The following is a 45,646-nucleotide window of genomic DNA, read 5'->3' on the forward strand; positions in this document are numbered from 1 at the left end:
GGTGGCGCCGTCGGCGATCGCCTGCCGCGCCTCGGCGACCTTCGCCGCGGTGGAGGTGGTGCCGTGCGGGAAGCCGCTCACCGTGCCGACGTTCACGCCGGAGCCGTCCAGGCGGGCGACCGCATAGGCGATGTCGGAGGGGCGCACGCAGACGCTGAACACCTTCCACTCGCGGGCGATGTCCAGCTGCGCATCCACGTCCGCGCGGGTCATCTGCGGGCCGAGGATGGCGTGGTCGATGGTGGCGGCGAGCTGGGCTTCGGTGATCTGCGGCATGCCCCCAGCCTACGGCGATGTGCCGCAACCGACCCCTCAAATACCCCAGGGGGGTATTATGGGTGGCATGACCGATGAGGCACGCACCGAAGTCCTCGACATCGAGGGAATGACCTGCGCCAGCTGCGTCGCCCGGGTGGAGCGGAAGCTCAACGCGATCGACGGGGTGGAGGCGCAGGTGAGCCTCGCGACCGAGAGCGCCCGCGTCTCGTACCCCGCGGGCCTCGACCGCGCCGAGCTGACTCGGGCGGTGGACGCGGCGGGATACCGCGCGCACCTCCGCCGACCGGACCCGGGCGTGCGCGAACCCCACGAGGCGCATGAGCCGCACGAGAGTGCGGGCCATTCTCCGCACGACGCGATGGACCATTCCGAGCACCACGCCACTGTCTCGTCCTGGCCGCGGGTGATCGCGAGTGCGATTCTCGCCGCCCCCGTGCTGGTGCTCGGGATGGTGCCGGCGTGGCAGTTCCCCGGCTGGCAGTGGGTGAGCTTCGCGCTCGCCACCCCAGTCGTGCTGTGGGGCGGCTGGCCGTTCCACCGCGCGACGCTGAAGAACCTCCGACACGGCGCCGTCACGATGGACACCCTGGTGACCGTCGGCACGCTCGCGGCATACCTGTGGAGCGTCTGGGCCCTGGTGTTCGGCGGAGCGGGCAGGATCGGCATGTCCCACGGGTCCGAACCGGGCGCCGAGGTGTACTTCGAGGTCGCCGCCGTCGTCACGGTGTTCCTCCTCGTGGGGCGCGCGATCGAGGACCGAGCGCGCCGCCGCGCCGGTGCGGCTCTTCGTGCTCTGCTCGACCTCGGCGCCCGCGATGTCGAGCTCGCCGACGGCCGCCGCATCCCCACCGACCGGCTCCTCATCGGCGACGAGTTCCTCGTCCGGCCGGGGGAGACCATCGCGACCGACGGTGTCGTCCAGGACGGCCGTGCGACGGTCGACGAGAGCATGCTCACCGGCGAATCGGTTCCGGTCGAGGTGGCGGTCGGGTCGGAGGTCACCGGGGGCACCCTCGCCCAGGGTGGCACCCTCCGCGTACGCGCCACCGGGGTCGGAGCGCAGACCCGCCTCGCGCGCATCGCCGCGCTCGTCGAGAACGCGCAACTGGCCAAGAGCGGCGTGCAGCGCCTCGCCGACCGCATCTCGGCCGTATTCGTCCCGATCGTGATCGCGCTCGCGGTGCTCACGCTGGTCGGATGGCTCGTGGCCGGGCAGCCGGTGACCGCGGGATTCACCGCCGCGGTCGCCGTCCTCATCGTCGCCTGCCCCTGCGCGCTCGGACTCGCGACCCCGATCGCCATCCTCGTCGGGTCCGGGCGTGGTGCGCAGCTCGGCATCCTCATCACCGGTCCCGAGGCGATCGAGAACGCGGACAGGATCGACACCGTCGCGCTCGACAAAACCGGCACCCTGACCACCGGGCACATGACCCTCACCGCTGTGTCCGTCGTCGACGGCATCGACGAGGCCGAGGCCCGCGACCTCGTGGGCTCGCTCGAGGCCGCCAGCGAGCATCCGGTCGGCGTCGCCATCGCCGCGGCCTCCGCATCGCTCCGGCCGGTCGCCGACGTCACCGCCCTGCCCGGGCGCGGCATCCTCGGCGCCGTCGACGGCCGCCGCGTCTTCGCCGGGTCGCCGGAGTTCGCGGCCGAGCACACCGGCACGCCGCTGCCGGCGGAACTCGCCGCGGTCGTCGAGGCCCACGAGACCACCGCCACCGTCATCGTCGCCGGCTGGGTCGAGCCGGGCACGCCGGCGCGGGCGACCGCGGTGTTCGCGGTCGCCGACACGCTCCGGCCGGAGGCCGCGGATGCGGTCGCGCAGCTGCGGGCGAGCGGGCTGGCCGTGCTGCTCCTCACCGGGGACGCCGAACCGATCGCGCGTCAGATCGCCGCATCCGTGGGTATCGACGAGGTGCACGCCCGGGTCAGCCCGGAGGGGAAGGTCGCGCTCGTCCGTGCCCGGCAGGACGCCGGACACCGGGTCGCGATGGTCGGCGACGGCGTGAACGACGCGGGCGCGCTCGCCACCGCCGACCTCGGCGTCGCGATGGGGGGAGGGACGGATGCGGCCTCGCATGCCGGCGACATCGCCCTCACCGGCAGCGACCTCGGCGGGGTGGTGACCGCACTACGGCTCAGCCGACGGGTCATGCGGGTCATCCGCGGCAACCTGTTCTGGGCGTTCGCCTACAACGTCGCCGCCCTGCCACTCGCCGCCCTGGGCCTACTCAACCCCATGATCGCCGGTGCGGCCATGGCGTTCTCCAGTGTGTTCGTGGTGCTCAACAGCCTGCGGCTGCGACGCGCCGCCTGACGGTCGCGGCTCGCGGTGGGTGCCGCGGATAGGGTCGAGGTGTTGTCCTCGACCCTCGGAGGTACCCGTGATCTCGGCATCCATCGCCCGCGTCTTCGTCGTCGCGGCGGCTGCCGCGAGCGTCGCGCTCGCGTTGTCGGGCTGCGCGCCGGAGCCCGACGCGGCATCCTCTGCGACGCCGAGGCCTTCCTCGTCGACGGTGAGCCCCGCACCCACGCCGAGTGCCACCCCCGTCGACTCCTCCGACGAGATCGCGTTGCCGTCCGGATGCGAGCAGCTGTACTCCGCGGCCATGCTCAGCGAGCTCCAGGCCACCGGTGGGCCACTCAACGACCCGGGTATCACGCTTTACGCCACCAAGCTCGTTCCCGGGCTGGAAGTCCTGGAGTCCGGCGCGCCAACCCTCCGCTGCACCTGGGGGTACCCGAGCGAGAGCGGCCTGGCGACGAATGTGACCATCGTCAACGCGGACCAGACGGCCACGATTCTCCAGGCCCTGGCGGAGGGGGGTTACGGCTGTGAGGATCTCGACGGAGGGACGATCTGCCGGATCGAGATGAAGAGCGTCGACTACGACGACAACATCATCACCCAGGGGGAGACCCAGTATCTGCGCGGGAACGGGTGGGTCACGACCGCCTGGATTAGCTATGCGCCCGTCGGATACACGGAAGACATCGTCGCCACGTTGTGGGGGTGAGCGCCGGTGGCGCGCTGCGCTAGAATGAAGGCGGTCACCCGACCGCCCGGCACCATTCCTCGTGCCGACGCGCCCCGGCGACCAGCCCCCGCGTCCGTCCCGGCAGCGAGCCGCCCGCGGGAACCTGCCGGCCCCTCCCATGGGGTCCCGGCCTCGGAGTGATCCGTATACACGCTCAGGAGGAGCATGCCGACCACGGCGCCCGCCGCGCAGAAATCTCAGCGGCGCAAGCACACCTCGTCCGCCAAACGCGACGACGAGGCACCCCTCATCCCCATCCTCGCCCGCAAGGTCCGTGAGGTCGAAGCCAAGGCCCAACGCGGCAAGCTCGGCCCGACCAACCGGGTGAAGTTCCAGGCGATCGCCTTCCTCGTCCGCGAGGAGCGGGCTCGGGTGAAGACCGACACCGAGCTCACCGACGCCTCGCGCGCCGAGCAGCTCAAGCGCCTCGACGGGGTCGCCACGATCCTCGCGAAGACGGCCGCGCGCGACACGTCGCTCATCCAGCTGCTCGAGGTCGATCAGGCCTCTTCGCCCGTCGCCCGCCGGATGCGCCGCGACTGGCTCATCGAGTCGGGCGCAGATCTGCCGCCGGACGAGCTCATCATCACGGATGCGGCCCCCGCTGCGGCCAACGGGGCAATCGTGCCGCCGCAACTCGCGGAGAAGCAGGTCATCCCGCCGCAGGTCGAAGCCCGTCAGATGGCGAACCCCTTCCTCCCGCCGGACCTCGACCGCCGCCCTGTCGGTGAAACGCCGCGGCGTCGCCTGGATGGCTGGGAACTCATGGGCCCGCTGTATAAGGCGTTCGAGATGGGCGCCGGTGGCGGTGCCGCATCCATGGACCTGCCTCCGGTGCCCGAGTACGACCGGCTGTCGCCCAAGGGCCTCGAGATCATGCCGCACCAGTCGCGCTTCCTCGAAGCCGTGCGCGAGGGCCACCGGTCGTTCCTGCTCGCCGACGAGCCCGGCCTCGGCAAGACCGCGCAGTCGGTGATCGCCGCATCCGTCGCCGATGCCTATCCGCTGCTGGTCGTCGTGCCGAACGTCGTGAAGATGAACTGGGCGCGCGAGGTCGAGCGGTGGACACCGCAGCGCCGTGCGACCGTCATCCAGGGCGACGGCGAGAACATCGACGCGTTCGCCGACGTGTTCATCGTCAACTACGAGGTGCTCGACCGTCACCTCGCCTGGCTCAGCGAGGTCGGGCTGAAGGGCATCGTCGTCGACGAGGCGCACTTCATCAAGAACCTCACATCCAACCGTTCCCGCAACGTGCTCGCCCTGGCAGCGCGCCTGCGCGAGCGGGTCAGCAACCCGCTGCTGCTCGCCCTGACCGGTACGCCGCTGATCAACGATGTCGAGGACTTCGACGCCATCTGGCGCTTCCTCGGCTGGACCAACGGCACCAAGCCCGAGGCCGAGCTGATGGAGAAGCTCGATGAGACCGGGCTCACCCCGGCAGACAAGGCGTTCTACCCCGCGGCGCGCGCCGCCGTGATCTCGATGGGGATCGTCCGGCGCCGCAAGGCCGACGTCGCCAAGGATCTGCCGGACAAGCTGGTCGCCGATCTGCCCGTGGAGCTGGATGACGAGTTCGGCCGATCGATCCGTCAGGCCGAGCGCGAGCTCGGTCAGCGCCTGGCCACCCGCTACCGCCGCATCATCGACGCGCGCGGCGACCGCGGGCTGCTGCCCGGCGAGGTGGACGAGGACATCGTGCGCCTGGTCGCCCAGCACGAGCTCGACGAGTCCAAGGCCGCGTCCTCCGGATCCGAGAACGTCTTCACCATGGTGCGCCGCATCGGTCAGGCCAAGGCGCTCGTCGCCGCGGACTACACCGTGCAGCTGCAGCGTTCGGTCGGCAAGGTCGTCTTCTTCGCGAAGCACATCGACGTCATGGATGCGGCGGAGGCCCACTTCGCCGCTGCCGGGCTGAAGACCGTGTCGCTGCGCGGCGATCAGAGCGCCACGTTCCGTCAGGACGCGATCGACGCGTTCAACAACGACCCCTCGGTGTCGGTCGCGGTGTGTTCGCTCACCGCCGCCGGCGTCGGCGTCAACATGCAGGCCGCATCCAACGTCGTCCTCGCCGAGCTCAGCTGGACCGCGGCGGAGCAGACGCAGGCGATCGACCGGGTACACCGCATCGGCCAGGGCGAGCCGGTCACCGCGTGGCGGATCATCGCCGCGCACACGATCGACACCAAGATCGCGGAACTCATCGACGCCAAGCAGGGCCTGTCGCTGCGGGCCCTCGACGGTCACGCCGTCGAGCCCGGCTCCAGTGATTCGGTGCAGCTGTCGGCACTCATGCACCTCACCCGCAGCGCGCTCGGGGCGGCCTGACCGAAGCCGTCTGCGCCGCGACAAGCGACCCGCCTGAACCCCGCCGTGTAGCGACGGGGTTCAGGCGGCGCTAGTCTCGGGGAGGCAGCGTCGCCGGCCATTGAAGCACCACTTTCGAGGACCCCACCCATGAAGATCGGCATCCTGACCAGCGGCGGCGACTGCCCCGGACTGAACGCGGTCATCCGCGGCGTCGTGCTCAAGGGCACCAGCATCTATGACATCGAGTTCGTCGGCATCCGGGACGGGTGGCGTGGCGTGGTCGACGGTGACTTCTTCCCGCTGACGCGGCACGAGGTGAAGGGGTTGTCCAAGGTCGGCGGCACGATCCTCGGCACCAGCCGCACCAACCCCTATGAGGGACCCCGCGGTGGTGCGGAGAACATCGCGAAGACGATGTACGGCCACCGCCTGGACGGCATCATCGCGATCGGTGGCGAGGGGACTCTCGCGGCCGCGAACCGCCTCTCGAACGACGGCATCAACGTGCTCGGCGTGCCGAAGACCATCGACAACGACCTGCGCGCCACGGACTACTCGTTCGGGTTCGATACGGCCGTGAACATCGCCACCGATGCCATGGACCGCCTCCGTACCACCGGCGACTCCCACCAGCGCTGCATGGTGGCCGAGGTCATGGGCCGTCACGTCGGCTGGATCGCGCTGCACGCCGGCGTCGCCGCGGGCGCGCACGTCATCTGCATCCCCGAGCGGCCGATGACGATCGATGAGATCACCGATCTGGTCTCGAAGGCCCACGACCGTGGACGTGCACCGCTCGTCGTGGTCTCGGAGGGCTTCACCGTCACCGGCATGGAGGAGGCGTACAGCGACAAGGGCCTCGACGCCTTCAACCGCCCCCGCCTCGGCGGTATCGGCGAGGTGCTCGCGCCCGAGATCGAGCGCATCACCGGCATCGAGACCCGTGCCACCGTGCTTGGCCACATCCAGCGCGGCGGTGCGCCGTCCGCGTTCGACCGGGTGCTGGCGACGCGGCTCGGCCTGCACGCCGCCGACGCGGTCGTCGAGGGTGCCTGGGGCCAGATGGTCGCGCTCCGCGGCACCGACATCGTGCGGGTGCCGTTCGAGGAGGCCCTCGGCGAGCTGAACTCGGTGCCCCTCTACCGCTACGAGGAAGCCGCCGCGCTCTTCGGCTGAGCCTTGCGTGCGCGGCCGATGCCCGCATGTCCCACTTTCTGCAGAACATGTCCCACTTTCTGCCGCTATAAGGCGTCCTTAACGGCAGAAAGTGGGACATGCAGGGCGCGGGTGGTGCACAGCGTCCGGTCCTCCCCAGGGGGCGTCGAGCGAGCCGATCGCACAGGTCCTCGGTGAGACCGCATCCGAGGGTCTGAGGGCGAGGATGCTGCCGGGATGCGCCTGCCCTCGTCCCTCCCCGATGACCTTCCCCCGACGTTCGCGATCGCAGACGCGGCCGAGCGCGGTCTGCCGGCCGGGCGGCTGCGCCGCAGCGACCTCGAGGTGCCGTACCCGGGCGTGCGACGGCGTCTGGGTGGGGCTTCGCCATCATCGGTGCGCGATCTCTGCCAGATCTATGCGCCGCGGTTGAAGAACTGGCAGTTCTTCAGTCATGAGACCGCCCTGGTGCTCATCGGGGCGCCGTCGCCGGAGTGGCCTTATCTCCCGAGCATCCACGTGTCCGCCCATCGGCCGGCCCGTGAGCCGCGTCTCACGAACGTCGCGGGGCATCGGCTTCAGCTTCGGGAGGCCGCCACGCTCGTGGATGCGGCAGGGCTGCCGATCGAGCATCCCGTGCGCGCGTGGCGTCAGTGCGGGCTGCTGTGGCAGCTCGACGATCTGGTCGCCGCCGCTGATTACCTCGTCTCGGGTGAGACCCCGTGTGCTTCGGCCGAGGACCTGGCGCATGAGGTCGCGGTCATGGGCGACGTTCGCGGCGCTGTTCTTCGCCGCGCGCTGTCCCTCGTCCGCCCGGGGGTGCGATCATCCCGAGAGACCCGCCTGCGGCTCGTTCTTGGCCGCGCCGGTCTGCCGGAGCCCCAGATCAACTGGGTGCTGCGGACCGCTGAGGGCGGGTTCGTTGCGGAGCTCGATCTCGCCTATCCGCGTTATCGCGTCGGCGCGGAGTACGACGGGCGTGTGCATGCCGAGGATCCGGCCCAGTTCGCGAAGGATGCGGATCGATGGGACCGCATCCGGGCGGAAGGGTGGGACCACGTTCGCGTCTTGAACCACCACATGCGCGGGGGAGGGGCCGCGGCGGTGGCGAAGGTCCGTGACGCGCTGCAGCGCGGCGGCTGGCACCCCCGCCGCACCTGAGCATCCCTCACACGTCGCGCCCGGGCCGCGCCTGAGCATCCCTCACCCGCGGCGACCCGCCGAGCATGTCCCACTTTCTGCCGTTATGAGCATGCCAAAGCGGCAGAAATCGGGACATGTTCTGCAGAAATCGGGACATGCAGCATCCGCAGCCCGCCCGCAGCCCCGCCGCAGCCCGCTGTGGCCAGGCAGCGGGCCGAGCCCCAGTCCCTCAGTCGGCGACGCCGAGCACGTCGAAGAGCCAGGCCAACTCGAAGGCGCGCTCGTGCCAGGAGTCGTAGCGGCCGCTGACGCCGCCGTGACCGGCGACCATCTCGCACTTCAGCAGGGCGTCCGCGCCCACTTCGCGCAGGCGCGCCACCCACTTCGCTGGCTCCACGTACAGCACGCGGGTGTCGTTGAAGGAGGTGACGGCGAGGATGCGGGGGTACTGCACGCCCTCGCGGACGTTCTCGTACGGCGAGTACGACTTCATGTACGCATACACGTCGGGGTTGTGCAGCGGGTCGCCCCACTCGTCCCATTCGATGACCGTGAGCGGCAGCGAGGGGTCGAGGATCGTGGTCAGCGCATCGACGAACGGCACGTCCGCGAGGATGCCGGCGAACAGCTCCGGCGCGAGGTTGGCGACCGCGCCCATGAGCAGGCCCCCCGCCGAGCCGCCCTCGGCGACCATCCGGTCGGCGGTGGTGAAACCATGGTCGATGAGGTGCAGGGCGCAGTCGACGAAATCGGTGAACGTGTTGCGTTTGTGCAGCAGCTTTCCGTCCTCGTACCACTGCCGCCCCATCTCGCCGCCGCCGCGCACGTGGGCGACGGCGAAAACGACGCCGCGGTCGAGCTCAGACAGGCGGGCGACCGAGAAGCCGGGCTCGATGGAGTGCTCGTACGATCCGTAGCCGTACAGGTGCACCGGACGCGGCGAGGCGCCGGGATCGCCGAACGAGCGCTTCCACACCAGTGAGATCGGTACCTGAGCGCCGTCCTGCGCGGTGGCCCAGACGCGGGCCTGGCCGTAGTCGTCCGGGTCGTACCCGCCGCGCACCGGCTGGCGCTTGCGCAGCAGCAGCTCGCCGGTCGCGACGTCGTAGTCGAACACGGTCGACGGGGTGGTGAATGAGCCGTAGCCGAGGCGCAGCAGCGGCGGAGCCCACTCCGGGTTCCCGGCGGTGCCGACGGAGTACAGCGGCTCATCGAACGTGATCTCCGACACCGCGCCCGCGGCGTAGTCCAGCATCCCGAGCCGGGCGAGACCCTCGCGGCGGTAACCCACGACCCCCCAGTCGCGGAACGTGTCGACGCCGAGGAGGCGACGACCCGGCTCGTGCGGCAGCACGACGGTGCGCGGGCCCTGCGGGTCGGATGCGGACACCCGCACCAGCTCGAAATCCAGGGCGCCGTCGTTGTGGAGGATGTAGAACACATCCTCGCTGTCGATCACGGCGTGCGATGAGTCGTATTCGACGCCGTCGCGCCGCGGCCACACCACGCGCGGTGTGCCGCGGAGGTCGTCAGCATCGAGGATCCACTCCTCGCTCGTGATGGATGACCCGACGCCGATCACGAGGAACCGGTCGCTCCGGGTGAAGCCCGCGCCGACCCAATAGCGCTCGTCGGACTCGTGGTGCAGCGAGACATCGGATGCGGCATCCGTGCCGATCTCGTGCAGCCACACCGTGTCGGGACGCCAGGCATCGTCCATGGTCGTGTAGACGATGAAGCGGCCGTCGGGGGAGAGGGACGCTCCGGCGAAGGTGCCCTCGATGACGTCCGGCAGGGTCTCGCCGGTGCGGAGGTCACGCACGCGCAGCGTGTACCGCTCGTCGCCCTCGAGGTCGACGCCGTACAGCAGCAGATGGCCGTCGGTCGACACCTCGAACGAGCCGAGCGAGAAGAACTCCTGGCCGTCGGCCTCCTCGTTGCCATCTAGCAGCACCTGCTCGCCCGGCACCGGTTCGTCGGGCGACAGCTGCGGCGGCGTCCAATCGTCGGGCGACGCAAGGGGCGCCCGGCACTGGATGCCGTACTGCTTGCCCTCCACGGTCCGGCCGTAGTACCACCAGTCGCCGCGACGGGTCGGCACCGACAGGTCGCTCTCCTGCGTGCGTCCCTTGATCTCCTGGAAGATCTTCTCCCGTAGGCCCGCAAGGTGGGCGGTGCGCGCCTCGGTGTACGCGTTCTCCGCTTCGAGGTGCGTGCGCACGCGGTCGTCGTCCTTCGCGCGCAGCCATTCGTAGGGGTCGGCGAACTCGTCCCCGTGGTGCACACGGGGGGAGGGCTCGCGGGCGGGGAGCGGCGGGAGGACGTCAGAGGCGGTGTCGGTCACCCCTTCACGCTAACCGAGCCACGCCCGGATGTGGCCGAACCGTCACTGCGCCGAGTTGACCGCACGCCTCGCCGGTGAAACGATTGTGGACGGCCCGGTTACCGGATGCTGTATCTACGGTGAACTGTTCGTTCGCACCGCCGATCACCTCGGCACTTCCCGCCCCCCGAGAACCGAAAGCGAACGGTGGAAACCGCTGCCCTGATCGTCATCCTGGTCATCTGTCTGGCGCTGTTCTTCGATTTCACGAACGGGTTCCACGACACGGCGAACGCGATGGCGACCCCGATCGCCACCGGCGCTTTGAAGCCCAAGGTCGCGGTGCTGCTCGCCGCCGTCCTGAACCTCGTCGGTGCGTTCCTGTCGACCGAGGTGTCGAAGACCATCTCGCACGGCATCATCCGTGAGGATCAGATCACCCCCACGGAGTTCCTCCCGCTGATCTTCGCGGGGCTCATCGGCGCGATCACCTGGAACATGCTCACGTGGCTGCTGGGTCTTCCCTCGAGCTCCTCGCATGCCCTGTTCGGCGGTCTCATCGGCGCGACGCTCGTCGGTGTCGGGGTACTGGCGATCGACTTCGGCGTCGTGCTGAGCAAGGTCGTGCTTCCCGCACTGATCGCCCCGTTCACCGCGGGAGTCATCGCCTTCGTGACCACCAAGGTCGCCTACGCCATGACGCGGCGCTACGACGGCAAGCCCGATGGTCGCGACGGGTTCCGCTGGGGGCAGATCTTCTCGTCCTCGCTGGTCGCCCTCGCCCATGGCACGAACGATGCGCAGAAGACCATGGGTGTCATCACGCTCGCGCTGATCATGGCCGGCTGGCAGAACTCCACGCAGGACGACCCGCAGCTCTGGGTCATCCTCGCCTGTGCGCTCACGATCGCCCTCGGCACGTACATGGGCGGCTGGCGCATCATCCGCACCCTCGGCAAGGGCCTGACGGACGTCAAGCCCGCTCAGGGGTTCTCCGCCGAAGCGTCGACGGCCTCCACCATCCTCGCCTCGTCGATGTTCGGTTTCGCGCTGTCGACCACGCAGGTCGCGTCCGGGTCGGTGATCGGCTCCGGCCTCGGCCGTCGCGGGTCCACCGTGCGCTGGCGCACCGTCGGTCGGATCGGGGTGGGCTGGCTGCTCACGCTGCCGGCAGCGGGTCTCGTTGGTGCACTGGCCGCGCTCATCGTCGCGTGGCTCGGCGAGTGGGGCATCCTCGTTGACACGATCCTCGCCGTCGCGGTAGTCGGATTCATGTTCTGGCGCTCGCGGCGGTCCGCGGTGACGTCGGGGAACGCGATGAGCGAGGTCGCCGCATCCGGCCGCGCGATCAAGGTCAAGCGCAACCCGCCGCCCACGCGCCGTCAGCGGATCGTGCAGCGGGAGCTGGCGAGGGCCACGCGCGCCGCCGAGAAGGAGCAGAAGCGCGTCGACGCAGCTGCCCGCCGGGAGAAGGAGGGTCGGCTGTGACCGTCGAGATCGACTGGCTCGCGTTCATCGAGGTGTTCGTTGCGGCCCTCGTGGGCGCCGTGCTCGTGGTGGCGTTCTACGCGCTGGCCCTGCGGATGCTGGTGCGCTCGGGTCACGCGCCCGTCGTCGCCCCGGCGGAGTTCACCGACGCCATCACTGTCGTCAGCGAGAAGCAGCTGGCGAAGGCCGCGAAGGCCGCGGCGAAGGCGGCCCGGAAGAGCCCGTTGACCGACGGGCAGAAGCGCCTGTCGCTCGTGGCCGCCTACGCCTCGTTCGCGGTGTGCGGACTTGCCGTGCTCGCCAGCCTCGCGTTCATCGTCTTCGGGCACTGAGCCGGCGGACACCGCGACGTCGGTGTCGACCCCTAGGCTTTCGGGATGAACGACGTCACCCAGGCCCGCGATGACGCGGTGCGGTTCGGTCAGCATCCGGCCGCAGCGCGCGTGCTGCTCCATCTCAGCGACACCCATCTGCTGGCGGGCAACCGGCCGCTCGGCGGGCGCTACGACACGGCGGCGAACCTGCGGCACACCCTCGAGGTGGTCGAGCGGATGGACCTGCGACCGGACGCGATCGTCTTCACCGGGGATCTCACCGACCTCGGCGAGCCCGAGGCCTACGCGGCGCTGCGTGCCGCGGTCGAACCGGTGGCGGAGCGCCTGGGCGCCCCCCTGGTGTGGGTCGCCGGGAACCACGACGAGCGCCCCGCGCTGCGGGCGGGCCTGCTCGACGGCCCCGCCACCGCGGAGCCGATCACGGGGGTATGGGACCTCGGGGGCCTTCGCCTCATCGCGCTCGACTCCAGTGTTCCCGGGTGGCACCACGGGGACCTCGACGACGCTCAGCTGCAGTGGTTGGCGGGGATCCTCGCGACGCCCGCGCCGCTCGGCACGATCCTCGCCCTCCACCATCCGCCGCTCCCGAGCCACATCCCGTTCTTCGACATCCTGGAGTTGCGCGACCAGCCACGACTCGCCGCGGTGCTCGCCGGCACGGATGTGCGGGCGATCCTCGCCGGCCACCTGCACCACGCCACGAGCGGGACGTTCGCGGGCATCCCGGTGAGCGTCGCCTCCGCCACCTGTTACACGATGAACCTCGCCCGGCCGACCGCGGAGATCAACGGCATGGATGCGGGGCAGTCGTTCCAGCTCGTCCACGTCTACGACGACACCATCACCCACGCCGTGGTGCCGGTCGTGGAGGCGGAGACGGCGACGGCTTTCGACGCCGCGTGGATCGCCCGGATGTCGGCGCTCACCCCCGAGGAGCGGCTCGAGGCGTTCTCCCGGAAGCCGGCGCGCTGACCTGACGGGGTGTCCGGTGCAGGCGCGCACACTCTCCACAGCGGCCAGAGCCCGCGGGTCCGCCCGAGGCTAGGCTCGGAGCACCCACCGGCAGACGACCCACAAGGACGACGCATGGACACGGACGCGACGGCGCGTACCCGCACCGAGACCGACTCACTGGGATCCATGGAGATCCCGTTCGACGCGTACTGGGGCATCCACACTGCCCGCGCGCTGGAGAACTTCCCGATCGCGAAACGACCGATCTCGGTTTACGCCGACCTCGTCACCGCACTCGCGATGGTGAAGCAGGCCGCGGCGCGGGCCAATCGTGACATCGGGGTGCTCCCCCCGGAGAAGGCTGCGCTGATCGACCGCGCGGCGCAGCGCGTCATCAACGGGGAGTTCCACGACCAGTTCGTCGTCGGCGTCATCCAGGGCGGTGCCGGCACCTCGACGAACATGAACGCCAACGAGGTCATCACCAACATCGCCCTCGAGCTCGCCGGCCGCCCTAAGGGCGACTATGGCTTCCTCTCGCCGATCGACGACACGAACCGCGGCCAGTCCACGAACGACGTGTACCCCACGGCCATCAAGGTCGGCCTCTCGCTCACGCTGCAGAGTCTGCTCACCGAGCTGCGGCTGCTCCGGGAGGCGTTCAGTGCGAAGGCGGCCGAATTCCACGACGTGCTCAAGGTCGGGCGCACTCAGCTGCAGGACGCCGTCCCGATGACCCTGGGGCAGGAGTTCCACGGCTTCGCCACTACCCTCGGCGAGGACGAGAACCGCCTGCGGGAGAACGCCTGGCTGCTGCACGAGGTGAACCTCGGCGCCACCGCGATCGGCACCAAGATCACCTCGCACCCCGACTATGCCGCGACCGTCGTCCGGCACCTCCGCGACATCTCCGGTCTCGACCTCGAGACGGCCGACGATCTGGTGGAATCCACCAGCGACACCGGCGCCTTCATGTCGTTCTCGTCGTCGCTCAAGCGCAACGCGATCAAACTGTCGAAGATCTGCAACGACCTGCGCCTGCTCTCCTCGGGGCCGCAGGCGGGACTCGGCGAGATCAACCTGCCGCCGCGCCAGGCCGGGTCGAGCATCATGCCCGGCAAGGTGAACCCCGTGATCCCCGAGGTCGTCAACCAGGTGGCGTTCGCCGTGGTCGGCGCCGATATGACGGTGACCATGGCGGTGGAGGGCGGACAGCTGCAGCTGAACGCGTTCGAACCCGTCATCGCGCATTCGATCTTCCAGTCGATCACCTGGATGCGGCAGGCGATGTGGACGCTGCGGGTCAACTGCGTCGAGGGCATCACCGCAAACCGCGACCGGCTCGGGGCGATGGTCGGGTCCTCGGTCGGGGTCATCACCGCGCTGACCCCCTTCATCGGCTACGCCGCGGCGGCCGCACTCGCGAAGACCGCGCTGCTCACCGGACGCAGCGTCGCCGACCTGGTGGTGGAGGCGGGCCTGATGAGCCGCGAAGAGGTCGTCAAGCAGCTCTCGCCCGCCCGCCTGTCGGGTCTGGAGGCGATCACCGCGGCCATTCCGGTGGTCCGCGATCCGCATCCGCACGACGCACCTGTGGACTCGCGCCCGTAGCGGAGGCGCCGGCCCTAGGCTGACCGCCATGAGCCAACCCGGGCACCCGCCGCACGACCCTCGCTTCGCTTCCCCGCTCGCGCAGCCGACCCTGCTCGTGCCGCCGCCGGTCGCGCCCCCGCGCCCGGTAACGCCGCGGATGGAGCTGCCGCGGGTGCGGCGTACGGGTGCCGCATCCATCTGGATCTTCGCGCTGCTCGCCGTGCTGCTCGTGGTGCTCGTGGCCTACTTCCTTGCGGCGATCGGGCCCGGCTCGTCGCTGGCCGGGATGCTGCTCGCGCTCGTGCCGCTGGTGGCCGTGTTCTTCGCCCTGCGTGCCGTCGACCGGTGGGAACCGGAACCGCGGTCGCTCCTCGCGCTGGCCGTGGGCTGGGGCGCGATCGCCTCGGTCGTCATCGCCCTCGGCGTCGACCTGCTGCTCATCCTCGCCTTCGGTCAGGCTGACACGTTCCTCGCCGAAGCGTTCAGCGCGGTCGTGCAGGCGCCCATCGTGGAGGAACTCGCGAAGGGTCTCGGCGTGCTCCTCATCCTCCTCGTCGGCCGCCGCGCTTTCGACGGACCGGTGGACGGGATCGTCTACGGGGGTCTCGTGGGCGCCGGGTTCGCCTTCACCGAGAACATCCAGTACTTCGCGATCGCCATGATCGAGGGCGGGACCGCGGAACTCGGGACGGTGTTCTTCCTCCGCGGCATCCTGTCGCCGTTCGCGCACGTCATGTTCACCGCCGTGACCGGTTTCGCCGTCGGCCTCGCGGTGCGCCGGGGCGCGCGCGGCGGCGGCGTGTTCGGTGCCTGGCTCGTCGGCCTCATCGGTGCGGTCGCGTTGCATGCGCTGTGGAACGGCTCCGCGACCTTCGGCGATTTCTTCGGCCTGTACGCGGCGCTGCAGGTGCCCCTGTTCATCCTGTTCATCCTCGGGATGCTGGCGCTCCGCCGTGAGGAGGCGCGCCTCACCCGGCAGCGCCTCGGCGACTACGCCGCGACCGGCTGGTTCACACCCGAGGAGGTGCAGATGCTGGCGACCGCGCCCGGGCGCCGGGCAGGTCTCGCCTGGGCGGCCCGCCTCCCCGGCGACCGCCGCCCGCAAATGCGCGCGTTCATCCGCGAGGCGACCGCGCTCGCCGCGGCGCGCCAGCGGCTGGTGTCGGGCCGCGACCCGAAAGCAGCGGTGGAGGAGAAGGTCCTCCTCGACCGCGCCACCGCCGCCCGCGCTGCCCTCTTCGCCCGCTGAGTGTCGCGGCGGCCCACGGCGTCGCCGGATTCGGGGATGTCACGAGATCCGGACCGCGCACCCGCCATTCGCCCCGAATTTCGTGACATCTCCGATTCTCACGACGGAGACGAGCGACGGACGGCGGTACGGATACGGCGACAGCTTGCCGCATCCCCGTCATGAACGCGTAACACCGCCCGGGTAGCGTCTGAACCGATCAGTTCATAGCTCTCCGGAGGACCCGATGCCCGCACGTGATCTCGCCGCCCTGCCCAAGGGGCACCTGCACATCCATCTGGAAGCGGCCATGCGGCCCGCGACCCTCGCCGAACTCGCCGAGACCATGGAGGTGACCATTCCGGAAACGAGCGGCTTCTCCGGCTTCACCGCCTTCGCCGACACCTACCTGGGACTGCTTGCCGTGCTCTCGGAGCCGGCGAACCTGGACCGGCTCATCGACGAGGCCGTGGCAGACGCCGCGCACGACGGCGTCGCCTACATCGAGTTCGGCGTGAGCCCGCAGTTCTACGCCGAGACCTTCGGCTCTGCCGCCGCGGCGCTCGATGCGCATCTCGCCGCCTCCCGCGCCGCGGGGGAGCGGCACGGCGTCGAGGTCGCCCTGAGCGTGACGGTCGACCGCACCACCGGAGCCGCCGAGGCGATCGCCCTCGCCGAGGTCGCCGCATCCCGCGCAGGTCAGGGCGTCGTCTCGCTGGGGCTCGCGAACGAGGAGCGCGGCTACCCCGCGGCCGACTTCGCCGAGGCCTTCGCCATCGCCCGGGCGGCGGGCCTGCAATCCACCCCTCACGCGGGCGAGCTCGTCGGACCCGAGTCCGTCTGGCAGGCCGTCGAGGTGCTGCACGCCGACCGGGTCCTCCACGGCGTGCGCGCGGTCGAAGACCCGACGCTCGTCGCGACCCTCGCCGAGCGCGGTATCTGCCTGGATGTCTGCCCCACCTCGAACGTGCTGCTCGACGTCGTCGATGACCTCGCCGTGCACCCGCTGCCGCAGCTGCTCGCCGCCGGCGTCCGCTGCTCCATCAACGCCGATGACCCGATCCTGTTCGGCCCCGGCATCCTCGAGGAGTACGTGGCCGCGCGCGAGCAGATCGGTCTCACCGACGCGCAACTGGCCGCCTGCGCGTGGAGTTCCATCGAGACGACCCTCGCCTCGCCCGAGACCAAGGCGCGAGCGAAGGCCGGCATCGACGCCTGGCTGGCGGCGGCGGCGTGAGCGCCCCGCTTCACTTCGGCGTCTTCGAGGTCTTCGCCCCGCAGGTCGGCGGCACCTACAGCTGGGCGCACCCGGCGAACGATGCGGTCGACTTCCTCGACCGGCACCGCTGGGTCCGCATGGCGAAGGTCATGGACCGCACCGGATACGACTTCCTCTTCTTCGCCGACAGCTACGGCTACCCGATGGTGAACGGCGACATCGCGGAGATGTCGGTGCGGGCCGCGATCAACTTCCCGGCGCTGGACCCGGCCACGATCATCCCGATCCTCGCGCACGAGACCGAGCGGCTCGGCTTCGTCGTGACCGCCAGCACCGGGATCGACCACCCGGTGCAGCTGGCGCGCAAGTACGCAACGCTCGACCACGTCACCGGCGGGCGGATCGGCTGGAACATCGTGACCGGCTCGTCGCAGAACGCCGTGGCTGCCCTCTTCGGGCACGACGAGATGGTCGCCCACGACGACCGCTACGAGATGGCGCAGGAGTACGTGGAGCTCGCCCGCGCGTTCTGGGAAGACTCCTGGGACGACGACGCCCTCCTCGCCGACGCCGAGTCGGGGGTGTACATCCACCCCGAACGCCTTCGTGCCGTCGACTTCGACGGCATCCACTATCGTTCCCACGGTCACTTCACCGTGCCGCCGTCCCCGCAGCGCACCCCCGTGCTGTTCCAGGCGGGCACGTCCCCGAAGGGCAAAGCGCTCGCCGCGGCAACGGCGGAGGGTGTGTTCATCCAGGCGACCACGCCGGAGTTCACGGCCAAGAACGCCGCCGACATCCGGCGCCTCGCCGCGGAAGCCGGCCGCGACCCGCAGTCGATCCGCATCATCGCGGGGCTCACGGCGGTGGTCGCGGAGACGGATGAGGCCGCACAGGCGCTGTTCGACGAGTTCTACGCCATGCAGTCCGATGAACTGGTCGCCTCGCTCTACGCCGGTAACACCGGCATCAACCTGCTGGACCTCGACCCCGACGGCACGATCGAGCAGGCATTCGAGCGCGGCGGCCCGGTGGGACAGATGGGCACGAGCAACATCGAGCGGTTCCGGGAGGGTGCGGGTCGTCCCGCCCCGACCGTGCGGGAGATCCTGGACGAACTGCGCGGCCGTGGCACGCGCGGGTTCCGGCTCATCGGATCGGCGCAGACCGTCGCCGACGGCATCGCGGAGCTCGCCGAGCAGACGGGCGTGGACGGCTTCATGCTGGAGCCGATCTTCGGTACCCGTGACGTGCAGGCGTTCGGCGAGCAGGTGCTGCCGCTCCTGCGGGAGCGCGGCCTCGCGGCCGACCCGGTCGGCCAGACCCTCCGCGAGCACATCTCTGGCGAGGCGGGCCACACCCGGCTCGGCTGAGTCAGCTCGGATCGACCGCCGCGGTCGGGGCCGCGAACAGCGCCTCGACCGCGGCATCGTGCGCGGCGTCCAGCGCGGACGGTTCCCCGCTCGTGAGCAGCTCGGTCTGCAGGCCCCGCCACAGCGCGAGCAGCTGCAGGGTCGCCCGGGCCGCCGCATCCGGAGCCCACCCGTGCGCCCGGAACGCGGCCCGGATGCCGTCCGGCCAGTGCGTCGCCAGCACCCCCAGCTGCGCCCGGTTCTCCTCCGGCGCGCGCATGGCGAGAGCGAGCACCTCGAAGAACAGGCGGTGGTACTCGTGGTGCTCCTCGGCGCGCAGCACCCGCCAACCGGCGGACAGCACCGCCGGCATCGATCCGGGTCCGGACAGCGACGGGATCAACGCGGCGAGCCCGGGGAATCTCCCGTAGGCCTCGAGGGTCGCCCGGGTGAACAGCTCGTCCTTCGATCCGAAGTAGTACAGCAGCATCCGGTTGTTCGATCCGATGGCCTTCGCCAGCTGCGACAACGAGAGCGACACGACGCCCCGCTCGAGGATCACGGACACTGCCGCATCGAGCAGGCGCTGCGCTTCGGGGGAATCGGCGTCCGTCACCGGCCCAGCCTAGGCGAGCCGGACCCGCCCGGATCAAGACTCAGCGCCCGGTGCCGCGGCGATGCCTGCGTGACTCCCGAGCGCTGAGTTGGTCTGACATCAGGATGCGCCGGGCTTCCCGCGCTGTCAAGAGGTCGGCGCGCGGGGGCTCCCGTCATGCTTGGATGGAGGCATGACTGACAACCGCACGAAGCCCGAGTTCGACGCTCCCGCAGGTCCCGCCCCCGCGGATCTGGTGATCCGCGACATCATCGTCGGCGACGGTGACGAAGCGGCGCCCGGCGACACCGTCACGGTGCACTACGCCGGCGTCGAGTACGAGTCCGGCGAGGAGTTCGACTCCTCCTGGGGCCGTGGCGAGAGCATCCAGTTCCCGCTCCGCGGCCTCATCCAGGGATGGCAGGACGGTATCCCCGGCATGAAGGTCGGCGGCCGTCGCGAGCTGGTCATCCCGCCGCACCTGGCCTACGGTCCTGCCGGGGGTCACTTCCTCGGTGGCAAGACCCTGATTTTCATCATCGACCTGCTCAAGGTCGGCTGAGACTTCACCTCCACCACGATGCCCCGGGGTCGCCTCCGGGGCATCGTCGTTTCCGGGTGCGAAAAGATTTCATTCGCGGGAATGAATCCGTGGCCGAGCCGGTTTCAGCCCTCGAGAGCCGCGACAGGCGCGGCGGACAACTTGGAGTGAACATGAGCGACACCACCACGATTGAGATCCCCGGTTACAAGGCGGGCACCTGGGTGCTGGACCCCTCGCACAGCGAGGTGCGGTTCAGCGTCCGCCACATGATGATCTCGAAGGTCCGCGGCGTGTTCGCCGTGAAGAGCGCCACCATCGTCGCCCCGGAGAACCCGCTCGAGACCACCGTGACCGCCTCGGTCGATGCCGCCTCGATCGACACCAAGGACGAGGGTCGCGACGCCCACCTGCGCTCCGCCGACTTCTTCGATGTCGAGACCTTCCCGACGATCGACTTCGTGTCCACCGGCGTGCGCGTCGAAGACGGCAATTTCCTCGTCGACGGCAACCTGACCCTTCACGGCGTCACCAAGCCCGTCACGTTCGAGGTCGAGTTCGGCGGATTCGGCACGGACCCGTACGGCAACTACAAGGCCGGCGCGACGGCGAAGACCGTCATCAACCGTGAGGACTTCGGCCTCACCTGGAACACCGCGCTTGAGACCGGCGGCGTGCTGGTCGGCAAGGACGTCACCATCGAGCTCGACCTGCAGGGTTCGATCCAGGCCTGATCTTCAGAGCCACGAAGGGGACGGATGCGGTGTCACACCGCATCCGTCCCCTTTTTCGATGTCCGACTCAGCGCGCTGCGGCTGAGCGTCGCGGGAATCGCAGGCGACCCTGCGCCAGCAGGATTCCCGCGAACACGATGAGCGCGCCCACCGGCTCGTTCCAGGACACCGTCTCACCCAGCAGCAGCACGCCGAGGACCACGCCCACCACCGGGGTGACATAGGTCACGGTGGAGGCGCGCGTGGGACCCCATGCCCGGACCGCGTTCTGGTTCCAGATGTACGCGACCCCGGTGCCGAGGCACCCGAGGAGCAGCATGGAGACCACGATCGGCAGGTCGAGGCGGATCGGGGTCAGGGCGATCGCGGGGGTCAGCAGCAGCATGATCACCGCCCCGATCCCGATGTTCAGGAACGAGAACGTCAGCGCGGTCGTCCCCGAATTCGCGAGGAACCGGCGCATGTACGCGAGGCTGAACCCATAGCAGGCGGTCGCGCCGAGCAGGGCGAGCTGCGCCACGAGGTCGTCGCTGAGACCCAGGCCGTGCCATGGGCCGATGATGACGACGACCCCGCCGATGCCGACCGCGATGCCGAGGATCTGTAGCACGCTCAGCTTCTCCACCCGGAAGAGGAGCCCCGCGGCGATAGCGGTCATGATCGGCGTCGTGGCGTTGTAGATGCTGCCAAGGCCCGAGCTCACGTGCTGCTCCGCCCACGCGAACAGCAGGTACGGCACGACGCAGAACGTCACCGCGAGCACGGTCATGTGCGCCCAGATCCGGGGGTTCCGCGGCAGCCGTTCGCGCCGGACCAGCATGAAGACGCCGAGGGTGAGCGCGCCGAGCACGAGCCGCGACCATGCCACCTGCGGGGCGGACAGCCCGCCGAGTCCCACCTTCATGAACAGGAAGCTGGCACCCCAGATGACGCCGAGCAGCACGAACTGCACCGTGGTGGCGGCGGACGAAGGGGCCGGAGCCGCGAGAACGGGCGGTGGCGTGCGAGATGTCACCTCGCGACTGTAGTGGCGCGGGCCGACACCGCCGGGCCGCGAGGAGCACAACGGCCGGAATCCGCCGGTCATCGGCAGCTCAGGGGACGGGGTGCTCTGCGTCGTAGGCGCGGAACCCGGGGTTGAACCGCACCAGCACTCCGACCAGCGCGATGATGAGGAAGCCGCCGAGGAGTGGCGGGAACCACAGCGTCGTCAGTGTGGCGAGAGCGCCCGCGTAGAGCGCCCCGATGCGGGGGCCGCCGGCGACGACGACCATGAAGACGCCCTGCAGCCGGCCGCGCATGCTGTCCGGGACCGCGGACTGCATCATGGTCGACCGGAAGATGGCGGAGACGTTGTCGGCCGCCCCGGAGACCGCCAGCACCACGCAGGCCAGCACGATGAGGACCGTGTTCGCGGAGGTCTCACCGACCGTGTCCGGCGCGAACCAGCCGAGCTGCGCGGCCAGCAGTACCGCGCCGAACAGGGCGATCGCCGCCCCGTACACCTGGATGGAGCGTTGGATGCCGACGCCGTGCGCGCGCACCCGGCCCACCGGCCCGGAGAACAGACTCGACAGGAACGCCCCGGCGGCGACCGCGGCGGTGAGGATGCCGGTGGTGATCGCGCCGCCGCCCAGGAGCACCGCCCCGATGCCGGGGAACAGGGCCAGCGGCTGCCCGAAGGTCATCGCGATGATGTCGAGGATGTACTGCAGCCGGATGTTAGCCGCCCCCTTGAGGAACCGCATCCCGTCGCGGAGCGATTCCAGCCCGGGTTTGACGATGACGCCCTCCGGCCGGATCGCGGGCAGCGTCCACAGCCCGAGGAACAGCGAGGTCATGAGGACCACGTCTATCGAATACGTCCAGGCGTAACCGGCGAACGCCACGAGGACACCGGCGAGCGCGGGGCCCGCCATCACCATGATGCCGACGGTGATGCCCTGCAGCGCCGCGGCTGCCGGGAGCAGTTCGCGGGGGAGAAGGCGGGGCGTGATCGCCGAGCGGGTGGCGCTGACGATCGAGTTCGCGGCCGAGTTGACGATGCTGAGCGCGTAGAGCCACCACACCGTCTCGTTGCCGGTCCACGCAAGGATCGCCAGCAGCAGGGTGGAGGCGAACGTGACCGCGGCGGCCGAGAGGGCGACCACGCGACGGTCGAAGGCGTCCGCCAGCATCCCGCCGTAGAGTCCGGCGAGGACCATGGGTACGAGGCCCGCCACCGCCACCATCGCCACCGCGAGGTCGGAGGAGGTCAGGGCGTACACGTGCAGCATGACCGCGACGATGGTCAGTTGCCCGCCCATGCCGGAGAGGGTCGATCCGATCCACAGGCGCGTGAACGCGGGACTGGTGCGGAAGGGACGCAGGTCGATGAAGTGGCGGGCGCCGAGCCTCGCCATCACCGCGGGGTTCCGAGGGCGGGGGTGTGCAGCACGTCTGCGAGGCTAGCCGGTCCGCGAGGGGGAGTGGTGCGCACGTTCGCCCCCGCATCCGTTCGCTGGTAAGCTATGGAGGTTGCCGTTAGATCGGCCGCGGATGAAGAGAGCTCGCACATTCTGTGACGGGCGCCGCGCAATGAGCAGAGAGGGGATCGAATCTATGGCTCTGGAAGCAGAAACCAAGAAGGCGATCATCGAAGAGTACGCAACGCACCCCGGTGACACCGGATCCCCCGAGGTGCAGGTCGCGCTGATGACGCAGCGCATCAAGGACCTCACCGAGCACCTCAAGGAGCACAAGCACGACCACCACTCGCGTCGTGGCCTGTTCCTGCTCGTGGGTCAGCGCCGTCGTCTGCTCGGCTACCTTCAGGACATCGACATCACGCGTTACCGCAAGCTGATCGAGCGCCTCGGTCTGCGTCGCTGACGCAGACCCGAAAAGCGCAGTCTTGAAGCGAGTGCCGGCGTCAGCCGGTGCGAGTCGCCGCTCACGCAGCGCATCCCGCGTATATCGCTTTCTCGAAGGGCCGTCCCACGGTGTGGGGCGGCCCTTCGTCGTACCCCGCTCCTCCTGACCGCGAAACGGGTTCTGGGCCCCGAGGCCCGGGGATTTACCCACGGTTTCGGGGCCCAGAACCCATCTCGGTGTCAGCCGGCGGTCAGGGACGCGTCAGGATGCGGCCGCGGCGCGCGCGGCGACCAGGTCGGGGTGGTGGAGGGCGGCCACGTCCGGGTGGGCGCGCAGCCGCGACTTCAGCGCGTTCTCGCCATAGGTCGCGTAGATGGGGTTGTCCGGGTCCTCGGTGACGCCCGCGGCCTCGGCGGCGAGTTCGGCCGGCAGCTCGAGCAGCGGCAACCGGGAGTCGAGCGCCGGGTTGAAGAAGAACGGCACGGAGATGCGATCGTCCGGGTACTTCGGCGAGATCACCCGGTGATTCGTGGCGATGAGGTAGCCCTGCGTGGCGTACTCGAGCAGTTCGCCGATGTTCACCACGAAGGCGCCTGGTACCGGGGGAGCGTCCACCCACTCGCCGTCGCGCTGCACCTGCAGGCCGCCCTTGCCGGGCTCGACCCACAGCAGCGTCAGAACACCGGAGTCCTTGTGTGCGCCGACGCCCTGGGCCCACGCGGCCGGAGGCTCCGCGTCGCGCTCCGGCGCGGCGTGGAGGGGCCGTGGGGGTTGGGGGGTCGGGTCATCCTTGCCGGGGTAGCGGACGATTTTGATGAGGGTCTGCGGGTCCTCGAAGTGCTGCTCGAAGAAGTCCGGCGCGGCGCCCAGGGTTTCGGCCCACGCGCGCAGCAGCCGGCGGGCGACGCCGGTGAGGTGGTCGTGCCACTCGCTGACGACATCCTTCAGCTCCGGCTGCGCGGCCGGCCACAGATTCGGGCCCACGAGCCGGTCGAAGTCGTTCACCGGCTCGGCGATCGGCTCGCGCTCCGGACCGATGTCGATCTGCTCACGCCAGTCCACGCGGCCCTGCGTGAGCTCGCCGCCGATGCGGGTGTAGCCGCGGAAGTGCGGGCTCTTGGTGTTCTCGATGGCGAGCTTGTCGGCCTCGGGCAGGTCGAAGAACCCGCGCGCCGCCGACAGCAGTCGCGCCTCGAGCTCCGGCGTCACGCCCGTCCCCACGAGGTAGAAGAATCCCACCTCGTGCGTGGCCTGCCGCAGCTGCGCACGGAACGCGGCCGCGGATTCCTCGCCCTGGTCGAGAAGGGACAGATCGAGAACGGGAAGGTTGAGATCGCTCATGCTTCGACGCTACGTCCCCGTGCGGGATGCTGTCGCAATGTTGCCGAGCATTACCTCGCGGCCGAGTTGGCGAAGCGGGGCGACCGCGATTAGTCTTACCGAGGTTAGGCGAACCTAACCAGCCCAGACAGATCGGATCCGCCGTGCTCGCGACTTTCCTCATCGGGCTGCGTGAGGGACTCGAGGCGGCGCTGGTCATCGGCATCCTGGTGGCGTATCTCATCCGGATCGGCCGGCGCGACGTACTGCCCCGCCTCTGGATCGGTGTCGGCCTGGCGGTTGCGCTCGCGCTCGCCGTCGGCGCGATCCTCACCTTCGGCGCGTACGCACTCACCTTCGAGGCGCAGGAGATCATCGGCGGCACGCTGTCGCTGCTGGCGGTGGGCCTGGTGACCTGGATGATCTTCTGGATGCAGCGGGCCGCGCGCACGATGAAGCGCTCGCTGGAGGGTGGAGTCGACCGGGCGCTGGCGACCGGGTCGCTGTGGGGCATCGTCCTCATCGGCTTCGTCTCCGTTGCCCGGGAGGGCATCGAGACGACGCTGCTGCTCTGGTCGATGGTGCAGTCCTTCGGCGCCGAGCCGCTCGCCCTCACAGGCGCGCTGGTGGGCCTCGCCATCGCCGTCGTGCTCGGCTGGCTCATCGCGCGCGGCGCGGTGCGGCTGGACCTGCGGACCTTCTTCACCTGGACCGGCGCGTTCCTCATCATCGTCGCCGCCGGGGTCCTGGCATACGCCGTCCACGACCTGCAGGAGGCCGGCGTCTTCCCCGGCCCCTTCACCGCCGCCGCGCCCGTCGGGGCGACCGGCGCGGTCGCGGTCGGGTGGGCGGGCTTCCCGTTCGGCTGGGCGTTCGACGTCACCGCGACGATCCCGCCCGCCGGCTGGCTGGCCGCCGTGCTGCAGGCCACGGTCGGCTTCATGCCGCAGATGAGCTGGCTGCAGGTGCTCGGCTGGGCCGCGTACGTGCTGGTCGTCGGCGGCGTCTTCGTGCGCACCCACCGGCGTTCCGGCCGCCGCGCCGCCGCCGCATCCGCGTCCGCTTCCTCCGTCCCTGCCTCACCGCCGCACATCGTGTCCGCCCCACAGCAAGGAGCATCATGACCCGCCACCGTTCCCTCGGCGCGCTCGCCGCCGTCGGCATCGCCGCGCTCGCCCTCACCGGCTGCGTCGCCAAGGCCGACGCGGCCGCCGCGACCCTGAGCGTCAGCTCCACCGACGATGCCTGCGAGGTGTCGGCCACGACAGCCACCAGCGGGACCCTGGCCTTCGAGGTCACCAACGACGGCACCCAGGTGAGCGAGTTCTACCTGCTCGCCGAGGACGGACTGCGGATCGTCGGCGAGGTGGAGAACATCGCCCCCGGTGCCTCGCGCACGCTCACCCTCGTCGCGCAGCCGGGCGACTACTTCACGCTCTGCAAGCCCGGGATGCTGGGTGAAGGCGTCGGACGCGCCGGCTTCTCCGTCACCGGTGACGCGGTCGAGGCCAGCGGCGACGACGCGGAGCAGAAGCAGCAGGCCGTGGCACTGTATGGCGCGTTCGTGAAGGACCAGGTCGAGAAGCTCGTCCCCGCCGTCGCCGCCTTCACCGACGCCTACGTCGCCGGTGACGACGACACCGCGCGTGCGCAGTTCCCGCAGGTGCGCGCGTACTACGAGCGCATCGAGCCGGTGGCCGAGTCGCTCGGCGACCTCGACCCGCGCATCGACTACCGCGAGGTCGACGCGGTCGCCGAGGGTCTGGACTGGACCGGCTTCCACCGCATCGAGAAGGACCTCTGGGTCCCCGCACAGGACGCCCTCAACGCCGACGACGAGACCCCGGCCTGGCAGGACTGGAACCCGTCTACCGCCGACGAACGGCAGCGGTACGCCGATCTGCTCGTCGCCGACATCGCCGAGCTGAACGACTACGTCCACAGCGACGACTTCACCGCCGCCCTCGACGAGCAGGGCATCGCCGGAATCTCCAACGGCGCGATCGCTCTTCTCGACGAGGTCGCTAACGGCAAGATCACCGGTGAAGAGGACTGGTGGAGCGGCACCGACCTGTGGGACTTCGCCGCGAACGTTGAGGGTTCCAAGATGGCGTACGACCTGGTGCGCGACTTCGCCGTCGCGCAGGGCGCGGAGGGGGAGGAGCTCGTCGATGAGATCGATGCCGGCTACGCCGACCTCGACGCGCAGCTGGCCACGTACGGCAGCCTGACCGACGGGTTCGTGACGTACACCGACCTGACGGATGCGGACAAGCGCACCCTGACGGACCTCATCAACGCCCTCGCCGAGCCGCTGTCGCAGCTCACCGGTACCGTTCTGTCGTGACCGAGACGCCCGACGCCGAGGGGACCCCGGATCCGGAGACGGACCCGGGGTCCCCTCGGCGCGGGCTCAGCCGTCGCGGCCTGCTCGGGCTCCTCGGCGCGGGCGCGGCGGGCCTCGCGGTCGGCGGCGCCGGCGGGGCGGCGATAGCCGCTTCCGTCGCTTCGGCAGCAGGCGCGGGCGTCCCGGGAGTCCATCCCTTCTTCGGCGCCCACCAGTCGGGCATCACGACGCCGGTGCAGGAGCATCTGCACTTCGCCTCCTTCGACGTGCACGACGACACCACCCGGGATGACCTCATCGCGCTGCTGCAGGACTGGTCCTATGCGGCCTCGCGGATGACGCAGGGCCTCGATGTGAGTGCCAGCGGCGCGGTCGGCGGCTCGCCACAGGCGCCTCCTGACGACACCGGTGAGGCGCTGGGCCTGCCCGCCGCGGCGCTGACCATCACGATCGGGTTCGGCCCGACCCTGTTCGACAAGGATGGTGTCGACCGGTTCGGCATCGCCTCCCGCCGGCCGGACGCCCTCGCCGTGCTGCCCCGATTCGTCGGCGACGACCTCGACCCGCTGGCCTCCGGCGGCGACCTGTGCATCCAGGCGTGCGCAGACGACCCGCAGGTCGCCGTGCACGCCATCCGCAACCTCACGCGCATCGCGTTCGGCCGGGCGAGCCTGCGCTGGTCGCAGCTCGGCTTCGGCCGCACCTCCAAGACGACGTCCGCGCAGTCCACACCGCGGAACCTGTTCGGCTTCAAGGACGGCACCGCCAACATCCTCGCCGACGACGCGGACGCCCTCGACGGGCACGTCTGGGTCGCGGAATCCGACGGCCCCGCGTGGCTGGTGGGCGGCAGCTACCTCGTCGCCCGCCGCATCCGTCAGACCATCGAGGTCTGGGACCGGCTGCGGCTCGCCGAGCAGGAGCGCAGCGTCGGACGCAGCAAGGGCGAGGGCGCACCCCTGTCGGGCGGCGGCGAGTTCACCCCGGCGGACTTCAACGCCGCCGGTGACACGGCGGCTCCGGCCATCGACCCGCGGGCGCACGTGCGCCTCGCCCACCCGGACGCGAACGGCGGCATCCGGATGCTGCGCCGCGGCTACAACTTCGTCGACGGCAACGATGCCCTGGGCACGCTGAACGCGGGGTTGTTCTTCCTCTCGTACCAGCGCTCGCCCGAGCAGTTCATCACCGTGCAGCGGGCACTGTCGACCGACCTCATGTCGGAGTACCTGCGCCACGTCGGCTCGGGCGTGTGGGCCGTGCCACCCGGCGCGACGCCGGGGTCCTATGTCGGCGCGGGGTTGTTCGCCTGAACCGCGGGTGCCCTCAGACGCCCGGGCGGTTCATGTCGGGGATCGTGATGGGCGTGGTCTGCCCGGAGCTGCCCTTGTTCAGGAACGCCATCGCGATGCCCTTGAGCAGCTTGTCGAAGACGTAGAAGCTCGCGGGTGCCACCGGGATGAGCCCGTCGCGAACCTTGATGTAGAGGGGCCAGCCGGTCTTGATGAAGGCCTTCGAGACGTAGTCCCGCGTGAGTCCGAGCCAGTCGCCGATGTCATCGCCCAGCTGGTACCGCACGAACTCGTTCAGGAACCCGCGGGTGACCCCGAGGTCGATCTGAGCCGTGAGTCCCAGCAGGACCTCGGCGAGCTCCTGCCCCTCGGGCGTCCAGGCGAGCTTCGGGGTGAGGATCTGGTCGGCCTGGGCGTGCGCGTCGGCCCAGGTCGCGGGGATGTACTCATCGCGCACGCCGAGGAAGTGGAGCGCCAGCTGCCACGAGTGCAGGAAGGCCTCCTCATCGGCGGCGGTCATCTTCACGCCCCACTCCTTCAGCTTCTTGTGCGCGAACGTGCCGGTGCTGTGGAAGGTCACGAGGATGTCGCTGTTGCTGATCGGGATCTGCTCGTCCGCGACCGCCTTCCAGTACGGCGACTTCGGCAGGATGTGGCGGACGGTCGCGTGGACCATGCGGGTCTTGTTCGCCGTGACTACGAACTGGCCGCTCGGGTCGAACGCGTTGACATCACCCAGGTCGTAGCCGAACGTGAAGGTCTTCGCGGCACGGTCCTGCATGTCGGCGCCACCCTTGGACCAGTACACCGACTTCGCCTCGCGGGGGATGACGGTGCTCATGATGCCGCCGCCGATGCCGTAGACCATGAACAAATAGATGTCCATGCGCCGGTTGAAGTCCGCGGCGCGCCGGATCTTCGCCGCATCCGCCCAGGCCGGCATCGTGACGCTCTGTGCCAGCCAGGCGGACAGCTCCGGTGGCAGCCCCGCCGGCAGCGGGTGGTTGTTGTTCACCCACGGCGCGATCGCCGTGTTGACGGCCGGTACCTGGCCGGCGTCGGTCACGGCCGCCATGATGCGGTCGATGTCGTCGTCCCACACCCACTGCGGGTCGGTGCCCGAGCCGGTGCCGAGCACCGATCGAGCGGGCGACCAGGACCAGGCAGCCTGCGGGGCCAGGACCCCGGTGAGACCGAGGGCGGCGCCCAGGGTGAGGACGGAACGTCGGCTGATTTCGGACATACGTCACCTGCTTCAAAGCGCGATGGGCCCTGCCGCGTCATCGTCTTCGATGCCGGAGTGTACGGGAAACACCATCTGGGAGGAATGTGATTGCCCGTTAACTTATGGGTCGATCTGCGTGAGCGCAAGACCCTCTCTGCGCGGGATTCAGTGCCGGGTCGGGCCTGTCGGCTCTCGTGGTGACTCGCGCGGACGGCGGGAGCCGGTGGGATCGTCGCGGCGCCCCTCCCGCGCCGCGAGCGCCGGGTCGGCGAACAGCCAGGCGGGACGCGGCTCCACCAGCGGCCGGAAGAGTGTGCGGACCGGACGCGTGGCCAGGCCCAGGGCTATGAGGACCGCGGACACGCAGACGATCGGCAGCCAGATCCAGGTGGGTTCGAGATCCCGCAGCGCACCCGACTCGCGGAAGGGATAGAGCACGAACGAGTGCAGCAGGTAGATGTACATCGTGTACTGCCCGAAGTGCGTCCACCAGTGCTGGCCCCGTGGCAGGAGCAGCAGGAACGCGGCCATCAGGAGGACGGCGATGAGCATCAGCGCGATCCGCACGCCGCCCGCCCACCACTCGGTGCCGCCGAGTTCGGCGTACGCATCGTCGTAGAAGAGCCAGGTACGCAGGTTCACGTCGCGCCACACGTCGATGAACGACCAAGCGGCCGCGGCGGCTGCCACGAACGCTGCGACGGCCGCGACGACCGCCCACCAAGGGCGCCGGTCGAGCAACCGCCAGCGCGCCACGACCTCGTGCTCACGGAGCCACCAGCCCAGGGTGAAGAAGGGCAGCAGCCCCAGGGTGCGGGAGAGCGACAAGGTGGAGTCGATGTTGGGGAGATAGCCCACCCCGATCGAGATCACGACAGTCCACAGCAGCGGCCAGCGCAGCAGCGCGAGATACGGCAGCACGAGGCGGAAGATGCCGAGGGCGAGAAGGAACCACAGCGTCCAGGAGGGCTTCGTGGGGTTCGGGTTGGCGCTGCCCTCCACGATCCACTTCGTCACCGTCCACACCGTCTCGAAGATCAGATAGGGCAGCAGGATGTCGGTGACGATCCGCGCCATCTGGCGACGCCCGGGCGGGGCGGATTTCGAGAAGTAGCCGGAGATCACGGCGAACGCCGGCATGTGGAACGCGTAGACCACGAGGTACAGGGCCAGGGCGGTATCCGAGTCGTAGGTCATGCGCTGGGTCGCGTGGCCGAGGATCACCAGCACGATGCACGCGAATCGGGCGTTGTCCCAGAACGGGACGCGGCGGCGCGGCGGCGGAGGGGAGTCCGGGATGCTGTGGCTCATGGCGCGGCCAGACTATCCGTCCGCGTGGCGCCTGCGCCGGGGGGTTGTGCGCCGGCGATATCCTGGCGTCGAGCGGGGGGAATCCATGGCATGACCATCATCGACAACGCGCGCGAGCGGGACGAGGCGATCCGCGATCTCGACTGGCACGTGTTCCCCGCGGGCGCCGAACGCGATGTCGTGGCGGCGCCCAGTGGTCTCCTCGCCCGGGTGACGGCGGGGCCCGCCGACGCGCCCCGTGTCCTGCTCGTGCCGGGCGTAACGGGCTCGAAGGAGGACTTCATCCTCATGTTCCCGCTGTTCGTCGCGGCGGGATACCGGGTGGAGTCGTACGACCTGGCCGGTCAGTACGAGTCCGCGCAGGCCGGTCCGCAGAACCTCGATCCGCCTCGTGCCCGCTACGACTACCGGCTGTTCATCGACGACATGATCGCGGTGCTCACCGCATCCGATACCCCCGCGCACGTGCTCGGGTACAGCTTCGCCGGGCTGGTGGCGCAGCAGGTGCTCGTGGAGCGCCCGGAGCTGTTCGCGAGCCTCACCCTGCTCACCGCACCGCCCGCGAGCGGCCAGGTGTTCCGCGGGGTCAAGCGGATCGGACGCTTCTCGGATGCGGCGAGCCCGCGCACCGGGGCATCGCTGCTGCTGTGGGGGATCCGCAACAACCTCAACCGGGTCGGGCCGCAGCGGCTCGCCTTCGTCCGCGAGCGGTTCGCGCTCACCCGCCGCGACAGCGTGGACGACATCGTGGGACTCATGATGGCGACGCCCGATGTGGTCGACGCGGTCGCCGCGATCCCGATCCCGAAGCTCGTCGCCTCGTCGGCGCACGACCTGTGGCCGGTCGCGCAGTACCGCGCCTACGCCGCCCGGATCGGCGCGGAGCTCGCGGTGTACGAGACCGGGCACAGTCCGTGCGAGACCGCCCCCCACCAGCTGAGTCGCGACATGCTGGCCTTGTTCGCCGGAGCGTGAGTGCGGGAATAACCTGGCGCCCCCTGCGTTCTTCCAAGTACATTCAATTGCATAGAAACGGATGCCGACCGCATCCGGGAATCGGAAGGACATCGTGAGCGACACCACGCCCACCGCGCAGCACACCGCGGAAGCGCCCCAGGTACAGTTCGGCCTGTTCACCGTCAGCGACATCACGCGCAACCCGGTGACCGGGCAGACGCCGAGCGAGGCGGAGCGGATCCGCGACACGATCGCGATCGCGAAGCACGCGGAAGAGGTGGGCCTCGACGTGTTCGCGCTGGGCGAGCACCACAACCCGCCGTTCTGGTCTTCGTCGCCCACGACAACGCTCGCGTACATCGCCGGTCAGACGGAGCGGCTGATCCTGTCGACCGCGACCACGCTGATCACCACGAACGACCCGGTGAAGATCGCCGAGGATTACGCGATGCTGCAGCACGTGTCCGGCGGCCGGGTCGACCTCATGCTCGGCCGCGGCAACACCGGGCCGGTCTACCCCTGGTTCGGCAAGGACATTCGGCAGGGGCTGCCCCTCGCGATCGAGAACTACGCCCTGCTGCACAAGCTGTGGCGTGAGGACGTCGTGGACTGGGAAGGAAAGTTCCGCACCCCGCTGCAGGGCTTCACCGCGACCCCGCGTCCGCTCGACGGTGTCGCACCGTTCGTCTGGCACGGATCGATCCGCACTCCGGAGATCGCCGAGCAGGCCGCGTACTACGGCGACGGCTTCTTCGCCAACAACATCTTCTGGCCGGCCGAGCACTACCAGCGCCTCATCGGGCTGTACCGCCAGCGCTACGCCCACTACGGCCACGGCACGCCCGAGCAGGCCATCGTCGGTATCGGCGGCCAGGCGTTCATGCGCAAGAACTCGCAGGATGCGGTGCGCGAGTTCCGCCCCTACTTCGACAACGCGCCGGTGTATGGTCACGGCCCCGCGATGGAGGACTTCGCCGAGATGACCCCCCTCACGGTGGGTTCGCCGCAGCAGGTCATCGATCGGTACGCCGGGATGCGGGAACTGTACGGCGACTATCAGCGCCAGCTCTTCCTCATGGACCACGCCGGCCTGCCGCTGAAGACCGTGCTCGAGCAGATCGACCTGCTCGGTGAGGAGGTCGTGCCGGTGCTCCGCCGCGAGTTCGCGAAGAACCGCCCGGCCGAGGTGCCCGACGGCCCCACCCACGGTGCGCTCGTCCGCGCCGCCTACGGCGACGGACCCGCCCGTGAGGCGCGGCCGCGCGCCAACCGCGGCGACAACCTCACCGCCGGATCCCCGTACGAGGACAGCCCGCAGCCTGCGGGTGCCGCGTTCGGGCTCGGCCGGTCGGAGGCGTGAGATGAGCGAGCGTCGCATCGCCGTCGTCTCGGCGGGCCTGTCGAACCCCTCGTCCACCCGGATGCTCGCCGACCGGATGCTGGCCGCCACCGCGCGGGAGCTCTCCGCCCGCGGGATCGAGGTGAGCGCCGACACGTTCGAACTGCGCGACTACGCACATGACCTGACCAATAACCTGCTGACCGGGTTCGCCCCGCCGGCGCTGGAATCGGCGCTGAACACCGTCTTCGCGACCAGCTACTCCGGGCTGTTCAAGTCGTTCGTCGACGTGCTCGACCCGGACGCGCTGCGCGGCACCCCGGTGCTTCTCGGCGCCACGGCGGGCACCCCGCGGCACTCGCTGGCGATCGACTACGCCATCCGGCCGTTGTTCGCCTACCTCCACGCCGACGCCATGTCGACCGGCGTGTTCGCCGCGTCCTCCGACTGGGGCGCCGCGGCCGACCAGGTCGCGCCGCTCTCGGAGCGCATCGACAAGGCGGCGCGCGAACTCGCCGACGCGATCGCCCGGCGGGATCCCGCCGCATCCCGCGACCCGTTCGATCCCGCGCACTACCTCGGCGAGGGAAAGTCGTTCGGGCACCTGCTCGGAGGACTGGCGGGGGAGTAGTCGCGCGATAGCGTCGGAGGATGACGACCGGCTTCGACTTCTCCACCGACACCGCGCGCCTGGATCGGGCACTCGTCCACCGCTGGCTGAGCGAGGCGTCCTACTGGGCGCGCGGTCGGGAGCGCCGGGTGCAGGATGCGGCGATCGACGGGTCCCGCAACTACGGCGTATACGCCGCCGACGGGCGGCAGGTGGCGTATGCCCGCGTCGTCACCGACGGGGCCACCTTCGCCTGGGTGTGCGACGTGTTCGTCGATCCGGCGGCGCGCGGCCACGGGATCGGCAAGACGCTGCTGGCCGGTGTCGTCGCCGACCTCGAGCCGCTGGGGCTGCGACGGATGGCGCTCGCGACCGCGGACGCACACGGGCTGTACGAGCAGTTCGGGTTCGAGGTGCTGGCGACGCCGGAGCGGTGGATGGTCCGCGGCGCGAACTGAGCGAGCGCGGCACGGTTCGCCGCCGCGCGGTCAGCCGCCGGGGACGCTTCGCGCCAGCACGGCGTCCAGAGACAGGCCCAGGGCGAGTGCCACCGTGATCGACACCAGGATCGCCGCGATCGGGCCGCCCGGGACGAGCGTCGCCACCGCCGCGCCGATGACGGCCTGATACGTGGCCCACAGCGTCGCGCCAGCCGCCGTGACGCCCGCGAAGCGGAGCGCCGGCAATCGGGATGCTCCGGCGGTGAGGGTGACGGCGAGTCGCGCGAACGGGATGAACCGTGCGACGAAGAGTGTGGATGCGGTGCGCCGCTGGAGCCGGGTGCCCGCCCACGCGAGGCCCGCCAGGACGCGCGGGTGCCGCATCCACCGCCATCGGTCAAGGCCCACGGTGCGGCCCACCGCGTAGCAGCAGAGATCGCCGCAGAAGGCCGCCGCCGCGGCGACCGCGATGACCGCGACCAGCGGCGGCGCTCCCGCCGAGACCGCGAGTGCGCCCGCGGCCGTGACCGCCACCTCTCCCGGCACCACCACGAGCAACGCGTCGGCGAACACCAGCAGCGCGATCGCGGGCAGCGCCCACGGTCCGCTCGCCAGGGCGACGGCATCCTCGGTCACACCGGCAGGCTCGCATCGCCGGGTGAACGGAGTGCGAACGCGCGGCCGGGTGACCGGCCGGCGAGCATCCGGTGAACTCTGCGTCGAGAGACGTGCGTCGCGGGTCCGCGGTAGCGGTGGCGCGTCACGCTGGACGCGTGAGAGTCGCGTTGATCGCCGAGTCCTCCCTGTCGCATGTGAACGGCGTCACGAATTCCGTCCGGCAGGTGCTGCGTCATCTCTCGGATGCGGGGCATGATGTGCTGCTGGTCGCCCCGCGCGTGGCGGGCGCAGAGGCCGATCCGACGGCGCAGACCGCACTGGTCGCGTCGCTGCCGCTGCCGTCGTATCCGCAGGTGCGAGTGGTCGTCATCGGCGCGGGCCGGCTCGCGGGCATCCTCCGAGAGTTCCGGCCGGACGTGGTGCATCTGGCGTCGCCGTTCGTGCTCGGCTGGCAAGGGGTGCTCGCCGCCGACGCGGTGCGCGTCGCCTCGGTCGCCGTCTATCAGACCGACGTGGTCGCGTACACCGCCCGGTACGGCATCCCGCAGGCCACCGAGGTCGCCGCCCGGCACATCGCACGGCTGCATCGGAGAGCGACGATGACGCTCGCCCCGTCGTCCACCTCCCTCGCGCAGCTGCAGGATCTCGGGGTGGACCGGCTCCGGCGCTGGGGTCGAGGCGTGGACGGCGACCTGTTCCACCCCGACCGCCGCAGCGACGCGTGGCGGGCGAGCATCGCACCCGGGGCACGCGTCATCGGCTACGTCGGACGCCTGGCGCCGGAAAAGCAGCTCGAGGACCTCGCCGCACTTCAAGGACTCCCCGGTACACGACTGGTGCTCATCGGTGACGGACCGGCACGGCCAGCATTGGAACGGACGCTTTCGGATGCCGTGTTCCTCGGGCAGCTGTCCGGCACGGCGCTGGCAGAGGCGATGGCGAGCCTCGACGTGTTCGTGCATCCGGGGGAGAGCGAGACGTTCGGCCAGACGATCCAAGAGGCTCATGCCAGCGGGGTCCCCGTAGTCGCGACGGGCGTCGGCGGCCCGGTCGACCTGGTGCGCTCGAGCGTCGACGGCTGGTTGTACCGGCCGGGCGACCTCGCTGATCTCCGCGGGCGCGTGGCAGATCTCCTGGGCGACGAGGCGAAGCGGGTCGCGTTCGCGCACGCCGCGCGGGCGGGGGTGGCCGGCCGCACGTGGCGGGCGCTGTGCGCGGAGCTGATGATGCACTACGAGGAGGCGCGCTCGCTGCGCCGGATCGACGATGCAGCGCTCACGCGCGCCCACCCGCGTCCGGCGCTGCCCGCACCGCCGCAGGGACGTCCGCGGTGGTCGAGCTACATCGCCCTCGGCGACTCGCTCACCGAGGGGCTGCACGACGGGTCGCGGATGCCGGACGGCGTCTATCGCGGCTGGGCAGACCGTCTGGCGGGGCTGCTCGCCCAGTCCGTGCCGCCGGGGACGACGTTCCGGTTTGCGAATCTGGCGGTCCGCTCGCGGCGGATGCGCGACCTCACCGGCGATCAGATCCCGCGGGCGGTGGCACTGCGTCCCCGCCTGGTCTCGATTCTGATGGGCCACAACGATCTCGTGGGCCACGGCGCCGACCCGGTCGCCATGTCGGCCGAACTCGAGACCGGCGTGGCACGCTTGCGGGCAGCAGGATGCGACGTGCTGCTCGTGACGCTCTTCCTGCCGCGTCGGCGCGCCTCACGCATGTTCGCGCGGCGGATCGCCGTGTTCAACGCCCAGCTCCGCCGGATCGCGGACGCGCACGACTGCATGCTGCTGGATCTGGACGCGCACGCCGCCATCGGCGAGGGCGAGATGTGGGCCGACGACAGGGTGCATCTCGGCTCACGCGGTCACCGCTTCCTCGCGTATCGCGCCGCGGAGCTGCTCGGCGTGCCGGATGCGGAGGCACTGGGTGGACTAGACGCCGCTCTGCACGACGACGAGCCGACGGCCGGCTGGGGCTGGCTCCGTCGAGACGTGCTGCCGTGGCTCTGGCGCCGGATGCGGGGCCGCACGGCCGGCGACGGACGTCGCGCCAAGCACGACGACTACGTGGAGTTCCCGCGTCCGGGCGGCCGCCGAACCCGCGCCTGACGCGACGCGTTCGCGACGAACTCCGCAGATATACGCGAACCTCGCAGGATTTTTGCGAAAGGATGCGGAGTTCGCGCGATTCTGCGGAGTTCATCTGCCGCATCCGGGCCGGGCTCAGTACCAGCCGGTGTTCACGGAGTGCGACCAGGCGCCGCAGGGGGAGCCGTAGCGGCTCCTGATGTAGGACAGGCCCCAATCGACCTGGGTGTTGCCGTTCGTGCGCCAGTCTGCCCCGGCCGAGGCCATCTTCTCCGCAGGCAGCGCCTGCGGGATGCCGTAGGCGCCGCTGGAGCGGTTCAGTGCGTCCGCGCGCCAGCCCGATTCGCGGTTCCACAGCAGCACCAGGCACTGATACTGGTCGTCGGCCCAGCCGTAGCGTGCGAGTGCGCCGCGGGCGTACGCCTTCGCGCCCGCCGGATCGACCGTGACGCCGGTCGGCGCGCTGCCGGTGCCAGTTCCGCCGGAGCCGGTCCCGTTTCCGCCGGAGTTCGACGAGCCGGACCCGCCGGACGTACCGGACCCACCGGGGCCCGACGTGCCCGAGCCGCCCGTGCCCGATGAGCCCGACCCGCCGGCACCGCCGGCCGCGGCGGAGGTCGCGGTCTGCTGCCCCAGCCGGTACAACCGCTCGGTCTCCGCCGTCGTGTTCTTCAGCGTGGCCAGCTGCGCGTACATGGTCGACAGCTGGTCGGAGGCCGCCGACACCGCGCCGGCCTCCGCATCCGCTGCCGTCCGCGCGGCGGAGGCGGTCTCCTCGGCGGTACGGGCCGCCTCATCCCGGGCGACCCGCGCCTCCTCCGCCTGTGCCTGCAGCGCCGCCGTCGTCGCGGCGGTGCGCTGGGTCTGGGCGACCAGGCCTGCCCACGTCGTGCTCAGGCGATCGAGCAGGCCCAGCCGCCGCAGCAGCGACTCCGGCTCGGCGGAGGTGAGGAGTCGCGCGAGCAGCGTGCTGTCCGAGCGGGTGCGGTACAGACCCGAGGCGATGCCGGCCAGCTGGCCGCGCCGGGTGGCGAGCTCCGCCTGCGCCTTCTCGCTCTGGGCGGTCAACGCGGCCGCCCGGCTCGTCGCGGCATCCGCGAGGGAGCGTGCCTCCGCCGCCGCGGCCGCCTGCGCCAGCGCGGCCGCCGAAAGCGAGGCCGCGCGGGCCTCGGCCTCATCGAGCGCACCCTGCAGCCTTGTCACCATGGCAGCCGTGGCGGCTTGGTCCTGGCGCGCGTCCTGCACATCGGACCAGGATGGCGGTTCGGTCGCGGCCGCCGGGTCGACGGTGCCGCCGACCACGAGGACGACCAGCGCCACCGCACACAGCCACGCACGTCGGGCGGGCGCGGGTCGCGAAGGCATGCGCTCACGCTAACGGCCGCGGGACCTCCGCCACCAATGCGGGGACCCGGGCGGAGGGGGGACGCCCCGCATCCGGCCGGTCAGCCCTCCATGCCCTGCTCGAACGCATCGAACTCGAGCTCGCGGATCAGTTCCTCTCGATCGATGCGTTCCTCCGGGTCGATGGTCGGCCCGGGGGTCTCGTACTCCGCCTCGTCGTCGATCGGCACCTCGCGCTCGTCGTCGTTCGTGGTGGGGATGTCCGGATCACTCATCGCCGTGCTCCCGTCGTCGTCGGTGGGTGTGTGCCGCCCACGATAGGCCGACCGGGCGCGCGGTGCCACGGATGCCCTGATGAGGGGGCTCGCTGATAGGGTGGATGAGGCTGCCCCTCCGGGCGGTCGTCAACTACATACGAGTTGTATGGAGCAGGCCGGCAGGAAGCTGGTCCCCTGTGGTGGGTTCCCCGTCGACCGACATCGTGTCGCCGGGTGGTCTTCTACTGGTGGCCAGCGCAGGCGATGCGCACAACACATCGCGCGCCCATAATCTGCCTGTTCCTGCTCCTTCGCGCGTTGCTCGTCGCCCACACGGGGCGGCGAGCCTAAACAAAGAAGGAGGGACCTCTTGGAAGGTCCAGAAATCACCGCCGCCGAAGCCGTTCTCGACAACGGCCGCTTCGGCACCCGCACCATCCGTTTCGAGACCGGCCGTCTCGCCCAGCAGGCGCAGGGCGCCGTCGCTGCCTACCTCGACGAAGAGACGATGCTGCTCTCGGCCACCAGCGCCGGAAAGCACCCCCGCGAGGGCTTCGACTTCTTCCCGCTGACCGTCGACGTCGAAGAGCGTTCGTACGCCGCCGGCAAGATCCCCGGCTCGTTCTTCCGTCGTGAGGGCCGCCCCTCCACCGAGGCGATCCTCGTCTGCCGCCTGATCGACCGTCCGCTGCGCCCGTCGTTCGTCGACGGCCTCCGCAACGAGGTTCAGATCGTCGTCACCGTGCTCTCCATCGCCCCCGGCGAGTTCTACGACGCGCTCGCGATCAACGCCGCCTCGCTGTCGACCCAGATCTCCGGTCTGCCGTTCTCCGGTCCCATCGCCGGTGTGCGCCTCGCGCTCATCCCCGGTCAGGGCGAGCACGCCGACCAGTGGATCGCGTTCCCGACCGCCGAGCAGCTGCAGGAGGCCGTGTTCGACCTGATCGTCGCCGGCCGCGTGCTGCCCGACGGTGACGTCGCGATCATGATGGTCGAGGCCGAGGCCACCGAGCACAGCTGGAACCTCATCCGCGCCGGCGCCGTCAAGCCCAGCGAAGAGATCGTGGCACAGGGCCTCGAGGCCTCGAAGCCGTTCATCACGCAGCTCGTCGCCGCGCAGAACGTCGTCGCCTCGACCGCCGCCAAGGAGATCCAGGCGTACCCGGTCTTCCCGGCGTACACCCCTGAGGTGTTCGAGTTCGTGTCGGCGAGCGCCGCCGCCGAGCTCTCCGGCATCTACCAGATCGCCGACAAGGTGGAGCGTCAGAACGCCGACGACGCCCTCAAGGACCGCGTCAAGGCAGAGGTCGCCGCGGCGATCGAGGCCGGCACGCTCCCCGCGTCCGCCGCCGGCGAGGTCAGCGGTGCGTACAAGTCGGTCACCAAGAAGATCGTCCGCGGCCGCATCCTCACCGACGGTGTGCGCATCGACGGCCGAGGACTCGCCGACATCCGTCCGCTGGACGCCGAGGTGCAGGTCATCCCGCGCGTTCACGGTTCGGCGATCTTCCAGCGCGGCGAGACCCAGATCCTGGGCGTCACCACGCTGAACATGCTGAAGATGGAGCAGCAGATCGACTCGCTGTCGCCCACGACCAGCAAGCGCTACATGCACCACTACAACTTCCCGCCGTACTCGACCGGTGAGACCGGTCGAGTGGGCAGCCCCAAGCGTCGCGAGATCGGGCACGGCTTCCTGGCCGAGCGCGCCCTCGTGCCGGTGCTGCCCTCGCGCGAGGAGTTCCCGTACGCGATCCGTCAGGTCTCCGAGGCTCTGAGCTCCAACGGCTCCACCTCGATGGGCTCGGTCTGCGCCTCGACCCTGTCGCTGCTCAACGCCGGTGTGCCGCTGCGCGCACCCGTCGCCGGCATCGCGATGGGCCTGGTCTCGGACGAGGTCGACGGTCAGACGCGGTACGCCGCGCTGACCGACATCCTCGGCGCCGAGGATGCTCTGGGTGACATGGACTTCAAGGTCGCCGGTACCAGCGAGTTCGTCACCGCGATCCAGCTGGACACCAAGCTCGACGGCATCCCGACGTCGGTGCTGGCCGCCGCGCTCACGCAGGCGAAGGAGGCGCGTCTCACCATCCTGAACGTGCTGAACTCCGCGATCGACGCTCCGGACGAGATGGCGCCGACCGCGCCGCGCGTGATCAGCGTGCAGATCCCGGTCGACAAGATCGGCGAGCTGATCGGCCCGAAGGGCAAGACGATCAACGCGATCCAGGACGAGACCGGCGCGCAGATCTCGATCGAGGAGGACGGCCTCGGCCGAAGCCGCTCGCGCACAGGTCAACGCGATCGCCAATCCCACCAACCCGGAGGTCGGCGAGCAGTTCCTGGGCACGGTCGTGAAGATCGCCACCTTCGGTGCGTTCGTGTCGCTGCTGCCGGGCAAGGACGGCCTGCTGCACGTCAGCGCGGTCCGCAAGCTCGCCGGTGGCAAGCGCGTGGAGAACGTCGAGGACGTGCTCTCGGTCGGTCAGAAGCTGCTGGTCAAGATCACCAAGATCGACGACCGCGGCAAGCTGTCGCTCGAGCCGGTCACCGACGAGTCGACGGACCAGGATGGCGAAGCCGTGGAGGCTCCCGCCGAGGCCTGATCCTCTCGCCGTTGCGGCCCCGATCCTGTTCGCAGGGTCGGGGCCGCAGTGCGTGATCAAACAGTTATGGAATGTTGTGCCATCCGGCGCCGCAATGCGTCGGGTGGGCGGGGGGCTGCCTTACTCTCGAAGGAAGCGTCGGTCCTAGACGCAGCCACACCACGTCGACCGGCCACGATCTGCAACGGCGAGGGGGGTGCGCATGAAGATCTTCGGGATCGGCACATCGTCACCTGCCGTGACCACGCATCCGTCCGCACCCATCCCGGTGCAGGGCCCCGGAGTCGGCGCCGGCATCCGCGTCCCCCTGGGCGACGGCGGCCCCGGCATCTTCCCGCTCATGCTCGGCGGGGCGGAGTTCGGGTGGAACGTCGAACTCACCGCCGCGCACGCGATCCTCGACGCGTACACCGAGGCCGGGGGCAACGCGATCCACACCGCCGACAGTTTCAGCGGTGGGCGCAGCGAGCACATCATCGGGCAGTGGGTTCACACGCGCGGTGTCCGCGACGACGTCGTGCTCGCCGTGCGCATCGGGCACCACCCCGATCACCCGGGCCTCGGGCCGGTCAACCTCGTGCGCGCCGTCGAAGCGTCGCTCACCCGGTTGCACACCGACCGCATCGATCTGCTGTACCTCGACGCGACCAGCGGCACGTCGTCGCTGGAGGAGACCCTCGCCACCGCAGCCTGGCTCGTCGAGACCGGGAAGGTCCGCCAGCTCGGCGCGTTCGGCTTCCGTGCCGAACAGCTCGTCGAGGCTCGCATCCTGTCCTCCGCCGGTTACCCGCACTTCACCGTGCTGGACGTGCCGTACAACGTGCTGCGCCGCGACGAGTTCTCCGGCGACCTGCGTCTGGTCGCGGGCGCGCAGGGCATGGTCGTCACCCCGTCACATCCGCTCGAGCACGGTTTCCTCGCCGGCGGCGTCCGCCGTCGCGAGCAGATCACGTCGGTACGGGCCGGGCAGCTCGCCGCCGGGCTCACCAAGCGCGGCAACCGCACGCTCCGCGCCCTCGACGCGATCGGCGCCGAGCTGGGCGTCCCGGATGCCGCCATCGCCGTCGCGTGGCTGCTGTCGCAGCGGATCGTCGCGGCCCCCATCGTCAACGCCTACGCCGTCTCGCACATCGAAGAGCTCGTGCAGGGCGTCGGGGTGCGGCTCACCCGCGCACAGCTGGCCGACATCGCCCGCGCGTCGGAGTAGCCGGATAGGCTGGACGGGTCCGCCTCCGGCGGTCCCCCCCGCCCCTGACGAAGCGAGCTCCCGCGTGACGCATTATCTGTACCTGGTGCGTCATGGTGAGCACCAGGACGCCGAACACGGCATGGTCGACGGCCCGCTGTCCGCCCGCGGTCGTCGTCAGGCGGAGTTGATCGCGGACCGTCTCTCCGGTGTCCCGCTGGATGCCGTCTGGCACTCGCCTCTCGTCCGGGCGGCCGAGACGGCGCGCGCCGTCGCCGAACGCCTGCCCGCGCTGAACCCCGAACCGTCGTCACTGCTGTTCGACTGCATCCCGACCGGGATGACGCCCGAGACCCCGGCCTCCTTCGAGCCCTTCTTTGGCTCGATCACCGAGGCGGAGATCGATGCCGGCCGTGCGCAGATGGCCGACGCGCTCGGGGCGTTCCTCGTACGCAAGCCCGGGGATGCGCATGAGCTGCTCATCACGCACAACTTCGTCATCAGCTGGTTCGTCCGTGAGGTCATGGAGTCGCCCGAGTGGCGATGGATGACGCTCAACCAGGCGCACTGCGGCCTCACGGTGCTGGCGCAGAAGCCCGGCCGCCCGTGGACGCTGGTGTCGCACAACGACCTCGCGCACCTGCCGTTCGAGTTGCGCACCGGCCTCCCCGAGGTCCCGCCCGTCTGAGCCCCTGCGTGCCTCGCCTCTTTGAGTGGCACGTAAAGGGGGTGAGCTGCGTGCAGAGGGGTGGGTCGCGAGCGGGTGCGGCGTCAGGCCAGGGCCTTGCGGTGCCAGCGCGTCGCGTTCGGGTTGTCGTTGTAGGGCTCGATGGACTCGAAGCCCGACCGGGCGTAGAGGCCGCCGGCGGCCTCGAGCGAGTGGTGCGTGTCGAGCACGAGATCTACGGCCCCGGCCTCCCGGGCCCGACGCTCCAGGTCATCCAGGATGAGCCGGCCCCACCCGCGACCGCGGCCCGCGGGCCGGACGAACAGGTGCTTCACCTCGAACCGGATGCCGGCCGGAGTGTCGGCGAGACGCCGGATGCCCCCGCATCCGCCCGCGACGCCGTCATCGTCGTCCAGCACGACGAACACGCCCGCGGGCGGGAGGAACGCGGTCGGGTCGGGGAACGTGGTGCGGTAGCCGCCGCCGGGGAATCCGGCCGCCCGCACGCCGAAATACTCCGCCAGCAGGGCATGTGCATCGGGCTCATCGACTCCGGAGGGACGCAGGCGCACCATGTCTTCGACCCTACGCCGCCTAGGCTGGAGGCATGACAACGCGCGTGGCCATCGTGGGCGGAACCGGAAAGCTCGGGAGCATCATCCGCTCCGTCGTCGAGACGGAGGACGGGTATGAGGTGCATGCCGTGCTGGGTTCCGGCGACGACGTTTCCGCGCTCGAGGGTGCGGACCTGGTGGTGGATGCGTCCACCCCGGCGGTGTCGATGGGCATCGTGCGGGCGGCCATCGAGCGGGGCATCAACCTGCTCGTGGGCACGAGCGGCTGGTCGGAGGAGCGCATCGCCATGGTGCGGCCGCTCGTCGCGTCCGCCGGCACCGGCGCCGTTTTCATCCCCAACTTCTCGCTCGGCTCCGTGCTCGGCACCGCCCTCGCCGCCGCCGCGGCGCCCTTCTTCGGGTCGATCGAGATCATCGAGGCCCACCGCGAGACCAAGATCGACTCGCCGAGCGGCACCGCCGTGCGGACTGCCGAGCTCATCGCCGCTGCCCGCGCCAGCGCGGGTCCGGTGCAGTCGCCCCACGTGGACCAGCGCGCCCGCGGCCAGCAGGTCGCGAGCGTGCCGGTGCACTCGCTCCGCCGCCCCGGCGTCGTGGCCCGGCAGGACGTGATCCTCTCCGGCCCGGGGGAGTCGCTGACCATCACGCACGACACCGTGGAGCCGGCGCTGGCCTACGCCCCCGGCATCCGGCTCGCCCTGGCGGGCGCGCGCGACGCGAGCGGCGTCGTGGTGGGCTTGGATGCCTTCCTCGACATCGGTATCGGGCCGGCCCGTGCGGACACCACCGCGAAGCCCTTCGCCGACGACACCGTCCCCGGCCAGGTTGCGCGGGCGACCAGCGCATGAGCGCCCGGATCGGCGTCGCCGTCATCGCGGCCGCCCTCGCCCTCTACATCGTGGTGGCGGGGCAGCGTGCCGTGCTGTTCCTGACCAGCGGCGAGCCCGTGGGCATCGTCATGGGTCTTGCGCTCATCGTGCTGCCGCTGATCGCGGTCTGGGCCCTCGGCCGCGAGATCCTGTTCGGTGTGCAGGCGGAGCGCCTGGGTCGCCGGCTTGAAACCGAGCATGCGCTGCCCGAGGAAGAGCTCGCCGCCCGCCCCAGCGGCCGGGTCCTGCGCGAAGAAGCGGACGCCGTCTTCCCGCGCTACCGCGAAGCCGTGGAGGCCGCGCCGGAGGACTGGCGCGCGTGGTACCGGCTGGGCCTCGCCTACGACGGCTCCGGCGACCGCCGCCGCGCCCGCGCCTCCGTCCGGACCGCGATCCGGCTTGAGCGCCGGGCGCGGCGTACGGCAGCGGCGTAAGGGTACGGCCTAGGTGTTCTTCCCCGTGAGGTTGTGATCGTCTGAGGTAGGCGAAGACCTCCGGGACGATGTGGGTACCACCCTCACATCAGATACCCGGAGGTCTTCGTGACTCACGCTAACGCTCCCTTGACGCCGGAAGGGCGTCGTCGGCTTGCTTCGTTGATCGTGTCGTGGATGGCGGCTGGGCCGTGCGTCGGGCTGCGGAGCGCTTTCAGTGCTCGCCGGCGACGGCGTCGCGGTGGGCTCGTCGGTATCGGACGGGCGTGCCGCTGATCGATCGCAGCTCCCGGCCGCGGTCGATGCCGTCGAGGTCATCGCAACGGCTCGAGCGACGGATCATCGCTCTCCGGTTCACGAGACGCTGGGGACCGCACCGGATCGGCTACCACCTCGGCGTTCCGCGCTCCACGGTCGGGCGGGTCCTGGATCGGTATCGGATGCCGCTGCTGCATCACCTCGACCGGGCCACAGGTCTGCCCGTCCGCAAGCCGAAGCCAGAACGCTACGAGAAACAGACGCCAGGCGAGCTCGTCCACGTCGACATCAAGAAGCTTGGGATCATTCCCGACGGGGGCGGCTGGCGCGTCCACGGCCGCAACTCCACGCAGGCCCGCCGGGTTGCAGCGGCATCCGATCGCGCTGCTCGACGGGGCGCTTCCCCCTCGCGCGGCTACGTGTTCCTGCACCACGCCGTTGACGACTGCACCCGACTGGCCTATTCCGAACGGTTACCCGACGAACGCAAGGACACCGCCGCCGCGTTTTGGGTCCGCGCCCGAGCATTCTTCGCGGAAGCCGGGATCACGGTCACGAGCGTGATGACCGACAACGGTTCCTGCTACCGATCCCACGTCTTCGCCGCCGCACTCGGCGAGGCAGTCAAACACCGCCGCACCCGCCCGTTCCGGCCGCAGACCAACGGCAAGGTCGAGCGCTTCAACCGCACCCTCTCAGACGAATGGGCCTACGCGAAGCCCTACAGATCCGAAGCCGAACGCGAAGCCGCCTACACAGAC

At 70.3% G+C, this 45,646-nt stretch carries 38 protein-coding genes and 3 pseudogenes; 29 read left to right on the forward strand and 12 right to left on the reverse strand.

Annotated features, from left to right (window positions below; all coding sequences use genetic code 11):
* A pseudogene (locus NT132_RS04630) lies at positions 1-276 on the reverse strand (deoxyribose-phosphate aldolase); the annotation flags it as partial.
* A 67-nt stretch (positions 277-343) separates the two neighbouring features.
* Here NT132_RS04630 and NT132_RS04635 point away from each other — a divergent pair.
* From NT132_RS04635 to NT132_RS04655, 5 genes are all read left to right on the forward strand, one after another.
* A complete protein-coding gene (locus NT132_RS04635; RefSeq protein ID WP_297785530.1) occupies positions 344-2,596 on the forward strand; it encodes a cation-translocating P-type ATPase in 2,253 nt (750 codons plus the stop codon).
* A gap of 67 nt (positions 2,597-2,663) precedes the next feature.
* The gene (locus NT132_RS04640; RefSeq protein WP_297785533.1) at positions 2,664-3,296 is read left to right on the forward strand and encodes a hypothetical protein; all 633 of its coding nucleotides are present in this window, start codon (positions 2,664-2,666) and stop codon (positions 3,294-3,296) included.
* Positions 3,297-3,482: 186 nt separating this feature from the next.
* Positions 3,483-5,645 carry a DEAD/DEAH box helicase gene (locus tag NT132_RS04645; RefSeq protein ID WP_297785536.1) on the forward strand — a complete coding sequence of 721 codons (2,163 nt, stop codon included), beginning with the start codon at positions 3,483-3,485 and terminating at the stop codon, positions 5,643-5,645.
* Between the two features lie 129 nt (positions 5,646-5,774).
* A complete protein-coding gene (locus tag NT132_RS04650) occupies positions 5,775-6,803 on the forward strand; it encodes a 6-phosphofructokinase (protein WP_297785539.1) in 1,029 nt (342 codons plus the stop codon).
* A gap of 216 nt (positions 6,804-7,019) precedes the next feature.
* Positions 7,020-7,943, forward strand: coding sequence for a hypothetical protein (locus NT132_RS04655; protein ID WP_297785542.1), 924 nt, complete (start codon positions 7,020-7,022; stop codon positions 7,941-7,943).
* 211 nt (positions 7,944-8,154) lie between these two features.
* Here NT132_RS04655 and NT132_RS04660 read toward each other — a convergent pair whose 3' ends face one another.
* Complete coding sequence (locus NT132_RS04660) at positions 8,155-10,269, reverse strand: S9 family peptidase (protein ID WP_297785545.1); 2,115 nt, start codon at positions 10,267-10,269, stop codon at positions 8,155-8,157.
* 186 nt (positions 10,270-10,455) lie between these two features.
* Here NT132_RS04660 and NT132_RS04665 point away from each other — a divergent pair, with 186 nt between their 5' ends.
* The 7 genes from NT132_RS04665 to NT132_RS04695 all read left to right on the forward strand — a co-directional run bounded on the left by NT132_RS04665 (position 10,456) and on the right by NT132_RS04695 (position 18,438).
* Positions 10,456-11,736, forward strand: a complete 1,281-nt coding sequence (locus NT132_RS04665; protein ID WP_297785548.1) for an inorganic phosphate transporter — start codon at positions 10,456-10,458, stop codon at positions 11,734-11,736.
* A complete protein-coding gene (locus NT132_RS04670; RefSeq protein WP_297785551.1) occupies positions 11,733-12,068 on the forward strand; it encodes a peptidase in 336 nt (111 codons plus the stop codon). Before NT132_RS04665 ends, NT132_RS04670 begins: the two co-directional genes overlap by 4 nt.
* Positions 12,069-12,113: 45 nt before the next feature.
* On the forward strand, positions 12,114-13,043 hold the full coding sequence (locus NT132_RS04675) for a phosphodiesterase (RefSeq protein WP_297785553.1): 930 nt from the start codon (positions 12,114-12,116) through the stop codon (positions 13,041-13,043).
* A gap of 114 nt (positions 13,044-13,157) precedes the next feature.
* A complete protein-coding gene (locus NT132_RS04680; protein ID WP_297785556.1) occupies positions 13,158-14,636 on the forward strand; it encodes an aspartate ammonia-lyase in 1,479 nt (492 codons plus the stop codon).
* Between the two features lie 28 nt (positions 14,637-14,664).
* Entirely contained in the window at positions 14,665-15,867 is a 1,203-nt protein-coding gene (locus tag NT132_RS04685; protein WP_297785559.1) for a PrsW family intramembrane metalloprotease, read from the forward strand.
* A gap of 226 nt (positions 15,868-16,093) precedes the next feature.
* Positions 16,094-17,083: an adenosine deaminase gene (add, locus tag NT132_RS04690; protein ID WP_297785562.1), complete on the forward strand. Its 990-nt coding sequence runs from the start codon at positions 16,094-16,096 to the stop codon at positions 17,081-17,083.
* On the forward strand, positions 17,080-18,438 hold the full coding sequence (locus tag NT132_RS04695; RefSeq protein WP_297785566.1) for an NtaA/DmoA family FMN-dependent monooxygenase: 1,359 nt from the start codon (positions 17,080-17,082) through the stop codon (positions 18,436-18,438). Before add ends, NT132_RS04695 begins: the two co-directional genes overlap by 4 nt.
* A gap of 1 nt (position 18,439) precedes the next feature.
* Here NT132_RS04695 and NT132_RS04700 read toward each other — a convergent pair whose 3' ends face one another.
* Entirely contained in the window at positions 18,440-19,033 is a 594-nt protein-coding gene (locus tag NT132_RS04700) for a TetR/AcrR family transcriptional regulator (protein WP_297785570.1), read from the reverse strand.
* A gap of 172 nt (positions 19,034-19,205) precedes the next feature.
* Between NT132_RS04700 and NT132_RS04705 the strand changes: the two genes are divergently transcribed.
* On the forward strand, positions 19,206-19,574 hold the full coding sequence (locus NT132_RS04705) for an FKBP-type peptidyl-prolyl cis-trans isomerase (protein WP_297785573.1): 369 nt from the start codon (positions 19,206-19,208) through the stop codon (positions 19,572-19,574).
* A gap of 152 nt (positions 19,575-19,726) precedes the next feature.
* Positions 19,727-20,287, forward strand: a complete 561-nt coding sequence (locus NT132_RS04710; protein WP_297785576.1) for a YceI family protein — start codon at positions 19,727-19,729, stop codon at positions 20,285-20,287.
* A gap of 67 nt (positions 20,288-20,354) precedes the next feature.
* On the opposite strand, the gene NT132_RS04715 is transcribed toward NT132_RS04710, so the two are convergent.
* Both NT132_RS04715 and NT132_RS04720 read right to left on the reverse strand, forming a co-directional pair.
* Positions 20,355-21,302, reverse strand: a complete 948-nt coding sequence (locus NT132_RS04715; protein WP_297785579.1) for a DMT family transporter — start codon at positions 21,300-21,302, stop codon at positions 20,355-20,357.
* A 79-nt stretch (positions 21,303-21,381) separates the two neighbouring features.
* Positions 21,382-22,689, reverse strand: a complete 1,308-nt coding sequence (locus NT132_RS04720) for an MFS transporter (protein WP_297785581.1) — start codon at positions 22,687-22,689, stop codon at positions 21,382-21,384.
* Positions 22,690-22,888: 199 nt separating this feature from the next.
* On the opposite strand from NT132_RS04720, the gene rpsO reads away from it, so the two are divergent.
* On the forward strand, positions 22,889-23,158 hold the full coding sequence (gene rpsO, locus NT132_RS04725) for a 30S ribosomal protein S15 (protein ID WP_297785584.1): 270 nt from the start codon (positions 22,889-22,891) through the stop codon (positions 23,156-23,158).
* 243 nt (positions 23,159-23,401) lie between these two features.
* Here the strand turns inward: rpsO and NT132_RS04730 are convergent, their stop codons facing one another.
* Complete coding sequence (locus tag NT132_RS04730) at positions 23,402-24,481, reverse strand: 2-oxoglutarate and iron-dependent oxygenase domain-containing protein (RefSeq protein ID WP_297785588.1); 1,080 nt, start codon at positions 24,479-24,481, stop codon at positions 23,402-23,404.
* Between the two features lie 143 nt (positions 24,482-24,624).
* Here NT132_RS04730 and efeU point away from each other — a divergent pair, with 143 nt between their 5' ends.
* The 3 genes from efeU to efeB are packed head-to-tail and all read left to right on the forward strand — an operon-like array spanning position 24,625 to position 28,120.
* Entirely contained in the window at positions 24,625-25,584 is a 960-nt protein-coding gene (efeU, locus tag NT132_RS04735) for an iron uptake transporter permease EfeU (protein WP_297785590.1), read from the forward strand.
* The gene (gene efeO, locus NT132_RS04740) at positions 25,581-26,807 is read left to right on the forward strand and encodes an iron uptake system protein EfeO (protein ID WP_297785593.1); all 1,227 of its coding nucleotides are present in this window, start codon (positions 25,581-25,583) and stop codon (positions 26,805-26,807) included. The genes efeU and efeO overlap by 4 nt, the downstream gene beginning before the upstream one ends.
* The gene (efeB, locus tag NT132_RS04745) at positions 26,804-28,120 is read left to right on the forward strand and encodes an iron uptake transporter deferrochelatase/peroxidase subunit (RefSeq protein WP_297785596.1); all 1,317 of its coding nucleotides are present in this window, start codon (positions 26,804-26,806) and stop codon (positions 28,118-28,120) included. Before efeO ends, efeB begins: the two co-directional genes overlap by 4 nt.
* Positions 28,121-28,133: 13 nt before the next feature.
* Here efeB and NT132_RS04750 read toward each other — a convergent pair whose 3' ends face one another.
* Both NT132_RS04750 and NT132_RS04755 read right to left on the reverse strand, forming a co-directional pair.
* On the reverse strand, positions 28,134-29,342 hold the full coding sequence (locus NT132_RS04750) for an oxygenase MpaB family protein (RefSeq protein WP_297785599.1): 1,209 nt from the start codon (positions 29,340-29,342) through the stop codon (positions 28,134-28,136).
* Positions 29,343-29,489: 147 nt separating this feature from the next.
* Positions 29,490-30,635, reverse strand: coding sequence for an acyltransferase family protein (locus NT132_RS04755; protein WP_297785602.1), 1,146 nt, complete (start codon positions 30,633-30,635; stop codon positions 29,490-29,492).
* Between the two features lie 90 nt (positions 30,636-30,725).
* Between NT132_RS04755 and NT132_RS04760 the strand changes: the two genes are divergently transcribed.
* From NT132_RS04760 to NT132_RS04775, 4 genes are all read left to right on the forward strand, one after another.
* Positions 30,726-31,610 carry an alpha/beta fold hydrolase gene (locus tag NT132_RS04760; protein WP_297785605.1) on the forward strand — a complete coding sequence of 295 codons (885 nt, stop codon included), beginning with the start codon at positions 30,726-30,728 and terminating at the stop codon, positions 31,608-31,610.
* A 94-nt stretch (positions 31,611-31,704) separates the two neighbouring features.
* Positions 31,705-32,952: an LLM class flavin-dependent oxidoreductase gene (locus NT132_RS04765; RefSeq protein ID WP_297785607.1), complete on the forward strand. Its 1,248-nt coding sequence runs from the start codon at positions 31,705-31,707 to the stop codon at positions 32,950-32,952.
* A gap of 1 nt (position 32,953) precedes the next feature.
* Entirely contained in the window at positions 32,954-33,562 is a 609-nt protein-coding gene (locus tag NT132_RS04770) for a CE1759 family FMN reductase (RefSeq protein ID WP_297785609.1), read from the forward strand.
* Between the two features lie 20 nt (positions 33,563-33,582).
* The gene (locus tag NT132_RS04775) at positions 33,583-33,999 is read left to right on the forward strand and encodes a GNAT family N-acetyltransferase (protein WP_297785612.1); all 417 of its coding nucleotides are present in this window, start codon (positions 33,583-33,585) and stop codon (positions 33,997-33,999) included.
* Positions 34,000-34,029: 30 nt separating this feature from the next.
* Here the strand turns inward: NT132_RS04775 and NT132_RS04780 are convergent, their stop codons facing one another.
* The gene (locus NT132_RS04780) at positions 34,030-34,617 is read right to left on the reverse strand and encodes a VTT domain-containing protein (RefSeq protein WP_297785615.1); all 588 of its coding nucleotides are present in this window, start codon (positions 34,615-34,617) and stop codon (positions 34,030-34,032) included.
* A 137-nt stretch (positions 34,618-34,754) separates the two neighbouring features.
* Between NT132_RS04780 and NT132_RS04785 the strand changes: the two genes are divergently transcribed.
* Entirely contained in the window at positions 34,755-36,710 is a 1,956-nt protein-coding gene (locus NT132_RS04785) for a GDSL-type esterase/lipase family protein (RefSeq protein WP_297785618.1), read from the forward strand.
* Positions 36,711-36,824: 114 nt separating this feature from the next.
* On the opposite strand, the gene NT132_RS04790 is transcribed toward NT132_RS04785, so the two are convergent.
* Together NT132_RS04790 and NT132_RS04795 are read right to left on the reverse strand one after the other, a co-directional pair.
* Positions 36,825-38,054, reverse strand: coding sequence for a hypothetical protein (locus NT132_RS04790; RefSeq protein ID WP_297785621.1), 1,230 nt, complete (start codon positions 38,052-38,054; stop codon positions 36,825-36,827).
* 80 nt (positions 38,055-38,134) lie between these two features.
* The gene (locus tag NT132_RS04795) at positions 38,135-38,308 is read right to left on the reverse strand and encodes a hypothetical protein (RefSeq protein WP_297785624.1); all 174 of its coding nucleotides are present in this window, start codon (positions 38,306-38,308) and stop codon (positions 38,135-38,137) included.
* Between the two features lie 352 nt (positions 38,309-38,660).
* Here NT132_RS04795 and NT132_RS04800 point away from each other — a divergent pair.
* From NT132_RS04800 to NT132_RS04810, 3 genes and pseudogenes are all read left to right on the forward strand, one after another.
* Positions 38,661-40,896, forward strand: a pseudogene (locus NT132_RS04800) (polyribonucleotide nucleotidyltransferase).
* Between the two features lie 202 nt (positions 40,897-41,098).
* Positions 41,099-42,103, forward strand: coding sequence for an aldo/keto reductase (locus tag NT132_RS04805; protein ID WP_297785627.1), 1,005 nt, complete (start codon positions 41,099-41,101; stop codon positions 42,101-42,103).
* A gap of 64 nt (positions 42,104-42,167) precedes the next feature.
* Positions 42,168-42,770: a histidine phosphatase family protein gene (locus tag NT132_RS04810; protein WP_297785631.1), complete on the forward strand. Its 603-nt coding sequence runs from the start codon at positions 42,168-42,170 to the stop codon at positions 42,768-42,770.
* A gap of 83 nt (positions 42,771-42,853) precedes the next feature.
* Here NT132_RS04810 and NT132_RS04815 read toward each other — a convergent pair whose 3' ends face one another.
* Positions 42,854-43,324 carry a GNAT family N-acetyltransferase gene (locus NT132_RS04815; protein WP_297785634.1) on the reverse strand — a complete coding sequence of 157 codons (471 nt, stop codon included), beginning with the start codon at positions 43,322-43,324 and terminating at the stop codon, positions 42,854-42,856.
* A 32-nt stretch (positions 43,325-43,356) separates the two neighbouring features.
* Between NT132_RS04815 and dapB the strand changes: the two genes are divergently transcribed.
* The 3 genes and pseudogenes from dapB to NT132_RS04830 form a co-directional block, all read left to right on the forward strand.
* Positions 43,357-44,172, forward strand: coding sequence for a 4-hydroxy-tetrahydrodipicolinate reductase (dapB, locus tag NT132_RS04820; RefSeq protein WP_297785637.1), 816 nt, complete (start codon positions 43,357-43,359; stop codon positions 44,170-44,172).
* Positions 44,169-44,627: a tetratricopeptide repeat protein gene (locus NT132_RS04825; protein ID WP_297785640.1), complete on the forward strand. Its 459-nt coding sequence runs from the start codon at positions 44,169-44,171 to the stop codon at positions 44,625-44,627. The genes dapB and NT132_RS04825 overlap by 4 nt, the downstream gene beginning before the upstream one ends.
* 108 nt (positions 44,628-44,735) lie before the next feature.
* Positions 44,736-45,646: pseudogene (locus NT132_RS04830) on the forward strand (IS481 family transposase); the annotation flags it as partial.

Source organism: Microbacterium sp., assembly GCF_026393345.1.
Taxonomy (GTDB): Bacteria; Actinomycetota; Actinomycetes; order Actinomycetales; family Microbacteriaceae; genus Microbacterium.

Bases quoted from the DNA above. Each gene is read 5' to 3' on its own strand.
- NT132_RS04805 (WP_297785627.1), top strand. From the start codon at position 41,099: ATGAAGATCTTCGGGATCGGCACATCGTCACCTGCCGTGACCACGCAT.
- NT132_RS04685 (WP_297785559.1), top strand. From the start codon at position 14,665: ATGAGCCAACCCGGGCACCCGCCGCACGACCCTCGCTTCGCTTCCCCG.
- NT132_RS04635 (WP_297785530.1), top strand. From the start codon at position 344: ATGACCGATGAGGCACGCACCGAAGTCCTCGACATCGAGGGAATGACC.
- NT132_RS04790 (WP_297785621.1), bottom strand. From the start codon at position 38,054: ATGCCTTCGCGACCCGCGCCCGCCCGACGTGCGTGGCTGTGTGCGGTG.
- rpsO (WP_297785584.1), top strand. From the start codon at position 22,889: ATGGCTCTGGAAGCAGAAACCAAGAAGGCGATCATCGAAGAGTACGCA.
- NT132_RS04795 (WP_297785624.1), bottom strand. From the start codon at position 38,308: ATGAGTGATCCGGACATCCCCACCACGAACGACGACGAGCGCGAGGTG.
- NT132_RS04680 (WP_297785556.1), top strand. From the start codon at position 13,158: ATGGACACGGACGCGACGGCGCGTACCCGCACCGAGACCGACTCACTG.
- NT132_RS04775 (WP_297785612.1), top strand. From the start codon at position 33,583: ATGACGACCGGCTTCGACTTCTCCACCGACACCGCGCGCCTGGATCGG.
- NT132_RS04825 (WP_297785640.1), top strand. From the start codon at position 44,169: ATGAGCGCCCGGATCGGCGTCGCCGTCATCGCGGCCGCCCTCGCCCTC.
- efeO (WP_297785593.1), top strand. From the start codon at position 25,581: ATGACCCGCCACCGTTCCCTCGGCGCGCTCGCCGCCGTCGGCATCGCC.
- NT132_RS04655 (WP_297785542.1), top strand. From the start codon at position 7,020: ATGCGCCTGCCCTCGTCCCTCCCCGATGACCTTCCCCCGACGTTCGCG.
- NT132_RS04720 (WP_297785581.1), bottom strand. From the start codon at position 22,689: ATGGCGAGGCTCGGCGCCCGCCACTTCATCGACCTGCGTCCCTTCCGC.
- NT132_RS04675 (WP_297785553.1), top strand. From the start codon at position 12,114: ATGAACGACGTCACCCAGGCCCGCGATGACGCGGTGCGGTTCGGTCAG.
- NT132_RS04730 (WP_297785588.1), bottom strand. From the start codon at position 24,481: ATGAGCGATCTCAACCTTCCCGTTCTCGATCTGTCCCTTCTCGACCAG.
- NT132_RS04755 (WP_297785602.1), bottom strand. From the start codon at position 30,635: ATGAGCCACAGCATCCCGGACTCCCCTCCGCCGCCGCGCCGCCGCGTC.
- NT132_RS04645 (WP_297785536.1), top strand. From the start codon at position 3,483: ATGCCGACCACGGCGCCCGCCGCGCAGAAATCTCAGCGGCGCAAGCAC.
- NT132_RS04710 (WP_297785576.1), top strand. From the start codon at position 19,727: ATGAGCGACACCACCACGATTGAGATCCCCGGTTACAAGGCGGGCACC.
- NT132_RS04705 (WP_297785573.1), top strand. From the start codon at position 19,206: ATGACTGACAACCGCACGAAGCCCGAGTTCGACGCTCCCGCAGGTCCC.
- NT132_RS04750 (WP_297785599.1), bottom strand. From the start codon at position 29,342: ATGTCCGAAATCAGCCGACGTTCCGTCCTCACCCTGGGCGCCGCCCTC.
- NT132_RS04760 (WP_297785605.1), top strand. From the start codon at position 30,726: ATGACCATCATCGACAACGCGCGCGAGCGGGACGAGGCGATCCGCGAT.
- NT132_RS04815 (WP_297785634.1), bottom strand. From the start codon at position 43,324: ATGGTGCGCCTGCGTCCCTCCGGAGTCGATGAGCCCGATGCACATGCC.
- add (WP_297785562.1), top strand. From the start codon at position 16,094: ATGCCCGCACGTGATCTCGCCGCCCTGCCCAAGGGGCACCTGCACATC.
- dapB (WP_297785637.1), top strand. From the start codon at position 43,357: ATGACAACGCGCGTGGCCATCGTGGGCGGAACCGGAAAGCTCGGGAGC.
- NT132_RS04650 (WP_297785539.1), top strand. From the start codon at position 5,775: ATGAAGATCGGCATCCTGACCAGCGGCGGCGACTGCCCCGGACTGAAC.
- NT132_RS04770 (WP_297785609.1), top strand. From the start codon at position 32,954: ATGAGCGAGCGTCGCATCGCCGTCGTCTCGGCGGGCCTGTCGAACCCC.